57 protein-coding genes, 1 tRNA gene and 2 pseudogenes (1 of these 60 running past the window's edge) are annotated in these 54,956 nt (G+C 65.1%); 33 read left to right on the top strand and 27 right to left on the bottom strand.

Translation table 11 applies throughout. From position 1 onward, the window contains the following. From pstA to ACH107_RS03570, 4 genes and pseudogenes are all read right to left on the bottom strand, one after another. Positions 1-122 (bottom strand): annotated as a pseudogene (gene pstA / locus ACH107_RS03585) (phosphate ABC transporter permease PstA) (its annotated part extends 691 nt beyond the left edge of the window); the annotation flags it as partial. Between the two features lie 492 nt (positions 123-614). Next, a pseudogene (locus ACH107_RS03580) lies at positions 615-1,097 on the bottom strand (DUF3333 domain-containing protein); the annotation flags it as partial. Between the two features lie 23 nt (positions 1,098-1,120). Next, positions 1,121-2,497, bottom strand: a complete 1,377-nt coding sequence (gene pstC, locus ACH107_RS03575; RefSeq protein ID WP_412504678.1) for a phosphate ABC transporter permease subunit PstC — start codon at positions 2,495-2,497, stop codon at positions 1,121-1,123. 114 nt (positions 2,498-2,611) lie between these two features. Continuing rightward, a complete protein-coding gene (locus ACH107_RS03570; RefSeq protein WP_412504677.1) occupies positions 2,612-3,592 on the bottom strand; it encodes a substrate-binding domain-containing protein in 981 nt (326 codons plus the stop codon). A 425-nt stretch (positions 3,593-4,017) separates the two neighbouring features. On the opposite strand from ACH107_RS03570, the gene phnC reads away from it, so the two are divergent. The 5 genes from phnC to ACH107_RS03545 all read left to right on the top strand — a co-directional run bounded on the left by phnC (position 4,018) and on the right by ACH107_RS03545 (position 8,720). Beyond that, entirely contained in the window at positions 4,018-4,848 is an 831-nt protein-coding gene (phnC, locus tag ACH107_RS03565) for a phosphonate ABC transporter ATP-binding protein (protein WP_412504676.1), read from the top strand. 64 nt (positions 4,849-4,912) lie between these two features. Further along, the gene (gene phnD / locus ACH107_RS03560; RefSeq protein ID WP_412504675.1) at positions 4,913-5,815 is read left to right on the top strand and encodes a phosphonate ABC transporter substrate-binding protein; all 903 of its coding nucleotides are present in this window, start codon (positions 4,913-4,915) and stop codon (positions 5,813-5,815) included. A 66-nt stretch (positions 5,816-5,881) separates the two neighbouring features. Next, on the top strand, positions 5,882-6,754 hold the full coding sequence (phnE, locus tag ACH107_RS03555) for a phosphonate ABC transporter, permease protein PhnE (protein WP_412504674.1): 873 nt from the start codon (positions 5,882-5,884) through the stop codon (positions 6,752-6,754). A gap of 3 nt (positions 6,755-6,757) precedes the next feature. Beyond that, positions 6,758-8,101: a phosphonate ABC transporter, permease protein PhnE gene (phnE, locus tag ACH107_RS03550; protein WP_412504673.1), complete on the top strand. Its 1,344-nt coding sequence runs from the start codon at positions 6,758-6,760 to the stop codon at positions 8,099-8,101. Position 8,102: 1 nt separating this feature from the next. Next, the gene (locus ACH107_RS03545; RefSeq protein WP_412504672.1) at positions 8,103-8,720 is read left to right on the top strand and encodes a chloramphenicol acetyltransferase; all 618 of its coding nucleotides are present in this window, start codon (positions 8,103-8,105) and stop codon (positions 8,718-8,720) included. Positions 8,721-8,728: 8 nt separating this feature from the next. On the opposite strand, the gene phnF is transcribed toward ACH107_RS03545, so the two are convergent. Next, entirely contained in the window at positions 8,729-9,457 is a 729-nt protein-coding gene (gene phnF / locus ACH107_RS03540) for a phosphonate metabolism transcriptional regulator PhnF (protein WP_412504671.1), read from the bottom strand. An 82-nt stretch (positions 9,458-9,539) separates the two neighbouring features. Here phnF and phnG point away from each other — a divergent pair, with 82 nt between their 5' ends. The 9 genes from phnG to ACH107_RS03495 all read left to right on the top strand — a co-directional run bounded on the left by phnG (position 9,540) and on the right by ACH107_RS03495 (position 16,423). Beyond that, positions 9,540-9,995: a phosphonate C-P lyase system protein PhnG gene (phnG, locus tag ACH107_RS03535; protein WP_412504670.1), complete on the top strand. Its 456-nt coding sequence runs from the start codon at positions 9,540-9,542 to the stop codon at positions 9,993-9,995. Next, the gene (phnH, locus tag ACH107_RS03530; RefSeq protein ID WP_412504669.1) at positions 9,995-10,558 is read left to right on the top strand and encodes a phosphonate C-P lyase system protein PhnH; all 564 of its coding nucleotides are present in this window, start codon (positions 9,995-9,997) and stop codon (positions 10,556-10,558) included. The genes phnG and phnH overlap by 1 nt, the downstream gene beginning before the upstream one ends. Continuing rightward, a complete protein-coding gene (locus tag ACH107_RS03525) occupies positions 10,558-11,646 on the top strand; it encodes a carbon-phosphorus lyase complex subunit PhnI (RefSeq protein WP_412504668.1) in 1,089 nt (362 codons plus the stop codon). The genes phnH and ACH107_RS03525 overlap by 1 nt, the downstream gene beginning before the upstream one ends. After that, entirely contained in the window at positions 11,643-12,239 is a 597-nt protein-coding gene (locus ACH107_RS03520) for an HAD family hydrolase (protein ID WP_412504667.1), read from the top strand. Before ACH107_RS03525 ends, ACH107_RS03520 begins: the two co-directional genes overlap by 4 nt. Next, on the top strand, positions 12,236-13,093 hold the full coding sequence (locus ACH107_RS03515; RefSeq protein WP_412504666.1) for an alpha-D-ribose 1-methylphosphonate 5-phosphate C-P-lyase PhnJ: 858 nt from the start codon (positions 12,236-12,238) through the stop codon (positions 13,091-13,093). Before ACH107_RS03520 ends, ACH107_RS03515 begins: the two co-directional genes overlap by 4 nt. Continuing rightward, positions 13,090-13,872 (top strand): phosphonate C-P lyase system protein PhnK, encoded by a 783-nt coding sequence (phnK, locus tag ACH107_RS03510; RefSeq protein WP_412504665.1) that lies wholly within the window; start codon positions 13,090-13,092, stop codon positions 13,870-13,872. Before ACH107_RS03515 ends, phnK begins: the two co-directional genes overlap by 4 nt. Before the next feature lie 28 nt (positions 13,873-13,900). Continuing rightward, positions 13,901-14,584, top strand: coding sequence for a phosphonate C-P lyase system protein PhnL (gene phnL / locus ACH107_RS03505; protein ID WP_412504691.1), 684 nt, complete (start codon positions 13,901-13,903; stop codon positions 14,582-14,584). Then, a complete protein-coding gene (locus ACH107_RS03500; RefSeq protein WP_412504664.1) occupies positions 14,581-15,132 on the top strand; it encodes a phosphonate metabolism protein/1,5-bisphosphokinase (PRPP-forming) PhnN in 552 nt (183 codons plus the stop codon). Before phnL ends, ACH107_RS03500 begins: the two co-directional genes overlap by 4 nt. A gap of 97 nt (positions 15,133-15,229) precedes the next feature. Then, positions 15,230-16,423, top strand: a complete 1,194-nt coding sequence (locus ACH107_RS03495) for an alpha-D-ribose 1-methylphosphonate 5-triphosphate diphosphatase (RefSeq protein WP_412504663.1) — start codon at positions 15,230-15,232, stop codon at positions 16,421-16,423. Here ACH107_RS03495 and ACH107_RS03490 read toward each other — a convergent pair. Next, positions 16,420-17,256, bottom strand: coding sequence for an alpha/beta fold hydrolase (locus ACH107_RS03490; RefSeq protein ID WP_412504662.1), 837 nt, complete (start codon positions 17,254-17,256; stop codon positions 16,420-16,422). The two genes, ACH107_RS03495 and ACH107_RS03490, sit on opposite strands and share 4 nt — an antisense overlap. Positions 17,257-17,259: 3 nt before the next feature. After that, positions 17,260-17,859 (bottom strand): 2-hydroxychromene-2-carboxylate isomerase, encoded by a 600-nt coding sequence (locus ACH107_RS03485; RefSeq protein ID WP_412504661.1) that lies wholly within the window; start codon positions 17,857-17,859, stop codon positions 17,260-17,262. A 104-nt stretch (positions 17,860-17,963) separates the two neighbouring features. Between ACH107_RS03485 and ACH107_RS03480 the strand changes: the two genes are divergently transcribed. Next, positions 17,964-18,980, top strand: a complete 1,017-nt coding sequence (locus tag ACH107_RS03480) for a ribose-phosphate pyrophosphokinase (protein ID WP_412504660.1) — start codon at positions 17,964-17,966, stop codon at positions 18,978-18,980. 26 nt (positions 18,981-19,006) lie between these two features. Here ACH107_RS03480 and ACH107_RS03475 read toward each other — a convergent pair whose 3' ends face one another. The 6 genes from ACH107_RS03475 to ACH107_RS03450 form a co-directional block, all read right to left on the bottom strand. Then, positions 19,007-19,360, bottom strand: coding sequence for an H-type lectin domain-containing protein (locus ACH107_RS03475; protein WP_412504659.1), 354 nt, complete (start codon positions 19,358-19,360; stop codon positions 19,007-19,009). Between the two features lie 124 nt (positions 19,361-19,484). Beyond that, complete coding sequence (locus ACH107_RS03470) at positions 19,485-19,910, bottom strand: F0F1 ATP synthase subunit epsilon (RefSeq protein WP_412504658.1); 426 nt, start codon at positions 19,908-19,910, stop codon at positions 19,485-19,487. 64 nt (positions 19,911-19,974) lie between these two features. Then, entirely contained in the window at positions 19,975-21,399 is a 1,425-nt protein-coding gene (gene atpD / locus ACH107_RS03465) for a F0F1 ATP synthase subunit beta (RefSeq protein ID WP_412504657.1), read from the bottom strand. Positions 21,400-21,420: 21 nt separating this feature from the next. Beyond that, complete coding sequence (locus ACH107_RS03460; protein ID WP_412504656.1) at positions 21,421-22,299, bottom strand: F0F1 ATP synthase subunit gamma; 879 nt, start codon at positions 22,297-22,299, stop codon at positions 21,421-21,423. 14 nt (positions 22,300-22,313) lie between these two features. Beyond that, positions 22,314-23,852: a F0F1 ATP synthase subunit alpha gene (atpA, locus tag ACH107_RS03455; protein ID WP_412504655.1), complete on the bottom strand. Its 1,539-nt coding sequence runs from the start codon at positions 23,850-23,852 to the stop codon at positions 22,314-22,316. A gap of 1 nt (position 23,853) precedes the next feature. Further along, positions 23,854-24,414 (bottom strand): F0F1 ATP synthase subunit delta, encoded by a 561-nt coding sequence (locus ACH107_RS03450; RefSeq protein ID WP_412504690.1) that lies wholly within the window; start codon positions 24,412-24,414, stop codon positions 23,854-23,856. 556 nt (positions 24,415-24,970) lie between these two features. On the opposite strand from ACH107_RS03450, the gene ACH107_RS03445 reads away from it, so the two are divergent. Next, positions 24,971-25,636, top strand: coding sequence for a 50S ribosomal protein L25/general stress protein Ctc (locus ACH107_RS03445; RefSeq protein ID WP_412504654.1), 666 nt, complete (start codon positions 24,971-24,973; stop codon positions 25,634-25,636). A 54-nt stretch (positions 25,637-25,690) separates the two neighbouring features. On the opposite strand, the gene ACH107_RS03440 is transcribed toward ACH107_RS03445, so the two are convergent. After that, positions 25,691-26,371 (bottom strand): FkbM family methyltransferase, encoded by a 681-nt coding sequence (locus tag ACH107_RS03440; protein WP_412504653.1) that lies wholly within the window; start codon positions 26,369-26,371, stop codon positions 25,691-25,693. Positions 26,372-26,448: 77 nt separating this feature from the next. On the opposite strand from ACH107_RS03440, the gene pth reads away from it, so the two are divergent. The 5 genes from pth to ACH107_RS03415 all read left to right on the top strand — a co-directional run bounded on the left by pth (position 26,449) and on the right by ACH107_RS03415 (position 30,272). Continuing rightward, entirely contained in the window at positions 26,449-27,138 is a 690-nt protein-coding gene (gene pth / locus ACH107_RS03435) for an aminoacyl-tRNA hydrolase (RefSeq protein WP_412504652.1), read from the top strand. 56 nt (positions 27,139-27,194) lie between these two features. Beyond that, complete coding sequence (locus ACH107_RS03430) at positions 27,195-28,358, top strand: serine hydrolase domain-containing protein (protein ID WP_412504651.1); 1,164 nt, start codon at positions 27,195-27,197, stop codon at positions 28,356-28,358. Between the two features lie 66 nt (positions 28,359-28,424). Next, positions 28,425-28,748: an antibiotic biosynthesis monooxygenase family protein gene (locus ACH107_RS03425; protein ID WP_412504650.1), complete on the top strand. Its 324-nt coding sequence runs from the start codon at positions 28,425-28,427 to the stop codon at positions 28,746-28,748. 57 nt (positions 28,749-28,805) lie between these two features. Further along, a complete protein-coding gene (locus ACH107_RS03420) occupies positions 28,806-29,186 on the top strand; it encodes a DUF2237 family protein (protein ID WP_412504649.1) in 381 nt (126 codons plus the stop codon). Positions 29,187-29,210: 24 nt separating this feature from the next. Next, positions 29,211-30,272 (top strand): glycosyltransferase family 61 protein, encoded by a 1,062-nt coding sequence (locus tag ACH107_RS03415; RefSeq protein WP_412504648.1) that lies wholly within the window; start codon positions 29,211-29,213, stop codon positions 30,270-30,272. 10 nt (positions 30,273-30,282) lie between these two features. Here the strand turns inward: ACH107_RS03415 and trpB are convergent, their stop codons facing one another. The 5 genes from trpB to ihfB all read right to left on the bottom strand — a co-directional run bounded on the left by trpB (position 30,283) and on the right by ihfB (position 33,572). After that, entirely contained in the window at positions 30,283-31,512 is a 1,230-nt protein-coding gene (gene trpB, locus ACH107_RS03410) for a tryptophan synthase subunit beta (RefSeq protein ID WP_412504647.1), read from the bottom strand. A 78-nt stretch (positions 31,513-31,590) separates the two neighbouring features. Continuing rightward, positions 31,591-32,220, bottom strand: coding sequence for a class I SAM-dependent DNA methyltransferase (locus ACH107_RS03405; protein WP_412504646.1), 630 nt, complete (start codon positions 32,218-32,220; stop codon positions 31,591-31,593). Positions 32,221-32,278: 58 nt separating this feature from the next. Further along, complete coding sequence (locus ACH107_RS03400) at positions 32,279-32,923, bottom strand: phosphoribosylanthranilate isomerase (RefSeq protein WP_412504645.1); 645 nt, start codon at positions 32,921-32,923, stop codon at positions 32,279-32,281. Positions 32,924-32,937: 14 nt separating this feature from the next. Next, positions 32,938-33,288, bottom strand: coding sequence for a DUF1049 domain-containing protein (locus ACH107_RS03395; RefSeq protein WP_412504644.1), 351 nt, complete (start codon positions 33,286-33,288; stop codon positions 32,938-32,940). Further along, positions 33,288-33,572, bottom strand: coding sequence for an integration host factor subunit beta (gene ihfB / locus ACH107_RS03390; protein ID WP_412504643.1), 285 nt, complete (start codon positions 33,570-33,572; stop codon positions 33,288-33,290). Before ihfB ends, ACH107_RS03395 begins: the two co-directional genes overlap by 1 nt. 508 nt (positions 33,573-34,080) lie before the next feature. Between ihfB and ACH107_RS03385 the strand changes: the two genes are divergently transcribed. Then, positions 34,081-34,443, top strand: a complete 363-nt coding sequence (locus ACH107_RS03385) for a DUF2306 domain-containing protein (protein ID WP_412504642.1) — start codon at positions 34,081-34,083, stop codon at positions 34,441-34,443. Between the two features lie 58 nt (positions 34,444-34,501). On the opposite strand, the gene rpsA is transcribed toward ACH107_RS03385, so the two are convergent. From rpsA to ACH107_RS03365, 4 genes are all read right to left on the bottom strand, one after another. After that, a complete protein-coding gene (rpsA, locus tag ACH107_RS03380; RefSeq protein WP_412504641.1) occupies positions 34,502-36,190 on the bottom strand; it encodes a 30S ribosomal protein S1 in 1,689 nt (562 codons plus the stop codon). A 242-nt stretch (positions 36,191-36,432) separates the two neighbouring features. Next, entirely contained in the window at positions 36,433-37,044 is a 612-nt protein-coding gene (gene cmk, locus ACH107_RS03375; RefSeq protein WP_412504640.1) for a (d)CMP kinase, read from the bottom strand. An 86-nt stretch (positions 37,045-37,130) separates the two neighbouring features. Further along, positions 37,131-37,204 (bottom strand) — tRNA-Gly (locus ACH107_RS03370). A gap of 230 nt (positions 37,205-37,434) precedes the next feature. After that, a complete protein-coding gene (locus ACH107_RS03365; RefSeq protein WP_412504639.1) occupies positions 37,435-37,992 on the bottom strand; it encodes a hypothetical protein in 558 nt (185 codons plus the stop codon). A gap of 126 nt (positions 37,993-38,118) precedes the next feature. Here ACH107_RS03365 and ACH107_RS03360 point away from each other — a divergent pair, with 126 nt between their 5' ends. Both ACH107_RS03360 and ACH107_RS03355 read left to right on the top strand, forming a co-directional pair. Beyond that, entirely contained in the window at positions 38,119-38,460 is a 342-nt protein-coding gene (locus ACH107_RS03360) for a hypothetical protein (RefSeq protein ID WP_412504638.1), read from the top strand. A gap of 616 nt (positions 38,461-39,076) precedes the next feature. Next, positions 39,077-39,301, top strand: a complete 225-nt coding sequence (locus ACH107_RS03355; protein WP_412504637.1) for a DUF1127 domain-containing protein — start codon at positions 39,077-39,079, stop codon at positions 39,299-39,301. Between the two features lie 28 nt (positions 39,302-39,329). Here the strand turns inward: ACH107_RS03355 and ACH107_RS03350 are convergent, their stop codons facing one another. From ACH107_RS03350 to ACH107_RS03340, 3 genes are all read right to left on the bottom strand, one after another. After that, positions 39,330-41,378: an ASKHA domain-containing protein gene (locus ACH107_RS03350; RefSeq protein ID WP_412504636.1), complete on the bottom strand. Its 2,049-nt coding sequence runs from the start codon at positions 41,376-41,378 to the stop codon at positions 39,330-39,332. Between the two features lie 138 nt (positions 41,379-41,516). After that, positions 41,517-42,803 (bottom strand): ABC transporter substrate-binding protein, encoded by a 1,287-nt coding sequence (locus tag ACH107_RS03345; protein ID WP_412504635.1) that lies wholly within the window; start codon positions 42,801-42,803, stop codon positions 41,517-41,519. Positions 42,804-42,907: 104 nt separating this feature from the next. Beyond that, positions 42,908-44,293 (bottom strand): hypothetical protein, encoded by a 1,386-nt coding sequence (locus tag ACH107_RS03340; protein WP_412504634.1) that lies wholly within the window; start codon positions 44,291-44,293, stop codon positions 42,908-42,910. 249 nt (positions 44,294-44,542) lie between these two features. On the opposite strand from ACH107_RS03340, the gene ACH107_RS03335 reads away from it, so the two are divergent. Then, positions 44,543-45,301, top strand: a complete 759-nt coding sequence (locus ACH107_RS03335; RefSeq protein ID WP_412504633.1) for an electron transfer flavoprotein subunit beta/FixA family protein — start codon at positions 44,543-44,545, stop codon at positions 45,299-45,301. Then, the gene (locus ACH107_RS03330) at positions 45,301-46,230 is read left to right on the top strand and encodes an FAD-binding protein (protein ID WP_412504632.1); all 930 of its coding nucleotides are present in this window, start codon (positions 45,301-45,303) and stop codon (positions 46,228-46,230) included. The genes ACH107_RS03335 and ACH107_RS03330 overlap by 1 nt, the downstream gene beginning before the upstream one ends. Positions 46,231-46,303: 73 nt before the next feature. Here the strand turns inward: ACH107_RS03330 and ACH107_RS03325 are convergent, their stop codons facing one another. Then, a complete protein-coding gene (locus ACH107_RS03325) occupies positions 46,304-47,128 on the bottom strand; it encodes a DUF6473 family protein (RefSeq protein WP_412504631.1) in 825 nt (274 codons plus the stop codon). A gap of 162 nt (positions 47,129-47,290) precedes the next feature. Between ACH107_RS03325 and ACH107_RS03320 the strand changes: the two genes are divergently transcribed. From ACH107_RS03320 to ACH107_RS03290, 7 genes are all read left to right on the top strand, one after another. Further along, complete coding sequence (locus ACH107_RS03320; RefSeq protein WP_412504630.1) at positions 47,291-48,166, top strand: 3-hydroxybutyryl-CoA dehydrogenase; 876 nt, start codon at positions 47,291-47,293, stop codon at positions 48,164-48,166. A gap of 157 nt (positions 48,167-48,323) precedes the next feature. After that, positions 48,324-49,370 carry a rod shape-determining protein gene (locus ACH107_RS03315; protein ID WP_412504629.1) on the top strand — a complete coding sequence of 349 codons (1,047 nt, stop codon included), beginning with the start codon at positions 48,324-48,326 and terminating at the stop codon, positions 49,368-49,370. 32 nt (positions 49,371-49,402) lie between these two features. After that, complete coding sequence (gene mreC, locus ACH107_RS03310) at positions 49,403-50,317, top strand: rod shape-determining protein MreC (protein ID WP_412504628.1); 915 nt, start codon at positions 49,403-49,405, stop codon at positions 50,315-50,317. Next, positions 50,310-50,849: a rod shape-determining protein MreD gene (locus ACH107_RS03305; RefSeq protein ID WP_412504627.1), complete on the top strand. Its 540-nt coding sequence runs from the start codon at positions 50,310-50,312 to the stop codon at positions 50,847-50,849. The genes mreC and ACH107_RS03305 overlap by 8 nt, the downstream gene beginning before the upstream one ends. After that, positions 50,846-52,789 (top strand): penicillin-binding protein 2, encoded by a 1,944-nt coding sequence (mrdA, locus tag ACH107_RS03300; RefSeq protein ID WP_412504626.1) that lies wholly within the window; start codon positions 50,846-50,848, stop codon positions 52,787-52,789. The genes ACH107_RS03305 and mrdA overlap by 4 nt, the downstream gene beginning before the upstream one ends. Further along, entirely contained in the window at positions 52,786-53,925 is a 1,140-nt protein-coding gene (gene rodA / locus ACH107_RS03295; protein WP_412504625.1) for a rod shape-determining protein RodA, read from the top strand. Before mrdA ends, rodA begins: the two co-directional genes overlap by 4 nt. A 3-nt stretch (positions 53,926-53,928) precedes the next feature. Next, complete coding sequence (locus ACH107_RS03290; protein WP_412504624.1) at positions 53,929-54,861, top strand: 2-hydroxyacid dehydrogenase; 933 nt, start codon at positions 53,929-53,931, stop codon at positions 54,859-54,861. Positions 54,862-54,956 lie beyond the last annotated feature (95 nt).

The raw sequence follows: 54,956 nt of genomic DNA, 5'->3' as shown, positions 1-54,956 counted from the left end.
CGACTGTCGGCCGAGGTGAAGAACCGCCAATTGAAGACCTCTTCGATTTGATCGCGTTCCCTGAGAGTTTCGATCCAGACAATCTGGTTGTCGGATACCTTGCGCGAGGCCTCCGGCATCGTGGTCGTGAAAAATTGCCATTCAGTCTCGTTCTCGATCGGAAGCGAGACCCCGGTCAGCATCTCACCGCGCGCTTGGCTGCGGTTGAGTTCCGAAAGCCGAATCCAGCCGCCACCGGCTTTGATCAGAAGCGAGATGTTCTCGTCGTCGACCGTCTCGCTGCCACCGGCCCCGGCGGCCCGATCTTCCAGCGCCGCGGCCTCATCGAGCAACGCCTGCTCGGCAACACGCGCCTTCTCCGCCTTCGCCATCAGGGTTGCGCGGTCCTCTTCGGTCTCGGCCGCCTCGGCACGCTCGGTATAGACGGAAACTGCGTTGGCCTGCCGGGCGGCCTTGACCCGCAGGGAGTCCGCATCTTCGTAGAGATGCCGCTTCACGGTCTCGAGCGCCTCGGCAAAGTCGTTGGTGCTTGTCGAGATGACCAGATCGCCTTCCGCGGCCTCGCTGACGGAGAGCTTGCCGGAAACATCCTTTTCGACAAGGCGCCCATACTCATTCTTGAGATAAAGGTCTGTCACGTCCGACGCCAGGAAGGCGAAGGAGACAGTCTCGCCGACAAGATCGGGATCCGCGGCCACGACATCGCCCAGCTCGAACGCCGCCCCGCCCGACACGAGATCCTTGAGGGCGCGGCGCTCCGTCCGGCCCGAGGCCATCGGAAACAAGTCTCGCAGCATCTCGGTTGTCACGGCGTCGTAATCGCCGCGCACGATCTGGTCGGCCGCTGTGTCCTCGTCGATCTCCAATGTCTCGGCATCAAGCGTGACATCGGCAACGATGTAATGCTCGGTCATGGCATAGGACGCCTTGAAGACGACACTCCAGAGCAGGGAGACAAGCGCCAGTGCGGCGATGGAAATCGCAATTATCCCGTAAGTCTTGAGGCGGAATTCGGATGCACGCCGTTTTTTCAGCCGCGCCGGTACGGCGGTGATACTGCCGTGATCGAAACGTTCAATCTCTGGCTGAGAGGTCATATCAGACATTGTATCAAGCTTCCTCAGTCGTACCGTTCACGGTATTTTGCCACAAGGCGTTGCGCCGCCATGTTCATGAGAAGGGTCATCACGAACAGTGTGAAGCCCAGGGTAAAGGCCGGTCCGGCGGCTGTTGAGGCCTCGGTGTCACCGGTGATCAGCGCCACGATCTGCACGGTCACGGTGGTCACCGCTTCGAGAGGGTTGGCAGTCAGGTTTGCCCCCTGCCCCGCGGCCATGACAACGATCATCGTTTCGCCGATGGCCCGGCTTATCCCCAGCAGGACGGCCGAAACAATCCCCGGCAAAGCCGCGGGCAAGACGACCTGCCTGATGGTTTCAGCCCGGGTCGCACCAACCGCGAGCGAGCCATCGCGCAAGGTTTGCGGGACCGCGTTGATGACGTCGTCCGAGAGCGAGGAGATGAAAGGAATGATCATGATGCCCATGACGATCCCCGCGGCGAGAGCCGACTCGGAGGCGACCTGAATTCCAATGGCCTCGCCGCTGTCGCGGAGGAAAGGCGCAAGGGTAATTGCGGCGAAGAAGCCGTAGACCACCGTCGGGATACCGGCGAGCACCTCCAGCATGGGCTTGGCGACCGAGCGGACGCTGGACGAGGCAAAGTCTGACAGGTAGATCGCGGCGAAGAGCCCCACGGGCACCGCCACGAGCATCGCGATCGCCGTAATCAGCAATGTCCCGGCGAAAAGCGGAAGCGCCCCGACCTTCTCGGCGTCCAACTTGCCCTCGAAGACGCCCGAGAGCGGGCTCCAGGTGGTGCCGAAGAGATATTTGTGAAGCTGCCAGTCGATCGCTTCGAAGAACCGGAAAGTCTCGAAAATCAGTGACAGGATGATGCCGATGGTGGTCAGGATGGCGATGGCCGCCGTGACCAGCAGGATCGAGCGGATCACGTTTTCGGAGTGGTTGCGCGCGCGCCACTCGACAGCGACGCGGGAATAGGAAAGATAGCCTGCAAGGAGCGCTGCTCCGAGGCTGCCGACAATGAGCGCCCAGGTGTGAACCGCGCTCATCGTCGAGAAACGGCCGGCGATCCGCTCGCGCAGCGGGTCGGACACCGAAGAGATGCGCCCTTCCGAAATCGCGCGGGCGTCGGAGAGGATCAATTGGTGCTCGATGTACTCTTTGTCCGGAAGCGCTTCACCGATGTCGGACATGAGGCTGGATGTGATCCACCAGTTGCCGAACACAACCAGCACGATGAGGATGCCCCATCCGGCTATCAGAACCCATAGGAGGCTGTGCAAGCCATGATAGGACGGTCGCGAATGAAGGGTGGCCGGTGCATCGCCCCCGATCTGCAGGGCGCGGCGTCTGGACGCCATGTATGCGGCAACCGCGAGCACGAAAATGACCAATGTCAGTGTGAATACCATCTGGCAGGCTCCGGGAAGCAGCAGCAGGACTGAGATTTCGCCGAGCGGGCCCCGGCGAGACGAGAGGACCGAGGGCGGCCCAGGCCGCCCTCGGAGACAATATCGTTACCGGGATCAGTAGTTGTCTTCTGTCAGCGCGGGGAGGTTCTCGACCGCTTCCTTGTTGGCTGCCATGACATCGGCGCCAACGGGGATCAGGCCAAGTTCGGTGAGGTAGCCATCGGGGCCATTGGAGTTCACGAATTCCTTGGCGTATTCGATAACACCGGGGATCACGTCAACATGCGCGTGCTTGATGTAGAAATACATGGAGCGCGACACCGGATACTCGTCCGAGGCGATGTTGTCGAAAGTCGGCTCGACACCGTCGACGACAGCGCCTTTCAGGGCGTCGGCGTTCTGATCGAGGAACGAGAAGCCGAAGATGCCGAGGGCGCGGTCATTGGCTTCCAGCTTGGAGACGATCAGGTTGTCGTTTTCACCCGATTCGACATAGGCACCGTCTTCACGGATGTGCATGCCGCTCTCTTCGCAGTCGTCGCCGCCTGCTTGCTCGCAGCCAGCTTCCATTGCGAGCTCTTCGAAAGCGTCGCGCGTGCCCGATGTCGGCGGCGGTCCGAGAACCTCGATCTGCTCGGCCGGAAGCGTCGGGTCGATCTCGTCCCATGTCGTGGGCATGGGACCGTTCGCCGCGAGCGCCTGCCAGACTTGGCCAAGCGTCAGTTCGAAGTCGGGGCCGGATTTCGCGTTCGCGATCACGATGCCGTCATAGCCCGCGACGACTTCCGTGAAGTCGACACCGTTCTCGGCGCAGGTCTTCACTTCCGTCATCTTGACGCGGCGCGATGCGTTGGTCACATCGGGGTGCTCTTCGCCGACACCGGCGCAGAACAGCTTGAGGCCGCCGCCCGAGCCTGTCGATTCAACGACAGGCGTGGCGAAATCAGTCGATTTGCCAAACTGTTCTGCCACGGCTGTGGAGAAAGGAAACACGGTCGAGGATCCGACGATGCGGATCTGATCACGGGCTGCGGCAGTTGTCGCGGAAACGGCAGCGATCGCCAGAGCAGAGGCGGTCAGTTTTGCGAATTTCATTAGGAAGCTCCTATTGTGTCCTACCGGATGCCGAGGGTTCGTCTAGAGGTGGCACCCGCCGACCGTGAGCTAACGGGCTGGCAATACGCTTTTGCGACATTCACGTAACAGTTTGATGACAACCACCGAACGCGGGGATCAACCACTCCTCAACCTCGGCAATCAGCCATCTTTGAGCGGAAGAACGATGCTGAAGGTCCTGCCCTCGACACGTTACCCGGCGCACCAGGTCCATCGCCTACCGGAAAAACCTATTCATCCGAGAAAAGTGCAAAAATCAGACCGGGCCACTGACAACCCGGCACCACCGCGCATCGGCACCCCGGTTCATGCGCGGGCCCGATTGTCACGTTTCTGAAGTCAAACCGACATGAATGTGATACGTCCGCCATGTAGCGACCCCAGTAACTCACCAGGGGGTGGCAATGCTATCTGTAGACAGCTTAACAAAAAAGTTCGGCGGCAATGTCGCGGTGGATCGCGCAACATTCGCCGTGGACCGACCCGCCATGATCGGCATCATCGGACGGTCCGGCGCGGGCAAGTCGACGTTGCTACGCATGATCAATCGGCTGACAGATGCGTCAGACGGGCAAATCACGTTCGAAGCTACGGCGATCACATCCTTGTCCGGGCACGAGAAGCGCCAGTGGCAATCCCGCTGTGCCATGATCTTCCAGCAGTTCAACCTCGTGCCGCGCATGGACGTGGTGTCGAACGTCCTGCACGGCACGCTCAATCAACGGTCGACGCTGGCAACCCTGTTCAATTACTATCCCGGCGCCGATATTCACAGGGCGATCGACATCCTCGACCGGCTGGGTATCGCGAGCGTTGCCGCACAGCGTGCCGAATCGCTGTCCGGAGGCCAGCAACAGCGCGTGGCCATCGCACGGGCGCTCATGCAGGACCCGCAAATCATCCTTGCGGACGAACCGATCGCGAGCCTCGACCCGATGAACGCGCAAATCGTCATGGATTCGCTTCGCCGCATCCATGAGGAAGACGGCCGCACGGTGATCGCCAACCTCCACACGCTGGATACCGCGCGCCGCTACTGCGACAGGGTCATCGGCATGCTGCACGGCCGGATCGTCTTTGACGGGACGCCTGCCCAACTGACGAGCGGCGTGGCACGCGACATCTATGGCGCGGATGCGACTTTTTCCGAGAGCAGCACATCGACCTCGCTGCAGCATGTTCGGAAGGATGCGGAGCCGCCGAATCAGCATCGCGAAGTCGAAGCGAGCGCCTGAGCTTTTCACCCTCGTCGAAACTCTTCGACGAGACCAATCCCTCAAGTACTGAAAAGAGGACATCATGAAGAAACTGTTTGCTGCCATTGTGGCAACCACTGCTCTGGTCGGTCCGGCCATGGCCCAGGACAAGATCGAGGAATTCCGCATCGGCATCCTCGGCGGCGAAAATGCGCAGGACCGCATGGCGTCGAACGAGTGCTACCGCGCCAAGGCTGAGGAACTGCTCGGTGTGCCGGTTAAGCTGTTCACACCTGCGGACTATGATGGTGTCATCCAGGGCCTTCTGGGCGGTACAATCGACATGGCGTGGCTCGGCGCCTCCGCTTATGCGAAAACATGGCTGACGGACCCTGATGCCGTTGAGCCGATCATGGTAAAGACCAACACGGACGGCTCGTACGGTTACCACTCGATCGGTTTTGCGCGCAAGGACAGCGGCATCGCCTCGCTGGAAGACATGGAGGGCAAGACCTTCGGGTTCGGCGATCCGAATTCCACGAGTGGTTACCTGATCCCGTCGATCGAGATACCGCAGGAAACCGGCGCCAGCATGAAGTCCGGCGACTACTTCGCCGAGGTCAAGTTTACCGGCGGCCACGAACAGACGATCGTTGCCGTCGCCAACGGTGACGTGGACGGCGGCGTGACCTGGGCCGATGGCATGGGTGCATGGGAAGACGGCTACAATTCCGGCGCGCTGCGCAAGGCCGCGGATGCCGGGCTGGTCAACATGAACGAACTGGTCGAGGTCTGGAAATCCAAACCCATCCCCGAGGGCCCGATCGTTCTGCGCACTGCCCTGCCCGAGCGCGTCAAGATCGACATCACCTCGCTGACGGCGTCTCTGCCCTACATGGACCCGGATTGCGCCTACAGCTTCATGGCCGGTGAAGCCCTCGGCTTCCAGCCGATCGACCATGACGCCTACACCTCGATCATCGAGGCGCGCAAATCCAAGATGTAAGCCTTCGCGGCTGATCAACGGCCGGGTCCCATGGTGGGGCCCGGCCTTTTCATACGAGGAAACGGCATGAGCGAGGCGAGCGTATCCGCAGGAGCGGCCGACAGCATCGACAACATCCGGGCGCAGTACCTGGAAATGACGCGGCGCAAGCGCATGTACGGGGGCATCGTCCTGGTCGTATTTGTCGCGTTGATGGCCTCCGGTTTCATGGTTGCGGACGATCGCAACGCCGGCGGTTTCTGGGACGGGATAACCAACATATTCACTTTTCCCGGCGAAGTGCTGAGCGAAGCCGGCGACAAGATCGCCCTGTTGCCCGGGCTCATGTGGAAATTCCTGCCGTCATTGATCGAAACGATCAACATCGCCGCCGCATCGACGCTGCTCGGGGCGGTGCTGGCCTTGATGATCTCGCTCCTGTCGACCCGCGGGCTGGCACGCTGGCCCCGCCTCATCCCGCTTTTCCGGCGGTTGATGGATATCCTGCGGGCCATCCCCGAAATCGTGATCGCGCTCGTGCTGATCTTCATCATGGGCGGCGGGCCAGTACCGGCGATGATCGCCATCGCGCTTCATACGGTCGGTGCGTTGGGCAAGCTGTTTTCCGAGGTCAACGAGAACGCATCGCTCAACCCGGTCGAAGGTCTGCAATCGGTTGGCGCCTCGTGGAGCCAGCGCATGGTTCTTGGCGTCATACCGCAGGTTGCGCCCAACTACCTGAGCTATGCGCTCCTGCGGTTCGAGATCAATATCCGGGCCTCGGCGATCCTCGGGTTCGTGGGCTCGGGCGGTATCGGTTACGACCTGAAGAACGCGTTCAGCTGGGGCCAGGGGCGCTATGACGAGGTTGCGGCGATCTTTCTGCTGCTTTTCGGGGCGATCGTCTTTTTCGACCAGCTTTCAGGCCATTTCCGCAACCAGTTGACAGGCGCGAGGTAAGCCATGACTTCGATAACGCAGGACCCGCCGCAAACCACTGAAATCACTTCACTGTTTCGCCGCAAACAAATGATCGCGCTTGCGGTGCCGGCAGTCGTGCTTGCCTATTTCTGCTACATCTTCTTCGCCTTTGATCTGCCCGGCTTGATGGAGCGTGCGCGGCTGGACAACGCCCGGGTGCTTGTCGCCGACAGCTACAGCTACAAGACGCATGTCACCCGCGACAACCGCACGGGGGGAATCACGCTGGCGGTCGAGGGCGAAAGAAAGGGGACCTACCCCGACGGCATGAGCCCGGACTGGGTGACACGCGCCGGCGAGGAGCGCGCCATCGTGGACCTGTCCGGCGGGCACGAGGTAACGATCGACGAGAACACGCTGCGCTATGACGTGCCCGGATACGGTATCATCAACGCGACGGTATCGCGGCGGCAAGGCGTCGGTCTGGATCTGCCTTCCGACGAGGTGCCCGAATGGATTAGCGCCAGTTCGACACGCGTGGACATCACGACGGATGCGGGCCGGATAATCCTGACGAAAGCGCGTACCGAGGTGATGCGCTATCATTTCGGGTGGGAGTTGTTCTGGTTCACGCTCGACAGCCCGTTTTACGGCAAGAGCTTTGGCGAGCTTGTCGGGCTGGCGTTTTCCGGCGACAGGGTCGTGCCCGGCAAAAGCAACATCGCGGCCATCCTGCACGACGTGTGGAACAATCGCATGTGGCAGCACAAGGACGTGATGTGGGCCATGTTCGAGACCGTTCTGATGGCCTTTCTCGGGACGATGGGCGCCGCGATCGTGGCGCTCCCACTGGCCTTTGTCGCCGCGCGCAATTTCAATCGCCTTACGCCTGTGCGGCTTGCCATCAGGCGGGTTTTCGATTTCGTGCGCGGGGTGGATGCGCTGATCTGGACGATCATCCTTGCCCGCGCCTTCGGACCCGGGCCGTTGACCGGCAGCCTAGCGATCCTGCTGACGGACAGCGGCAGCTTCGGCAAGCTGTTTTCCGAAGCGATCGAGAACATCGACGAGAAACAGACCGAGGGCATCCGGTCCACGGGGGCCAAGCCGCTGCAACGGTATCGTTTCGGCGTCATTCCACAAATCACGCCGATATTGCTGAGCCAGGTTCAGTACTACCTCGAATCCAACACGCGCAGCGCCACCGTCATCGGCGCGATCACGGGCGGCGGGATCGGGCTGATGCTGACACAGGCGATCATCACCCAGAAGGACTGGGAAGAGGTCAGCTATTACATCGTTCTCGTCATCCTGACGGTGATGCTGATGGACACTTTCTCGGGCTGGCTGCGCGGCCGGCTGATCGGTCGGAACCAGCGTGATTGACATGCCCAGACTGATGGAAAACGCCCCGGTCATTCACGAATGGTGCGACATAACGGAGTCGAGCTTCGGGAACTTCACGGAAATCGGCCGCGGCAGCCGCATTTCGCATGCCGAGATCGGGGATTATTCGTATTGCGACCGCTACGCCGATATCGCGAACGCGACGATCGGCAAGTTCGCGAACATCGCCAGTTTCGTGCGGATCGGGGCAACGGATCACCCGCTGGACCGGGCAAGCCTGCATCATTTCATGTACCGGTCGTCGGATTACTGGGATGACGCCGCCCCGGACGACGCGTTCTTCCGTCACCGGAAATCGCGCCGCAGCCATATCGGCCACGACACGTGGCTGGGCCACGGGGCGATGATCAAACCGGATGTCACCGTGGGGCACGGCGCGGTGGTGGCAGCCGGGGCCGTGGTGACACGGGATGTCGCGCCTTACACGATCGTGGCGGGAACCCCTGCCAAACCGCTGCGCCGCCGGCAACCCGAGGCCATTGCCGAGCGTTTGATCGCCCTTGGCTGGTGGGACTGGCGCCACGAGCGCCTGCGCGCCGCGCTGGAGGATTTCCGGCACCTGGACGCCGAATCTTTCCTGGAAAAGCACGGCGGATAACCGTTCGGTCAATCCTCCAGCGTCAGGGTCACGCGGTCGCCCGCGAACCATGTCCGCCCGTACTCCACCGGTCGGCCATCGGTATCCGCGTTCAAGCTGGTGGACCGCAACAGCGGCGCGCCTTCGCGCAGTTGCAGATGCAGGGCCTGCGCGGCATCCGCGACGACCGCGGTCAACCGCGTCGAGACGCGCGTGTAATCGTGAACGCCCACCTGTTCGAGCGCGCGCGTCACGCTGTCCTGCGCCCTGAGGGCAGATTCGATCTCGGGCAGACGCTGAACCGGAAAAACACTGACAAAGAGCGCGATCGGCATGGCATCGGCCAATGACAGGCCACGATAAACGCAGACGGGGGCGCCCGGCGCGATCTGCAGGGCGCGCGCTTCGCTTTCGGCGCTTGTTCGCGTTTCGATCTGCAGCGCCTCCCGCCCCGGCTTCTGGCCGACGGCGCGGATATTCTCGTGAAACCGGACGCGCTTGCCGATCGCGTAATCGGTGGGCTGCGACGTCACGAAAACACCCGACCCGCGGCGCGTCCGCACGATGCCCTCGGCCACGAGGTGCTTGATCGCGTGGCGCACCGTGTGGCGGTTCACGCCGAACCGGCCGGCCAGCTGCGCCTCGGTCGGCAGCTTGGCGCCCACGTCGTAGCGCCGCTCGGCGATATCTTCGCGCAGGCTGTCGCAAATCGTTTTCCACAGTGGCGTGCCGCGGCCGCTTTCTGACTCGTCACCCAACTTTCATAATTCCTTTCTGGTCCTGATACGGTCGATCTGCCATAATGTGTCTAGTTGTATAGTAATTTGCGGACTTGTCGAGATGGCAGATGAAACCGGGGCAGAATCTGATCGTCAGGCGTGGATGGGCCTTTTGGCCCGGTCGCCGGATGGCCGGGTCGCGGACCTGTTCGAAAGCGCGGGCGCCGGGCCGGACTACGAGTGGCTGCGCCGCCCCGAGATCGGAAGCATCATGGTCCGGGGCCGCGCGGGGGGCGCCGGCGCCCCGTTCAACATCGGCGAAATGACCGTGACGCGGTGCTCGCTGCGGCTTGGCACGGGCGAGGTGGGCCATGCCTATGTGCAAGGCCGCCGCCCCGCGGATGCGCAGGCGGCTGCACTGGTGGATGCCTTGCTGCAGACAAGCGATGCCGGACCCGTGCGGGCCGCCGTGCTCGACCCGCTTCTGGCAGAGGAAGGCGCGCGCAAAACGGCCCGCGCCGCAAAGGCCGCCGCCACGAAGGTGGATTTCTTCACCATGACGAGAGGAGAGGATTGATGCGGGCCGAGGCAATGGAGGGTGGCTTTGCCGATCCGTCGACAGCATCCGCGCACGCCTTTCGCGCCATCATGGAGGCCATGGCGCGTCCGGGCCGGATCGAGAGCGTGAAAGGGGCCGTGCCCCCACCGCCGATGTCACCCGCCGCCGGGGCGGTTGTGCTGACTTTGTGTGATCATGACACCCCGCTGCATCTGGCGGCCGGGTTCGACACGCCCGAAACGCGCGCATGGGTGACGTTCCATACCGGCGCGCCGGTTGCGGCCGCTGACGCGGCCGCCTTTGCCTTAGGTGACTGGGATGGCCTGTTGCCGCTGTCGCAGTACCGCCGGGGAAACCCGGAATACCCCGACCAGTCCGCCACGCTGATCGTCGAGCTTGCCGGGCTGAGCACGGACGGCGCCACCCTGCGCGGCCCCGGCATCAGGGACGAGGCGCAGCTATCGCTTCCTGAAACACGTGCCTTCCGGGAAAACGCGCAAACGTTCCCGTTGGGGCTCGATTTCCTGTTCACCTGCGGCGGGCGGCTGGCCGCCCTGCCCCGATCGACAGAGGTCCTGTAATGTACGTGGCGGTCAAGGGTGGCGAACGCGCCATCGACAATGCCCATGCGTGGCTGGCCGAGGAGCGGCGCGGCGACACCGCGGTTGCCGAACTCGGCGTCGCGCAGATACGCGAACAGCTGGCGCTGTCGGTCAATCGCGTCATGGCCGAAGGCTCGATCCACGACCCCGACCTTGCCGCGCTGGCGATCAAGCAGTCGCGCGGGGACCTGATCGAGGCGATATTCCTGTTGCGCGCCTATCGCACCACGCTGCCGCGTTTCGGTACCTCCGAGCCGGTCAACACCGCCGACATGGCCTGCGACAGGCGGATTTCGGCCACCTTCAAGGATGCGCCCGGCGGCCAGATCCTCGGCCCGACCTTCGACTACACGCACCGCCTGCTGGATTTCAAACTGGCAGCCGACGGCGATTCTCCCGAGGCACCGGCGGCCGCCCCCCGCACGGCCCGGACGCCGCATGTCACCGGGTTTCTCAACAACGAGGGCCTGATCGAGACAGAGCCCGCAAGCGACGAGACACCGCCCGACCTGACGCGCGAACCGATGAGCCTGCCCGCCAGCCGGGCGCTGCGCCTGCAGGCCCTGACACGGGCCGACGAGGGCTTCCTGCTCAGTCTCGCCTATTCGACGCAGCGGGGCTATGCGCGCAACCATGCCTTCGTCGGCGAGTTGCGGATCGGCGCCGTGGCGGTCGAGATGGACATCCCCGAACTGGGATTTTCCATAGAGATCGGGGAAATCACGCTGACCGAATGCGAGACGGTGAACCAGTTCACCGGGTCGAAGACGGAACCGGCGCAGTTCACGCGCGGCTACGGCCTGGTGTTCGGCCAGACCGAGCGCAAGGCCATCGCGATGGCGCTGGTGGACCGGGCGCTGCGCTGGCGGGAACTGGGCGAGGAGGATAGCGGCGCGCCGGCGCAGGACGAGGAATTCGTGCTCAGCCATGCCGACAACATCCAGGCGACCGGATTCCTCGAGCATATCAAGCTGCCGCATTACGTCGACTTCCAGAGCGAGATGGAACTGGTGCGGCAATTGCGACGCGACTCGGCGAAGCTGCCGGAAGAGGACACGGCGGAATGACCGCGGTGGTGTTCGATATCGGCAACGTGTTGGTGCGGTGGGACCCGGTACCGGCCTTCCTGCCGGACCTGAATGACCGCGACGAGGTGCTGCATTTCCTTGAGCGGACGGATTTCCACGCCCTTAACCTTCGCGCCGACCGTGGCGAGCGTTTCGGGACGCTGGCACAGGAAATCAGCGACCCCGATGATCGGATGCTGCTTGCGCGGTATACCGACCGCTTCGCGCTTACCGTGCGGGATGCGATCGAGGACAGTTGGAAGCTGCTGGAGCGCCTCAGGCGCCGGGGATACGGCATTCACGCGATCACCAACTGGTCGGCCGAAACGTGGCCCATCGGCCTGACGCTGCACCCGCGGCTGCATGACGTGTTCGGCGTGACCATCGTTTCGGGCCGGGTCGGGCTGGTGAAACCCGAAGCGGCGATTTTCGACCTGTTCTGCGCGCGTGCCGGCGTCGGCCCGGAAAACTGCCTGCTGGTCGATGACAGCCCGGCGAACATCGCGGGCGCACAGGCGGCCGGATGGCAAACGCATCTCTTTGAAACGCCGGTGAAACTGGACGCCGATCTGACCGAAAGGGGGCTGCTGTGACGTCTGAGGCCTACAACTTCGCCTATCTGGATGAACAGACCAAACGCATGATCAGGCGCGCCATCCTCAAGGGGCTGGCCATCCCCGGTTACCAGGTGCCTTTCGCCAGCCGCGAAATGCCCATGCCCTATGGCTGGGGCACAGGCGGCGTGCAGGTATCCGCCGCCATCATGGCCCCCGAGGACCGGTTCAAGGTGATCGACCAAGGCGCCGACGATACCACGAATGCCGTCTCGATCCGCCGGTTCTTCGAACGCACGGCGGGTATCGACACGACCACGGACACGCGGGAGGCGACCGTCATCCAGACACGGCACCGCATCCCTGAAACACCGCTGACCGACGGACAGGTCATCGTCTATCAGGTGCCCATCCCCGAACCGCTACGGTTCCTCGAACCGCGCGAGACGGAAACGCGCAAGATGCACAGCCTCGGCGAATACGGGCTCATGCATGTCAAGCTCTACGAGGATATCAGCCTGCACGGGCATATCGCCACGTCCTACGCCTATCCGGTGCTTGTCGAAGGGGACTACATCATGGATCCCTCGCCGATCCCGAAGTTCGACAACCCCAAGATGTCGGATTGCGCCGCGATCCAGCTTTTCGGCGCCGGGCGGGAACAGCGCATCTATGCCCTACCGCCCCACACGAAAGTCGCGAGCCTCGATTTCGAGGATTACCCGTTCGCCGCGACCAAGGCCGATGAAACCTGCGACCTGTGCGGCGCGGACGGCAGCTATCTGGACGAGTTGATCACCGATGACGCGGGAACGCGCATGTTCGTCTGTTCGGACACGGATTATTGCGAAAAGCGGCAAGCCGCCGGGCATCGCGGAAGGAGCGCGGCATGACCACGTCTGCCTCACCCTTGCTGACCGTCCGCAACATCGCGAAAAGCTATGGCGATCATCTTGGCTGCAAGAACGTGGCCTTCGACCTTTTCCCGGGCGAGGTCATGGGGATCGTCGGCGAAAGCGGCTCGGGCAAATCCACGCTGCTGAACTGCCTTGCGGGCCACCTGAAACCGGATCGCGGCGAAGTCGTCTTCGATACCCGCGCCGATGGCCCGCGGGACACCGTCACGATGCCCGAGGCCGAGCGCCGGATGCTGTCGCGCACGGACTGGGCCTTTGTTCACCAGAACGCCCGGGACGGCCTGCGCATGGGGATAAGCGCGGGCGGCAATGTCGGTGAACGGCTGATGGCCGTTGGCGAGCGTCACTACGGCGGCATCCGCGATACCGCCAATGACTGGCTGGGACGGGTGGAGATCAGCCCGGCGCGCATGGATGACCGCCCCGTCACCTTTTCGGGGGGGATGCAGCAGCGGCTGCAGATCGCCCGTAACCTCGTGACGGGGCCTCGGCTGGTTTTCATGGATGAACCGACAGGCGGCCTGGACGTGAGCGTTCAGGCGCGGCTTCTCGATCTCCTGCGGGGGCTGGTGCGCGACATGGGACTTTCAGCCATCATCGTGACCCATGATCTGGCCGTGGTGCGGCTACTGGCGGATCGGCTCATGGTGATGAAGGATGGTCATGTCGTGGAAAGCGGCCTGACCGACCAGGTGCTGGACGATCCGCAGCACGCGTACACGCAACTTCTGGTCTCCAGCGTACTGCAGGTCTGACATCATGCTCAAAGGGACACCGCGCGCGATGATCGAAATCGAGAACCTGACCAAGACATTCACGCTGCACAATCAGGGCGGCGCCGTCATCCGGGTCATGGAGGGGGCTTGCCTTGCTGTCGGGCAAGGCGAATGTGTCGGGCTGGTCGGCGCGTCCGGATCCGGCAAGTCGACCCTGATGCGAATGATCCACGGCAACTACCTGGCCAATGGCGGGTGCATCCGGGTCGGGGAAACAGAGGTGAGTGGCGCGACACCCAGGGAAATCCTGCGGATGCGCCGCGAGACGCTGGGATATGTCAGCCAGTTCCTGCGCGTCGTGCCGCGCGTGCCGACGCTGGACGTCGTGGCCGAGCCGTTGCGCGCAACAGGCATGTCTGCCGAGCCCGCCCGCGCCACGGCGGCGGACCTGCTCGGACAGCTGAACATACCGCGCGCGCTTTGGTCTCTCTCTCCGACGACGTTTTCGGGGGGTGAACAGCAACGGGTCAATATCGCGCGGGGGTTCGCGTACCGGTACCCGGTGCTTCTGCTCGATGAACCGACGGCAAGCCTTGACGCCGGCAATCGCGAGGTCGTCATGGGACTGATCGAGGATGCCAAGGCGCGCGGCGCGGCCATCCTCGGCATCTTCCATGACGAGGCCGCGCGGTCGCGCCTCTGCGATCGCATGATCGACGTGACCGCCTTTACCCCGGCAGCGGCGGCATGACGGGCGGACGGCTCATCGCGGTCGTGGGGCCGTCGGGCGCCGGAAAGGACAGCGTGATGCGCGGCATCGCGCGGGCCGCGCCGATCATCCGGCCGGTGCAAAGAACCATCACCCGCCCGCCCGGCATGGGCGGCGAAACCTACGCGTCGGCCACGCCCGAGGCGTTCCGCGCCAGGGTCGCCAACGGCGACTTCTGCCTGCACTGGCAGGTACACGGGCTGCTTTACGGGATACCGGCGGACGTGCTGGCCGATGTGCAGCGTGGCGCGCAACGCATGGCCAACCTGTCGCGCACGGCCCTGACCGACGCGGTGGCGATCTTCCCGTCGCTGCTGGTGCTGCACGTGACGGCCAGCCGCGAAACGCTGGACCGGCGCCTGCGGGAACGCGGGCGGGAGACCGATGACAGCATCACCGCGCGGCTGGCCCGCCCCGCCCCGCGGCTGCCGGACGGGCTGGCGTGCCGGACGGTGCTGAACGACGGCGCCCTTTCCGAGACGGTGGACGCGGCGCTTGACCTTCTCGATGTGCCGCGGGGGCCGCGATGATGCGCCCCGCGGAGCCGCGACCCGCGCGCCCGCCGATGGCCGGGCGCAGCAACAGCGCGCCCCTGCAGTCTCCAACCGCGAACGGATTATGCCACGCATGAAACCCAACAGCCTTCACGAACTGCCCCGCGGCCGCGCTGACGCGCGCGACACCCGCCCGATCGAGTTTGCCAACGCAAGGCTGATCCTGCCGGAACGCGAGTGCCGCGGGGGGCTGACGGTCAAGGGCGGGCGCATCGTCGACATCACGGAAGGCACGAGGGTGCCGGCGGGTGCCCTTGACTGCGAGGGCGACTGCGTGATGCCGGGGCTGGTCGAGCTGCACACCGACAACCTTGAACGCCATATCGAGCCGCGGCCCGCGGTCGACTGGCCGCACTTCTCGGCGATACTGGCGCATGACGGTGAACTTGCCTCGACCGGCATCACCACCGTTTTCGACGCGCTCCGGCTGGGGTCGCTTTCGGGGGAGCCGTCGCGGCGCGAGCGATATTCACGCGCGCTGAGCAACGAGTTGCTGGCGCTTCGGGCGTCCGGCGTCCTGCGCATCAGCCATTACCTGCACCTGAGGGCCGAGATCTGTTCGGAAACGCTGCTTGAAGAATTCGCCGAGTTCACCGAGAGCGACGGGGTCGGGATCGTCAGCCTGATGGATCACACGCCCGGGCACCGCCAGTTCCGGGAGCTCGAGAAGCTACGGACCTATGTGAACGGCAAGCGCCGCGTCAACGATGCCGAGTTCGAGGACCACGTGGCGCATCTGGTCGACCTGCGCTCCCGCCATGGCGAGGCGCATGAACGGGGCGCGATCACCGAGGCGCGGCGGCTCGGTGCCGTTCTGGCCAGCCATGACGACACCACCACCGACCATGTCGAGACATCGCTAGCGAACGGCGTCGGTTTCGCGGAGTTCCCGACAACGCTGGAAGCGGCGCGCGCCTGTCGCGACAGGGGGATCGCCATCATGATGGGGGCGCCCAACATCATCAGGGGCGGATCGCATTCGGGGAATGTCTCGGCGCTCGACCTTGCCGAGCAGGGGCTGCTGGACATCGTATCCTCGGATTACGTGCCGTCCGCGCTGCTGCTGTCGGCCTTCCGGCTGGGCCATATCTGGCAGGACTTGCCGAGGGCCGTCGCGACGGTGACGGCGGCGCCGGCCGACGCCGTTGGCCTGCGCGACCGCGGCAGGCTGCACGTGGGCCAGCGCGCGGACATGGTGCGCATTCGCGAACTTGACGGAACTCCCGTCGTGCGTGGCGTGTGGAGCGCGGGGCGTCAGGTCGGCTAGGGCGCGCCGCGCGCCAGCCCGCATGACCGCGTGACGAAGCGCCGTATCTCGTCGCCGACCTGGACCGGGTGCGTGACCGGGGCCATGTGCCCCGCGTCCATTATGACCGTGCGTTCCGCCCTTGGCAGCCGCGTCGCCAGCCCTTCCTGGATCACGCCGACGATGGCGGGCGACAGGCTCCCCTCCATCAGCAGGACGGGCAGGTCGAGCGTGCTCAGCGCCCCGGGCGACAACAGCCCGGCAGGATCATCGTTGAGCGCGCCCTCGGCGGCCGCGACCAGCGGCATCCGCTTGGCGAAGGCGGCACGCTGTTCCCGCGGCAGGCCCGACCACGGTGTCCCGTCCCCCCATTCCCCGAGGAACGCCCGGGCCGCCGCGGGATTGTCCCCCGCCTCGATCGCGCGCGTACAGACCGACATCCTTTCCAGATGCGCCCGATGAAGCGCCGGGTGATCCGTGCGCGCCACGGCGAAAAAGACCGGCTCCACCAGCACGAGGGAACGCACGAGCGCGGGCCACGCGACCGCCAGCCGCAAGGCGACCGTGGCGCCGAAAGAATGGCCAATTACGTGCGCGCTCCCCTGTTCCGACAGGAACTCCTTCGCGATCTCCATCGTCAAGCGCTGGATTTCACCCTGTCCATCCCAATCGGCGCTGCGCCCGTGTCCCGGCAGGTCGAAGGCCGTGATGGTGAAATCGTCAACCAGAACGTCGGCCAGAGAAGCAAAGCTGGCAGAACTGGACAACGAGCAGTGAAGGGCAAGCGCCGGGCGCGCGCCTCGACCAAGGCTCTTCCAAAAGGTCGTGACGCCCGCTTTCTCGCCATAGGGCATGGCTCAGAGGTCGCCGCCGAGATGTGCGTCGAGGTCTTCCAGCCTGTCCTGGCCCCAGAACATCTGCCCGTCATCGACGACATAGAACGGGACGCCGAACACGCCGGCGGCAACAGCCTCTTCAAGGTTGGCGGCATAGGTTTCGGCCCCGCTCAGCAAGCCGCTATCGGCAATCCCCGGGTCGAAACCCGCCTTTTCCAGGCAGGACCTGATCACGTGGTCCTCGGCTATGTTCTGCTCCTCGGCCCAGCAGGCGCGCAGGATGCCGTGCACGAGCTGGCCCATGTGCCCCCCGCCGGCCTGCTGCGCGGCGATGATCGCATAGGAGGACGGCGCGGCGTTCGTCGGCCAGTATCGAGGTTGCGGATCGAGTTGCAGGCCCTGCTTGCGCGCCTGCCTCGGCAGTTCCTGAGCACGATAGGCCAGTCTGCTGGGGTGCCGATCGGCGGGCGCCTGCCCGCCCGTGCGGGCAAACAGCGCGAGCACATCGAGCGGTTTGTAGATTACCGTCGCCCCGTGACGCGCGGCGATATTCTCAAGCCGGGTGCCGGCCAAATAGGCGAACGGCGACAAGGTCGAGAGGTAGTAATCAACATGCACCATTTTCGCGGCCTCTCCCATGGCATAGCTTTGCCATACGCTAAGCTCATGCTAATCGGGTTTCAACGTCGCGAATCTGTTACGCTTCCATCCCAAGGACAATCTTCATGCCGACCACGCCAGAGCCGAAACTCATTTCCGGCAACGCGAACCTGCCGCTTGCCAATGCCGTCGCGCGCAGAATGTCGATGCACAGGGGCGTGAGCGTCGGGCTTTGCGATGCGAGGGTCGAGCGTTTCAACGACCAGGAAATATTCGTCGAGGTCTACGAAAATGTCCGGGGCGAGGACATGTTCATCATCCAGCCCACGTCGAACCCCGCCAATGACAACCTGATGGAATTGCTGATCATGGCGGATGCACTGCGCCGGTCGTCGGCCAAGCGCATCACGGCGGTGATTCCGTATTTCGGCTATGCGCGGCAGGACCGTCGGACCAAGGCCCGTACGCCAATCTCGGCCAAGCTGGTCGCGAACATGATCGTCGAGGCGGGCATAGAGCGCGTGCTGACGATGGATCTGCACGCCGCGCAGATCCAGGGGTTTTTCGATATTCCGGTGGACAACCTTTATGCCTCGCCCGTCTTTGCGCTGGACATCATGACGCAGTTTCAGGGCTCGCTTGGTGACGTGATGATCGTGTCGCCGGACGTCGGCGGCGTGGCGAGGGCGCGGGAGCTGGCAAAACGTATCGACGCCCCCCTTGCCATCGTGGACAAGCGGCGGGAAAAGGTCGGCGAAGTATCGGAGATGACCGTCATCGGGGACGTGACGGGCAAGAAATGCATCATCGTCGACGACATCTGCGACACGGCCGGCACGCTCTGCAAGGCGGCCCAGACCCTGCTGGACAACGGCGCGGAGGAAGTGCACGCCTACACGACGCACGGCGTGCTGTCGGGCCCCGCGGTGGAGCGGATCACGAACTCGGTGCTGAAATCGATGGTGATCACCGACACGATCGCCGCGACCGAGGCTGTCAAGACGACCCCGAATATCCGCATCATACCGACCGCGCCCGTCTTCGCACAGGCGATCCTGAACATCTGGAACGGGACAAGCGTGTCGTCGCTGTTCGAGACGCCGACGCTTGAACCCGTATACGAGGGGCAATTCGGGAACTGAGGCCGGTCGGCGGGGTGGCGCATCCGTCAGTAGACGTCCTGCCAGTCATCTTCGTGAAATGTTTCGCCGATCGCCATCCAGCGGACACGCGCGCGCGCCACGCGTGTATCCGCCCAAGTCCGGAATACCACGTCGAAGCCGTGGCGCGTCACCCTTTCTGCCGTCAGGTCCGCGCGCGCGTTCGTCGCGCTGTCCATGTCCCACATCGACAATGTGACGTGGACAGAGGGTTCGGATTTGAACGGTTGGTCAAAAGTGACGCGATGCCGGCGTTCGCGTGAGCCGCTTCCGGTCCACATTTCACCGCCATCTTCATAGTCGGAGAAGAGTACGTCTTCTCCCTCGTCGATACCGATCGCCTTGTTGATGAAAACTCTCATGACACCGATATCTCCCTCCCGAAGGTCGGATAGACCCGAAATCCGGCGAAAATGGGGGCCGAACGTGAAAAAGGCCCGTAAACGGGCCTTTTCGCGCGTTCATCTGAGGTGACCGGCAACGGCGTCAGTGCGCCGACAGGCCGATCTCATCGCCGACCGCTACCATATCAGACAGCAACTTGGCCGCTTCGTCCACGGGACCGGGCTCGTTTTCATAAGCATCCCGGGCCTTCGCGAGCTTTTCGTTCGCCGCGTCGATCATGGCCTTGAAATGCTCCTGTGTGACTTCGTCCCGCGGGATCGCCTGCTCGGCCAGAACGGACATGCTTTCGCCGTTTATCTCTGCAAAGCCACCGGTCACGACATACTCATTCGGGCCGTCGCCCCCGGACACCTTGACAATGCCCGGGCGCAGGGTCGTGATCAAGGGCAGATGCTCGGGCATCACGGTCATGTCGCCTTCAACACCCGGAATGGAAACCTCCGTCGCCGCGACCGAAGCCAGCAGACGCTCGGGGCTCACGAGGTCGAATTGCAGTGTATCAGCCATCTGGGCCTCCTTGTCATGTTCCGGCCGGGGCGTGTTCCGGGCCCCGACCGCGAACAGGCATTGCTTACGCGGCCTCGGCGGCCATCTTCTCGGCCTTGGCCTTCACCTCGTCAATGCCACCGGCCATGTAGAAAGCGCCCTCGGGCAGGTGGTCGTACTCGCCGGCGACCACGGCCTTGAAGGACGCGATCGTGTCTTCCAGTGGCACCTGAACACCATCCGCGCCGGTAAACACCTTGGCGACGTCGAACGGCTGGCTGAGGAAGCGCTGGATCTTGCGGGCGCGTGCCACGGTCAGCTTGTCCTCTTCACTAAGCTCGTCCATGCCGAGAATGGCAATGATGTCCTGGAGCGACTTGTAACGCTGGAGAATTCCCTGCACGTCGCGCGCCACCTGGTAATGCTCCTCGCCGACGATGGCCGGGTCCATGAGGCGCGACGTCGAGTCGAGCGGATCCACGGCCGGGTAGATGCCGAGCTCGGAGATCGCACGGCTCAGAACGGTCGTCGCGTCAAGGTGGGCGAAGGTCGTGGCCGGGGCCGGGTCGGTCAGGTCGTCGGCCGGCACGTAAACCGCCTGGATCGACGTGATCGAGCCAGACTTCGTCGAGGTGATGCGTTCCTGCATCTGGCCCATGTCGGTAGCCAGCGTCGGCTGGTAGCCCACGGCCGAAGGAATACGCCCCAGAAGCGCCGAAACTTCGGAGCCCGCCTGCGTGAAGCGGAAGATGTTGTCGACGAAGAACAGAACGTCCGTCCCGGACTGGTCGCGGAACTGCTCGGCCAGCGTGAGGCCGGTCAGCGCGACACGGGCACGCGCCCCCGGCGGTTCGTTCATCTGCCCGTAAACCAGGGCAACCTGGCTGTCGCCAAGGTTGTCGGGCTTGATCACGTTCGACTCGATCATCTCGTGGTACAGGTCGTTACCTTCCCGCGTCCGTTCACCGACCCCGGCAAACACCGAGTAGCCCGAGTGCACCTTGGCGATATTGTTGATCAGTTCCATGATGAGAACCGTCTTGCCCACGCCGGCCCCGCCGAAGAGGCCGATCTTGCCGCCCTTGGCATAGGGGGCCAGCAGGTCGACAACCTTGATCCCGGTCACGAGGATTTCAGACTCGGTCGATTGTTCCTCGAATTCCGGGGACGGCTGGTGAATGGCGCGGTTTTCCTCGGACTTGATTTCTTCTCCTTCGTCGACGGGCTCTCCGATGACGTTGATGATCCGGCCGAGGGTCGCGTCGCCGACCGGCACCGTGATCGGGCCACCGGTGTCGGTCACTTCCTGCCCGCGCACCAAGCCTTCGGTCGCGTCCATCGCGATGCAGCGCAAGGTACCTTCACCGAGGTGCTGCGCAACCTCCAGAACGAGGCGCTTGCCGTTGTTGTCGCATTCAAGGGCATTGAGGATTTTCGGCAGGTGGTCGTCGAACTGAACGTCCACCACGGCGCCGATCACCTGCGTGATTGTGCCTTTTGCGTTTGCCATGTTTCGTTTCTCCGGTTTCGGTTAGAGCGCCTCTGCGCCCGAAATGATTTCGATGAGCTCGTTCGTGATCACGGCCTGACGCGAGCGGTTATACTCGATGGTCAACTTGTCGATCATCTCGCCGGCGTTGCGGGTGGCGTTGTCCATGGCCGACATCCGGGCGCCCTGTTCGGAGGCCCCGTTCTCCAGCAATCCGCTGAAGATGGCCGTGGCAACGCCACGCGGCAGAAGCTCGCGCAGTATCGCATCCTCGTCCGGTTCGAAATCGTAAAAGGTGCTGTCTCCGCTTTCCTCTTCCGACGTGTCCACGTCGGCCGGGATGATCTGCTGCTTCGTCGGGATCTGTGTCACGACGTTCTTGAACTCCGAGTAGAAGATCTTGGCGACATCGAATTCACCACCCTCGAAACGCTCCAGCACGTCCTCGGCGATGCGCTGCGCATCCGCGTAGCCCACGTGCTTGACGTCGCCCAAGTCGACATGATGGATGAAATACTGGCCGTAATCCCGCCTCATCGCGTCCCGGCCCTTCTTGCCGACGGTGATGATCTTGACGGTCTTGCCGTGGGCAAGCAGGTCGTCCGCTTCGGCCTTGGCCAGCTTGGCGATATTCGCGTTAAAGCCGCCGCAAAGGCCGCGCTCGGCCGTCATGACGACCAGCAGGTGCGTGTCATCCCGGCCCGTGCCGCTGAGCAGCTTGGGCGCGTTTTCGCTGTCGCCCACGGACGCGGCCAGTTTCGCCATCACGGCGTTGAACCGCTCGGCATACGGACGCGCCATTTCGGCGGATTCCTGTGCCCGCCGCAGTTTCGCGGCGGCCACCATCTGCATGGCCTTGGTGATCTTGCGGGTCGATTTGACCGACTCGATCCGTGTTTTAAGGTCCTTAAGACTTGGCATTGCCGCGTCTCCCCTTATGCGAAGTCAGCGGCGAACTCGTCCAGCGCTGCCTTGACCTTTTCCTCGGCATCGCCGGCGATCTTCGGATCCTCGTCGGTGATGAAATCCAGCAGGTCCTGATGCTTGCTGCGCAGGTGGTTCAGCAGCCCCTGCTCGAAGCGGCCCACTTCCTTCACCTCCAGCTTGTCGAGATACCCGTTGGTACCGGCGTAGATCATGCAGACGATCTCGGCGTTTGTCAGCGGCGAGTATTGCGGCTGCTTCATCAGCTCGGTCAGACGTTCGCCACGGTTGAGCAACTTCTGGGTCGCAGCATCCAGGTCGGAACCGAACTGGGCGAAGGCGGCCATTTCACGGTACTGGGCGAGCGACAGCTTCACCGGCCCGGCGACGGATTTCATCGCCTTGGTCTGCGCCGAGGAACCGACACGCGACACCGACAGGCCGGTGTTAACCGCCGGGCGGATACCCTGATAGAAAAGCTCCGTTTCGAGGAAGATCTGGCCGTCGGTGATCGAGATCACGTTGGTCGGGATGAAGGCCGACACGTCACCGCCCTGCGTCTCGATGATCGGCAGCGCCGTGAGCGAGCCCGCGCCGTTGTCGTCGTTGAGCTTGGCCGAGCGCTCCAGCAGGCGAGAGTGCAGGTAGAAGACGTCGCCCGGGTAGGCTTCCCGCCCCGGCGGGCGGCGCAGCAACAGCGACATCTGACGGTAGGCGACGGCCTGCTTGGACAGGTCATCGTAGACGATCAGCGCGTGACGGCCGTTATCGCGGAAATGTTCCGCGATCGCGGTGGCCGAATACGGCGCGAGAAACTGCATCGGCGCCGGGTCCGACGCCGTGGCAGCCACGACGATCGAGTATTCGAGCGCGCCGTTTTCCTCGAGCTTCTTGACGAGCTGTGCCACCGTCGAGCGCTTCTGCCCGACAGCCACGTACACGCAGTAGAGCTTCTTGTTCTCGTCGTCGCCCGCGGCTTCGTTGTAATTTTTCTGGTTGAGGATCGCGTCCAGGGCCACGGCCGTCTTGCCGGTCTGGCGGTCACCGATGATCAGCTCGCGCTGGCCACGGCCGATCGGGATCATCGCGTCGACGGACTTGAGGCCGGTCGCCATCGGCTCGTGCACCGATTTGCGCGGAATGATCCCGGGCGCCTTGACGTCGGCGACGCCGCGCTTTTCCGTCTTGATAGGGCCCTTGCCGTCAAGCGGGTTGCCGAGCGCGTCAACGACGCGGCCCAGCAGTTCGTCACCGATCGGCACGTCCACGATCGAGTTCATGCGCTTGACGGTATCGCCCTCGGTGATCTCGCGGTCCGACCCGAAGATCACGACGCCGACATTGTCGGTTTCGAGGTTCAATGCCATGCCCATCACGTTGCCGGGGAACTCCACCAGCTCACCGGCCTGAACGTTGTCCAGCCCGTGCACACGTGCAATCCCGTCGCCGACAGACAGAACGCGGCCAACCTCGGCCACCTCGGCTTCCTGGCCGAAATTCTTGATCTGGTCTTTCAGGATCGCAGAAATCTCTGCTGCTTGGATACCCATTCTATCCGACCTCTTTCATTGCATGCTGTAGGGAATCGAGGCGCGAACGGATCGAGGTATCGATCATCTTCGAGCCAACCTTTACGACAAGACCGCCGATGAGACCTTCATCGACGGCCGCATTTATCTTGATCTCCTTGCCGAACCGCTTTTTGAGCGTCTTGGCAAGTTTTTCCGACTGCGCCTTGGTAAGCGACTTCGCGCTGATCACGTCCGCTGTGACCTCGCCCTTGTGGTCCGCGATCATCGCGTTGAGCTGGCGTATCAGTTGCGGCAACACGAACAGGCGGCGCTTGCTTGCCATGAGCCCGAGCGTGTTGCGCAGGACCGGCGTTAGGCCCATCTTCTCGCCGATCGCGGCAATCGCGTCACCCTGTTCGGCGCGGGTGACGACAGGGCTGCTGATAAGGGCGCGCAGATCCTCGCTTTGGTCAAGCGCCTCAGACAGGTCGGCGAGGTTGCTTTCGAGGTCCGTCAGCGACTGGTCGTCCCTGCAGAGCTCGAAAACGGCGGTGGCATAGCGCTCGGCGATGCCGGATGAGATCGAAGCTGGTTCGGACACGTCCACCCTTCCGATTTTTGGCCCCGGTTTGCCGACTTCCTGGTGACGGACTCCGGAGACGTTTGCTTGCGGTGATGTTGGCTTAACATCGAAATTCGGCTGGGGTTTAGCAGAGCCGTGCCAACCTAGCAAGCTGCTTGAAAACGCCTGTATACAACAGAATACCTTTAAATTTTAAAGCCTTAGCGGCGCTGCGACCGATTGCGCAATTTTTGCTTGGTCAAAAACGTCACTGATTTCCGGCTTTTTCCGATTCCTCGCATCGGACAGACCCGTCAGCCCCGGCCGGGAGTTATCGCTACCACCCGGCCAATGCCATGATCGCCCCTTCAACCCCTCTTCCGTGGCGACTTTCGCCCATGGGCGCAGTATGACACGTGCCCGTCGTGAAAGCACGTGTCATCAGGGCCCTGACCGCGAACAGGCGGCATCCTGTCTGGTCGCCACGACCGAACGGGAACTTTGCTCTTTCCAAGGCGGGAAAACCCGTCTATACGCGCGGCTTCACGCGGGGTTACAGCCTTGGAGGAACCCTGCCCAACTTATGGAGAACATCATGGCTGGAGAAATTCCTGATCTTCACGCCCAGGAACGCACGGGGACGGGCAAGGGCGCCGCTCGTGCAGTGCGCCGTGCGCAAATGGTTCCGGGTATCGTATTCGGCGGCGACAATGATCCGCTGCCGATCCAAATTCCGTACAACGTCCTGATCAAGAAACTGACGGACGGGCGGTTCAAGTCGACGCTTTTCAATCTCAAGGTCGACGGGCACGATGACGTGCGGGTCATATGCCGCGACGTTCAGCGCGACGTCGTCAAGGACCTGCCCACGCATCTGGACCTGATGCGCCTGCGCCGGACCAGCAAGATCAACCTGTACATCCCGGTCGATTTCATCAACGAGGACGACTGCCCGGCCCTGCGCAGGGGCGGTGTTCTGACCGTCGTGCGTAACGAGGTCGAACTGATCGTGACGGCCGGCGACATCCCCGAAAAGATCACCGTCGACCTGTCCAAGCTGGAAAACATCGGTGACACCGCCACGATCTCGATGGTGGACCTGCCCGCCGGTTCCAAACCCACGATCACCGACCGCGACTTCGTGATCTGCAACATCTCGGCGCCGTCGGCGTTGAAATCCGACGAGGCCGCGGAAGAGGAAGCCGAGGCGGGCGACGTGCCCACCGTTGGCGAAGAAGACTCGGAAGGTAGCGGGGGCTGACCCTGCAACCATTACCGGTAGCGCGTGACGCGGCGGGGCATCCCGCCGCGTTTTTCATTTTCCCCGGACGCGTCGAAACCCGAGGATGCGGCCGCGCGACGGGCCCGGATCGTAGGTCAGGCCGGACGCGGACATGCAATCGACGATGGTCTTGATCACGCTGTCGGGATACTGGCCCGGATGCAGCTCGAGGATCACGTTGCGGACATGGGCCGGCCAAGGTGCGTCGAACAACAGCCGTTCCGCCCCTTCGACATCCATGACGACCATGTCGGGCCGGTATCGTGCCAGCAGGGTGTCGAGCCGCAGGACCGGGACGTTGACAACCGCGCCGGGATCGGACTCCATATCGGCAAGCCGACCTGCCCAGAATGTCTTCTTCCGGTCGAAGGCGATGGGTTCATCGGTGGTCACCGTCCCGACGACCGCACCGTGGACAAGACGCGCCTCACCGAACCCGTTTCTATCAAGATTGCCACGGATTACCGGCAGCATGTCCGGGTTCGCTTCGACGGTGACGACATTCTCGGCGCCGGTCACGCCGGCGCAGACCGCCGAGACATAGCCCAGCCCGCCGCCGAGCTCCAGCACCCGCTGGCCCGCGCGAAGCCGCATGAGGGCCGCGCGCGCCTCGTGCGCCTCGTACCCGGCGCTTGAAAGCTTGTCCGCCAGCTTGCCGCCGAGCATCGCCTCGGGCACGGACAACGTGACACCATTCAACTGAAATTCCGGCATTGCCGAGCGCCTCTCGGTCGTTGATTCTCAGCCCGGCGGGGCGTACACCACCATCACCAAAGAACGGGGCGGCGGCAATGCAGCTATTTGTCGGGCTCGGCAATCCGGGCGCGAAATACGAACGGAACCGGCACAATATCGGGTTCATGGCGCTTGACCGGATCGCGGCGGATCACGGGTTCGCCGCGTGGCGGCAAAGATTTCAGGGGCAGCTTGCCGAGGGCCGGCTGGACGGCGACAAGATGCTGCTGCTCAAGCCGCAGACCTACATGAACCTGTCGGGGCAATCCGTGGGCGAAGCGATGCGTTTCTTCAAACTCGGCCCCGACGACGTGACCGTGTTCCACGACGAGCTTGACCTTGCCCCCGGGAAAGTGCGGGTGAAGCAGGGCGGCGGACATGCCGGCCATAACGGGCTGCGCTCGATCCATCAGCATATCGGCGCGGATTACCGGCGGGTCCGGCTGGGTATCGGACATCCCGGGCGCAAGGAACTCGTCAGCCATTATGTTCTGCAGGATTTCGCAAAGGCGGATGCCGAGTGGCTGGATGACATGTTGCGCGGTATCGGCGATGGCGCGCCGGCACTGGCGGCGGGCCGAACGGACCGCTTCATGAACGCCGTCGCGCAGCAGACAGGCACGCCGCGCGCCGGCAAAACCGAAAGCCCTGCCCGGCCATCCCGAGAAAAGGCGCCGGAAACCCCGCCGGAGCCCGAGCCGGACGACCGCACCCCGCTGCAGAAACTGGTCGATAAGTTCCGCTGACGCCGCCTTGCCTTGCGCGTCGCGAGGTGCTTTGACTGCAGTCAGAGGAACACCGGATGCGCACTTTCGTGAAATGGGGCCTGCGGGCCGGATTGCTGCTGATCCTCGCCGGTGCCGTTGTCGGGCTCTGGAAGCGCGAGGAAATCATGCGGCTGCTGGCCGTGAACACGCTGTTCGAGAGCGACCGCATCGTTGAAAACTTCTCGAACATGCGGCGGGCGTTCCTGACGGCGCCCGTTCCGCGCGGCGACGGCCCCGTGACGGCCCTGCCCCCCGGCAAGGGGATCGCTTTGCCCGAAGATGTGCGGAAATGGACGCAGGACCGCGCGCTGACCTCGCTGCTGGTGCTGCACGAGGGGCGTATCGTGTTCGAGGACTATTACCTTGGCACCGGTGCATCGGATCGTCGGATAAGCTGGTCAATGGCCAAGAGTTACCTTTCCGCCCTGTTCGGCATCATGACCGCCGAACGGGCGTTCGCATCACTGGACGACCCGGTGACGGCCTATGCGCCACAACTGGCCGGCAGCGCCTACGACGGCGCGACGATCCGCAACGTGTTGCAGATGACCAGCGGCGTCGCCTTCGACGAGGACTACCTCGACTACCATTCCGACATCAACCGCATGGGCCGTGTGCTGGCTTTGGGCGGCACGATGGACGGGTTCGCCGCCGGGCTGACGGGCCGTGCGGCCGCGCCCGGGGAGCGATGGAAGTACGTCTCGATCGACACCCATGTGCTGGCCATGATCATCCGCGGCGCGACGGGCCGCGATCTGCCGTCCCTGCTGTCAGAAAAGGTGATTGCGCCGTTGGGGCTGGAACGCAGCCCGTATTACATCACGGATGGCGAAGGCGTCGCCTTCGCGCTCGGCGGGCTCAACATGACAACACGCGATTACGCGCGGTTCGGGCTGATGTTCGAGCGGATGGGCGCCCTTGGGGGTCAGCAGATCGTACCGCGGGACTGGGTCGCCGCCTCGACCCGCGCGAGCGCCCCCACGCAACCGGGCGAGACCGGGTATGGCTATCAATGGTGGATACCCGCGAACGCCCCGGCGGGGGTTTTCATGGCGCGGGGCATCTACGGGCAATACATCTACATAGATCAAAACCGGGACATCGTGATCATCGTCACCGCGGCGGACATGGGTTTCAGGGGTGCGGGCGTGCACGACATGAACGTGTCGATGATGCGCCGCATCGCGCGGCTGCCGTGACGGGTTGATCCCCGTCCACGGGCGCTATTTACTGACAGGGCGAGACAACCGGACAGGGATGCGGCGATGGCCTTTATCGCGATGAACCGTTTCAAGGTACGTTCAGGCTGGGAAGACAGGTTCGAAACCATGTGGGCCGAACGCGAGAGCCATCTCGCGACGGTCCCGGGCTTTCGCGAGTTCCGGCTGCTCAAGGGCCCCGAGGGGGACGGGTTTCGCCTGTATTCCAGCCATGTCGTCTGGCAGGACCGCGACGCATTCGATGCCTGGACAAGATCACAGGCATTTCGCGACGCGCACAAGGACGCGGGCAATGCAACGACACGGGATGCCCTGCTCGGCCCGCCGGATTTCGAGGGCTTCGACACCGTCCTCCATGAAACCTGCTAAAGTTCCGGCGCCGCGCCGACACGTATATCCCGACCCCAACCCGAAGGAGGCCACGACATGATTGCGAAGGACAGATCGATAAACGTCCTTGGTGGCGCGCTTGAACTCTGCTCCGGTGACCCCGTGACCGGCTTCTTCCGCGACGGTCACTGCAACACCTGCGCCGAGGATCACGGCAGCCACACGGTGTGCGCCCAGATGACCGCCGAGTTCCTTGCCTATTCCAAGTACGTCGGCAACGACCTCAGCAACCCGCGACCGGAATTCGGTTTCGCCGGGCTCAAGCCGGGTGATCAATGGTGTCTGTGCGCCGCCCGCTTCCTGCAGGCGCATGACGAGGGCTGCGCACCGCGCGTAAGGCTGGGCGCGACGCATGAAAGGGCGCTTGAAATCGTTCCGCTGGAGGTATTGAAAAGCCATGCCTGCGACGATGATTGACACGTCCGGCAAGCCCGGCGCGTAATGGCCGTGCTTGGTCCGCGTTTCTATCCCCTTCAGGCCTTGATACGGCGTCTCGGCCGGTCGGACACATCGCTGACGCAGGCCGCCGACAGCGTCGAGGAGCTGTCCCCCGAGAGCGAGGAAACCCCGCCGCGGGTGATCGCCCTGCCCGGCCAGCCGGACCGGGCGCGCGCATCGTCGGGCGCGGCGCCGTTGCGGGACGAGCTCGCGCTGCTGTTCTCGCGCCGGTCGGTTCATGCCCCCGTGATCCGCTACAGTTTCAATGACTGTCTCGTGCGTCCCGATGGCGTCGACTCGCCCCGGATGCGCCATGCAGTCGGGGCGCGGTTGGGGATCGCCCCCGTCAACGGGCCCATCGACCGGGCGGAAACCGGGCATTTCTGCATGACCCATGTCAGCCGCGCCTATTTCGGCCACTGGCTTCAGGATGCCTGCGCAACCGCCCTGCTGGCACCGCGCGGCGCGCCCGTTTTCATGGATGCGCTTTCCGGCACGACACATGGCCCGGCCTATCTCGATGCATTCGGCATAACCCCGCGGCAAACCGCCGCCTGCCACGTCGGGCGCCTGCATCTGTACCAGGATTACGCGCAGGGCCCATCGAAACGCGAACGCTATGCCGGAATGCGCGCAAGCCTCGCCCGCGCTTTCCCCGGCGACGGCACGGGCGCGGAGGGCCTGTACATACGGCGGGGACAATCAGGCCAATCACGCCTGATCGACGGCGAAGAGGCGCTGATCGAGAGGCTGACGCGGGCGGGCTTCGAGGTGCTCGACATCACGAAGGCCGATCTTGCCACCATCCAGCGGCGCTGCCGCGATGCGCGCATCGCCGTCAGCATCGAAGGCAGTCACCTGAGCCACCTGCAATTCGCGATGCCCGAGGGCGCCTGCATCATCGCGCTGATGCCGAGCGACCGCGTCAGCGCCCTTCAGGCAGGGTATGCCCACGCCGCCGGGCTGCGCTTCGGCGTGCTGATGGCTGACCCGGGCCCAGAGGGCTACCGCGTCGACGCGGACGAGTTGATGGCCACCATCGACAAGGCGGACGCGGCGATCTAGCCCGCCGGCCTTATTGCGCGTCGTCCATGTCGAACCCGAGGTGGCGCGCGACCGTGTAGATATCCTTGTCCCCCCGGCCGCACATGTTCATGCAGAGCAGGTGATCACGGGGCAGTTCAGGGGCGATCTTCATGACGTGGGCCAGCGCGTGACTGGGCTCAAGGGCGGGGATGATGCCTTCCTTCTCGCAGGAAAGCTGAAACGCCTCGAGCGCCTCCTTGTCGGTGATCGACACGTATTGCGCGCGCCCGATATCGTGAAGCCATGAATGTTCGGGCCCGATGCCGGGATAATCGAGACCGGCCGAGATCGAGTATCCTTCAAGGATCTGGCCGTCATCATCCTGCAGCAAGTAGGTCCGGTTGCCGTGCAGCACCCCGGGCCGGCCGCCCGTCAGCGACGCACAGTGTTCCATGTCATCGTTGACACCCTTGCCGGCGGCCTCGATCCCGATGATGTCGACATCCTTGTCATCGAGAAACGGATAGAAAAGCCCCATCGCATTGGACCCGCCGCCAATCGCGGCGATCACGGTATCAGGCAGGCGGCCTTCGGCCTCCAGCATCTGTTCGCGTGTCTCCTTGCCGATGATCGACTGGAAATCCCGGACCATGGCCGGGTAAGGATGCGGACCGGCGACCGTTCCGATGCAGTAGAACGTGTCACGCACATTGGTGACCCAATCGCGCAGCGCGTCGTTCATGGCGTCCTTCAGCGTGCCGCGCCCGCTGGTGACGGGCACCACCTCGGCCCCCAGCAGCCGCATCCGAAAGACGTTTGGACGCTGTCGTTCAACGTCGTGCGCGCCCATGTAGACTACGCATTTCAAGCCGAACTTGGCGCAGACGGTGGCCGTTGCCACGCCGTGCTGTCCGGCCCCGGTTTCGGCGATGATACGCTCCTTGCCCATCCGGCGCGCAAGGATGATCTGCCCCAGCACGTTATTGATCTTGTGCGCGCCCGTATGGTTCAACTCATCGCGCTTGAGGTAGATCTTCGCGCCACCCAGATGCTCGGTCAGCCGCTCCGCGTGATAAAGGGGAGATGGGCGGCCCACGTAATGCGTCCACAGATCATGCATTTCGTCCCAGAAGCTTTGGTCCGTCTTGGCCTTCTCGTACTGCTCCTCCAGCTCCAGGATGAGCGGCATGAGCGTTTCGCTGACGAAGCGCCCGCCGAACTTGCCGAAGCGACCCTTTTCGTCGGGGCCCGTCATGAAGGAATTGAAAAGGTCGTTCATGGCAAATCCTTCCCATCTTGATCTGTGCCTCAATATGTGACAGCAGCAGGATTTTCCAGCGAAAAGCGGCTTGGACGGCTAGAGAACCCGCATGGCGTAAAGGCGGCCCCAAAGGTCTTTCTCGCCCAGCAGGTAGGGCTGGAACGGCGGGGACATCCCGGCCAGTTCCCACGTGCCCGCCTTCGTCAGATCATCCATGACCTGCGGGAATCCCTGCTCTTCGTAGGTGGCCTCGATCAGGTTGAACACGCCGATACCGCCGGCCCGCGTAAGGCGGGCGAGTTCGTGAAGGCTGTGCGCCGGCGCGTGGCCCGGCCCGAAGGACCCGACACAGGCGAAGCCGGCGAAGGCCTCATCCTTGAATGGCAACGGCTTGCCCAGTTCGGCCTCGATCAGGCTGTCATAAACACCCCGCCCTTCGGCGATCCGCAGCATGTCGGGCGACAGGTCGCATCCGGTCAGCGGCCCGTATCCCAGCACGTTCAGCGTCTCGCCGACAAGCCCCGTGCCACACCCCGCATCCAGAACCGGGCCATCGCGGTCGCCCATGTACCGGGCGAAAAAGCCCGCGGCCAGCGATGGCAGGCGGAAACCCTTTTTCAGATTGTCCGCCTCGTAGCTCACCGCCCAGCCGTCATAGATCTCCCGCGATTCCTCGGGCGATGTCGCGCCATAGACGTGGTCCAGATCATCGGTGGTGGCGTTCATGCGACAGCTCCTGCTTTCTATTCAACCAATTGGACCTTGGGAACGGCCGGTCCCGCGATCAGGTCCGCACAGCCGAAACGAAGGCCTGCATCAGGGCCGAATCCTTGACTCCGGGCGCGCTTTCCACGCCGGAGGACACATCGACCTGCCGGGCCCCCGTCCGCGCGATCGCCGCGGCCACGTTGTCGGGCGTCAAACCGCCGGCAAGCATCCACGGCACACGCCACCGTCGCGCAGCAATGAGCGACCAATCGAACGCCAGCGCATTGCCGCCGGGCCGGTCGGCGCCCTCGGGGGGCTTGGCATCGACCAGCAATTGATCCACGACATCGGAATACGTGTCGATTTGCGGCAGATCCTCGGGGCCCGCGACCCCGAGCGCCTTCATCACGGGCACCGCGTAACGGGACCGCACCGCGGCCACCCTTTCGGGGCTTTCGCTGCCGTGAAGCTGAAGCATGTCCACGGGCACCGCGTCGGTCAGCGCGTCCAGCATCGCGTCATCCGCGTCCACGGTCAGGACGACCTTGGTAATGCCCTCGGGGACGGCCGACAACATGAAGGCCGCGTCCTCAAGCACCAGATGACGCGGCGATCTGGGGAAAAAGACGAATCCTAGATAGGACGCCCCTGCGAGAATGGCCGCGGGTATGTCCGCAGGCTCGGTCAGCCCGCAAATCTTGACCTTCACGCCGCTCGTCATGCTGGCACTCTGCCTCATCCGGCGTCGTCAAGCAGGGCCAGCACATCGTCCTTGCCCTTGTTCCGCTCACCCTTGAGGCGTTTCACCTCGGCCCGCAGACTGGACAGTTCACGCGCCTGACGCGCGGCCGCGGCGCGTTCCTTGGCTTCCCGCAGCCACTCCCATATGAGGCCCAGTATCAGACCGGCAAGGATACCGCCGAAAATGACGACGAACAGCGGCACTTCGTAGGCCGGGTTCACCGCGACAAGCCCCGACAGCTCATCGGGCCAGACCCTGACCTTGACGGTGGCCCGGTTGGCCAGCGCGACAAGGATCAGGGCCAGCGCGAAGATGGCAATGGACGCATACCTGACATACCGCATCATGATTTCCCGTTCAGCCGGTCACGAAGGAGCTTGCCCGTCTTGAAGAAGGGCACGTGCTTTTCCTCGACATACACGCTTTCGCCCGTGCGTGGATTGCGACCGGTGCGCGCATCCCGCTTCTTCACCGAGAATGCACCGAAACCACGCAGTTCCACCCGGTTGCCGTTCGCCATCGCATTGGTGATCTCGTTGAAGATCGTGTTCACGATCCGCTCGACATCACGTTGATACAAGTGCGGATTTTCGTCGGCAATCTTCTGAATCAGTTCCGATCGGATCATCAGCTGTCTCCCCCCGGGTGGCCGTCTGGTGCGACTGTTATGTGTTTTGGTCCACCAAAGTATAGATACAAATCGGAAAAACCGAAATAGCCAGCCCGGAGGGCAAGGGCGGAAAATCAGGCAAGAGTCGATACTTGTGCGATCACAGGAATGGCGCGGGCGGTTAATTGACACCAATACCGAATGCCGCGCCGTGCGCGTCTTGATGCGGTGGCCATTGATTCGGCATTCTTACGCGAGGCCAGATCGCGTTTGGCGGATGGCGTCACGGGTGTTAGCGTCAGGTATCGATAACGCCTCGTTTGCCGCGCCCCTGGCAATCGGTCATTCTGCAAACTCCGCGGGGCTCTAAGCCTCTGAAGATGGTGAACAATGGTTTTCCGGGAAGATTGCGACATGCCTATCAACCCAACGGCGCGACGCGGCGCGCGCAGACTGGCCCGTTCCGCCTGAACCGTGAAGCCGCAGCCGGATGAATTGGCAACCACTGTGGAATGATGGGTGGATCGTGGCGGCGCACGCCGTGGCAGCACTGGGTGCGATGGGTTTGGGCGCCGTTCAGTTCCTGCTGCCGAAAGGGACAATCTCCCACCGGATGATCGGGCGGGTCTGGGTCACCTTGATGGCAATCGTGGCTGTCGCGAGTCTCTGGATACACGAATTCCGGATGATCGGCGCGTTCTCGGCGATCCACCTTTTGTCACTTCTGACCCTCGCCGTTCTGGTCCACGCCATTCGTGCCGCACGGCAGCGCCGCATTCGCGCCCATCGGAACGCCATGATACAGCCTTACCTCCTGGCCGTGATCCTGACCGGGCTTTTCACGCTGTTGCCCGGCCGCACGATGCATGCGGTGCTGTTCGGGCCATGAAAAACGGCCCCGCCACAGGTTGACGGGGCCGCCTTTTTCCTTTCCAGCAGGCCGTGGCCTACTTGTCCTCTTCGTCGCCCTTCAGCGCTGCGCCAAGGATATCGCCCAGCGACGCGCCGGAATCCGAGCTGCCGTATTGTTCGACCGCCTCTTTTTCCTCGGCGATCTCGCGGGCCTTGATCGACAGGCCCAGACGGCGCGACTTGGAGTCAACGTTGGTCACGCGAACGTCGATCTTGTCGCCGACCGAGAACCGGTCAGGACGCTGTTCGGAGCGATCACGGCTGAGATCCGAGCGGCGGATGAAGGATTTCATGCCCTCGTATTCCACCTCGATCCCGCCATCCTCGATCGCGGTCACTTCGACGGTGATGATCGACCCGCGCTTCACGCCGCCGACGGCCTCGGCGAACTTGTCGCCGCCAAGCGCCTTGATTGAAAGCGAGATGCGCTCTTTCTCCACATCCACTTCAGAAACGACGGCTTTCACGACGTCGCCCTTCTTGTAGTTCTGGATCGCATCCTCGCCACGCTCGTCCCAGCTGATATCCGACAGGTGTACCATACCGTCGATCTCGCCTTCGAGCCCGATGAACAGCCCGAACTCGGTGATGTTCTTGACTTCGCCTTTGACTTCGGTGCCCTCGGGATGGGTTTCGGCGAACACTTCCCACGGGTTGCGCATGGTCTGCTTGAGCCCCAGCGAGACACGGCGTTTCGCCTGGTCGATCTCCAGGACCATCACCTCGACTTCCTGCGAGGTCGAGACGATCTTGCCCGGATGGACGTTCTTCTTGGTCCAGGACATTTCGCTGACGTGGACCAGCCCCTCGACGCCCGGCTCCAGCTCCACGAAGGCGCCGTAATCGGTGATGTTGGTCACGCGGCCGGTGTGGACGCTGTTCAGCGGGTACTTGGCGGCGACCAGATCCCACGGATCCTCCTGCAGCTGTTTCATGCCGAGGCTGATGCGGTGGGTTTCCTTGTTGATCTTGATGACCTGAACCTTGACGGTTTCCCCGATCGACAGGATCTCGGACGGATGGTTGACGCGGCGCCATGCCATGTCGGTGACGTGCAGCAGCCCGTCGACACCGCCGAGGTCCACGAAGGCCCCGTACTCGGTGATATTCTTGACCACGCCCTCAACCGTCTGGCCTTCGGTCAGGTTGGCGATGACCTCGGCACGCTGTTCGGCGCGGCTTTCCTCGAGGATCGCGCGGCGCGACACGACGATGTTGCCACGGCGGCGGTCCATCTTGAGGATCTGGAAGGGCTGCTTGAGGCCCATCAGCGGACCGGCGTCCCGTACCGGGCGCACGTCGACCTGGCTGCCGGGCAGGAAGGCCACGGCACCGCCCAGATCGACGGTGAAGCCGCCCTTGACGCGGCCGAAGATCGCGCCCTCGACGCGCTGATCGTCGGCATAAGCCTTTTCGAGCCGGTCCCAGGCTTCTTCACGGCGGGCCATCTCGCGCGAGATGACGGCTTCGCCGCGGGCGTTCTCGGCGGAGCGCAGGTAAACCTCGACCTCGTCGCCCACTTCGATTTCGGGCTGTTCACCGGGATTCGCGAATTCCTTGAGATCGACGCGGCCTTCCATCTTGTAGCCAACGTCGATGATGGCTTGGCCAGCCTCGACCGAGATGACCTTGCCCTTGACGACAGAGCCCTCGGTGGGCGTGTCCATTTCGAAGCTTTCGTTGAGGAGGGCTTCGAATTCCTCCATCGATGTGTTTTGAGCCATGTGGCGTTCAGTTCCTTTGCACTTTACTATTCCGGCCGCGCGGTTGTTTCCGCAGGTCTTGGGATTTCGTTGGTCAGGCGGGCCTCAAAACAAATAGGGCCGGTTAGCCCGACCCTGCCCGTTTCTGCCTGCCCTGTGACGGTTTCCGCCTTATCGACGGGCGTTCTATAGTCTCATGAACGGCGGGAATCAAGCGCAAAGAGCCCCGGTGGCGGCCCGGCGCCGGTGCCGAGGGTGGCGGTTCAGGCGTCCTTGCGGGCGGCGACGATCTCGACGGCGCGCGCGACCGCATCCTCGATGCCAAGGTCCGACGTGTCCAGAACGACAGCGTCCGCCGCCGGCTTCAACGGCGCGGCGGCGCGGGCGCTGTCCTGTGCGTCGCGCGCCCGCAGGTCCGAAAGAACTTCACCGTAGTCCACGTCATGGCCGTTGTCGACGAGTTCGCGGTAACGGCGCGTCGCCCGCACCTCGTCGGAGGCCGTGACGAACAGTTTCACCTCGGCCTCGGGGCAGATCACGGTGCCGATGTCGCGACCATCGAGCACGGCACCGCCCGCGCGCCGGGCAAACGCGCGCTGGAAATCGACGAGGGCCTTGCGCACTTCGGGCACGGCGGCCACGTGGCTCGCCGCCTGGGCAACGTCCGGGGTGCGCAGGTCAGCCGCCTCAAGGTCCCGGGGTGAAAGGGCTTTCGCGGCTTCCACGGCATCCGTGCCATCCAGCGTGCGCCGCCCCGTGGCACGGTAGAGCAGACCCGTATCCAGATGCGCCAGCCCGAAATGCGCCGCGACCGCCCTTGATATGGTGCCTTTGCCCGCCGCCGCGGGGCCGTCTACTGCGACCGTGAATGCCATGAAACCGCCTTCTGCGTCTGCACGTTCCTCTTCCTAGAGGACGCGCGCCATGCGCTCAAGCCGAGCGTTCGGGAATGATTGAGGCCTGGAGCGGGTAACGGGAATCGAACCCGTAACTTAAGCTTGGGAAGCTCGCGTGATACCTTTTCACCATACCCGCTCGTGAGACTGGGCAGATATTGAATCCGCCGGGCGAGGTCAAGATCATTGGCGGTTTTTCCTGCACGGCGCGACTGCCGGCGGGCGGGGGTCAGGCGGCAAATGCGGGGTCTGCAAGGCATCCGCGGCGCCGCGGTATCGCGTCGGTGCCGGCACGCGCCCCGATCACCGGCCCGGCCGGGCACACCGGCAGGTACCGGGCGCCCTTGGCGGGGCGCCCGATTCCGCGGGTCATTGCGTCGAATCGCCCAGATGGTCCGACGTGAACAGCATGTCCGGGCCGCCCCCCACGTGGCAGGCGATGCAGCCCTGATTGGCCCCCTTGGCGACGCGGCCGGCAAGCGCCATGCCCTTGGGGTTCTTGTCCAGGGACCCGTCGGGCAGGTACTTGGCCCAGAACCAGTCGGCATTGTCCGGATCGTAGCCGTCTTCACGGCGGAACATCACCGTGACGGCGCCCAGATGCGTGTCGGGATCGGCCAGCACGTCATTGGCGCTGACACCTTCGGGCCCGTAATTGCGCTTGACGACAAGATCGCCTGTATGGCCCCCGACCGTGGCGGTGGTATAAAAGGTCTCGAGCATCATGCCGTGCGGCGCGACCCCGGCATACGGAAATGACCGAACCATGCCGTCGCCGGCGAGGTTCATTTCCTCCATCGCCGTCCAGACCTGCTCGGCATACGCCGTGTCGGCCTCGGTGCCGAACGGGGCGTCCTGCGCCAGAGCGCCCCCCGCCGTCAGCGACAGCGCCGCAAATGCTTGTGCCAAATTCCTGAAAAATGTCATCGGATGCTCCCCTCATTCGCCTGTGACGGGCCAAGCCTAGCCGGAATCGCGCTCAACCGCGGTCAAATCCGGATCACGTCATCGTGTTGCCCAGGCGTTTGACCGAGATGCCCGGGACAGGCGAGCATGTCGACCATGGGTTTGGCCGTCTTCTTCCTGATCGTGACCGCCGTGAGCAGCACGCCGGCGCCCGCGCAGCCGGCCGACGGGCTGTGCGTGCGCAACGCCTCGGCGCACCGTCACCTGTTCGCGGTGGAGGCCCCGGGCACGGTGCGCCGCGTGGCGCCGCTGGCCGCCGGGGGTACGCTTTGTGTCACGGGCGCCGATCCGGGCAGCACCGGGCGCGTCTGGGTCTACGAGGACGCGGAGGCGTTCGAGGGGTGCGGGCGGCTGGTGCCCGTCGGCCGCACGGAGGACATGCGCAAGTATGTCGAGTTCGACCGCTGTTTCTGGAGTTCGAACAGCTAGTGGTCGGCACCTGACACAGGATGCCCGTCCGACGGCAGGCTTGAGGTCAGCCGGCACGTGGTCCGAGTGGAAATAACAGGGGACGCTAGCCAGCCCGGAGCGGACATTGGGCACAAGCCGTGCGATGGTCAGACCGCGGGATGGCGATCGGCCCTTCCGAGCGATGCGCTTAATCCCACCAAACCCGCAGAGCATCCAAACGGTGCGCCAAGCCACACCAAATCGCCAGCCCGGGGGCGCGGTCTGGCGATCGCGCGGCGCCTTTGGCGCTGTTCGCGCGCGCGGTTGGCAATGAAGGGCTCTCAGCGCAAGTTGGCGCGACAAGATGGGCCGAGGACGGGGATTGACCCAAATTTGCCCCCCTCCCGACGCAAGGCCGGCGCCCGGACCTTTGTCGGCCGGGGGCGGCACACCAGCGGCGAGCCGGGAAACTTGCGTCAGGCACGGAAAGCTAGCGTCGGGACATGGGCGACCGATCCGCGGGCGTTACCGGGCTCCGAGGCCTGCTTTTACTGCAGGGCAGCATTGCAGGCGGGACCATTGTGCAAGTGCAGCATTCGCTTATCTTGTCGGCATCACAGCGCACCCCGTCACGGTGCCAACACGGGAGGCAGCAATGCCCGACAAAGCACGCATGGATGTCGCGACATTCGGCAGGGTCAACCCGAGGAAAGGGTGGCGCCGTATCCTCGACAGCCTCGCTGACCGCGCGGCGCAACGGGCGCGCTACCGCAAGACGGTTGCGGAGCTGCAAGCGCTGACCGACCGCGACCTCGCCGATTTCGGCTATCACCGCAGCGAGATCCCGCATATCGCGCGGGCCGCCGCCGGGCTGGCCTGACCGCGCGGCGCCGGTCACCCGTCGCGCGTCAGGCCCGGCGCCGTCGGCGCCGCCGGCCACCATCCTCGCTGCCATCTCCGCCCGTGTTGAACACGGGGGCCGGCAGCGGCGTCACCTTGTGCAGTTCCGGGAACGGGTCGGTCTTGTGCGGGATGGCGTTGGCGGCCACGAAATGCTCCTGGAATTTCGGCTCGATCGCGGTTTCCACCTTGGTGATCGCGCGCACTGTGCGCTCGATCTCGGCCCGGGCAGCGATGTTGCACAGCGCGATACGCGCCCCGGTGCCGGCGGCGTTGCCCGCGCTTGTCACCTTGTCGAGCGGCGCATCGGGGATCATGCCCAGAACCATCGCGTGCAGGGGCGAGATATGCGCCCCGAAGGCCCCGGCCAGCACCACGCGATCCACCCTGTCGACGCCGCGTTCGTCCATCAGCAGCCGCGCGCCCGCGTAAAGCGCGGACTTGGCAAGCTGGATCGCGCGGATGTCGCCCTGCGTCACGGCGATACGCGGGCCGCCCTCGGCCGTGCCGTCATGGACAAGGTAGGCGTTGGTGCGTCCCTCGGCGACACAGCGGTCGGTGCCGGTCTGCGCGGCAGACCCGATCAGGCCGCTTTCGTCCAGCAGCCCGGCGATGCGCATCTCGGCCACCGCCTCGATGATGCCGGACCCGCAGATGCCGGTGATCCCGATCGCGGCGGTGCCCTCGGCGAAGCCGTCCTCGTCCGACCACTTGTCGCAGCCGATCACGCGGAAGCGCGGTTCCTTGGTGTCGGGGTCGATGCGGATGGCCTCGATCGCGCCGGGCGCGGCGCGCTGCCCCGAGGAGATCTGCGCCCCCTCGAAGGCCGGGCCGGTGGGCGAGGAACAGGCCAGCACGCGGGACTTGTCGCCCAGGATGATCTCGGCATTTGTGCCGACATCCACGATCAGCGCCAGGTCCTCGGATTTGCCCGGCTCCTCGGACAGGGCCACGGCGGCGCAATCGGCGCCCACATGGCCCGCGATGCAGGGCAGGATGTAGCTGCGCGCGCGCGGATTGATCGCCCCGAGGCCCAGATCGCGGGCATTCATCGTGATGCTTTCCGACGTGGCCAGCGCGAAGGGCGCCTGCCCCAGTTCCACCGGGTCGATCCCCAGCAGCAGGTGGTGCATGACCGGATTGCAGACGAACACGGTTTCCACGATCAGCCGCGGGTCGATCCCCGCCTCCTTGGCGATTTCGACCGACAGCGTGTCGATGGCATCGCGCACGGCGGCCGTCATTTCCCGGTCGCCGCCGGGGTTCATCATCGCGTAGCTCACCCGGCTCATGAGGTCCTCGCCGAACCGGATCTGCGGGTTCATGATGCCCGAGCTTGCCGCGACCTCGCCGGTTTCGAGATCCGTGAGGTGCGCGGCCACCGTCGTCGAGCCGAGGTCGATGGCCAGCCCGTAAATCCCGGATTCGTGCAGGCCCGGCCAGATTTCCAGAACCTGCGCCACGTCCTCGTCATGCGAGCGATTGAGCGCGACGGTCACGCGGAACTTGCCCTTGCGCAGCACGGTCTGCAGCCGGGGCAGCAGCGTAACATCGGCGCGGATATCCGGGATGTCCCATTCGCGCCGGAGCGCGCGGGCCAGCCGCTCCAGATCGCCGGTGGGTTCGTGCATGTCGGGCTCGTCCACCTCGACGAAATAGAGCCGCGTGGCCGGGTCCATGTCGATCACCCGGGCCGAGGCGGCCTTGCGCACCACCTGTTTGTGCACCTGGCTTTCGGCGGGCACGTCGATCACCACGTCGCCCATGATCTGCGCCTGGCAGCCCAGCCGGCGGCCCGGTTTCAGCCCGCGTTTCCGGTCGTACCGTTCCTCGACCGCGTTCCAGTCCGACAGCGCGTCGTCGCGCACCGTCACGCCGTGCTTGGCAAACTCGCCATAGCCCGGCGTCACCTGGCACTTGGAGCAGATGCCGCGCCCGCCGCAGACCGAATCAAGGTCGACGCCCAGTTGCCGGGCGGCCGTGAGCACGGGCGTGCCGCGGGCAAAGCGCCCGCGCTTGCCGGACGGCGTGAAAACGACGAGGGGATCGCTGGACATGGCACACTATCCTGACACTGACTGGCTTCTCTGGTCTGAACATAAGATGCCATTCAGCGCGAAACATTCCGCAACCGTCAGAAAATTGTGCCACCGCGGCATCGTGGCCCCGTTGGGCGGCCGCGCGCGCTGCCCTGTTCAGAACGGCCGCTTGGTGTAATCCACCTCGTCGGGGTAGAGCGTGTCCTCGATCGAGGTCGTATGCACCTTGACAAGGCGCCTGCCGTCAACGCGCGAGACATGCTGCTGCCCGAAGACCTGGTGCGTCCTGCCGTTGAAGATCTTCGGCCCCTGCGGATGGTCGCGGCCGTGGGGCATTTCGGTCATCGCCTCGGTCGCCTCGATCAGCGCGGGGCGGTCCTCCGGGCCGCGGTAGCCAGACGCCTCCATCGCGGCCTTGATGACGTACAGCGTTTCCCAGCAACCGAACATGTGGCCGTAGGTCGAGATGTCCGTCGGGTCGCTGACCGACGCGCCCCAGTCGTCGACGCCCACCTTTTCGCGGTAGAACCGGTCGAACTCGGACTGGTCGGGCTGCGCGTGGCGTGGCATGCCCTCCCAGAAATGGCTGCCGTCAAGGAATTCGAGGCCGGGGCTGTCCATCGCCACCGCCTCGAGGCTGTCGATGAAACCGAAAAGCTCGGGGCCGCGGCCGCCGAAGAATTCGCCCAGCTCCTTGACGAAGGTCAGCACGGCGGGCCCGACCATGACGTGATAAAGCACCTCGGTCTCGCGCGGGATGCGCGGGAAGTACCGGGTGAAGGACGTCTCGGACGGCGGGATCGCGATCTTCTCGAGGATCTCGCCGCCCTGCGCCTCGATGGCCGGGGCGAGATTGTCGCGGTGATCGTAGCCGAACCCGTAATCGGGAAAGATCATCGTGACCTTCTTGCCCAGATTTTCGGTTATGTAGGGCGCCATCGAGATGACCTGGCTCTTCACGTCGGTGATCCCCGGCTGCAGGGTGTAGCGGTTGAGCATGCCCGAGGAGACATGCGTGCCCTCGGAGACCACGAAGTAGGGCAGCTTGAGCTCACCCGCGCGCGGTGCCGATCCCGTGACCACGTGCGAGAAAAGCGGGCCGAAGGCGACGTCGCAGCGATGCTGGGTGGCGAATTTCTCGACCACCTCGGCGCCGCGCTTGGGATCGGTGCCGTCATCCTCGGCCACGATCTCGACGGGGCGGCCATCGATGCCGCCCGCATCGTTGATGAGCTTCGCGGCTGCCCGCGTTGTCCGGTCATACCAGCGGCCATAGGCCGCACCGATGCCGGTGCGGTGCACCTGAAAGCCGAGTCGGATGGGCTCGGCCGTCTGGGCCTGCGCGTAGCGCGCCCAGAGCGGCAGCGCCGCCGCGCCGACGGCGCCACCGGCCAGTGCTCCGAGCGCACCGCGGCGGGTGGGGCCCTTGGATTGTTGTGTCATCGCGAGGTCTCCTTCGTGTCCGGTCGGGGCCGGCCCGGAGTGGACCGGCGGCGTTTGGGCGGGGACTCTGCGCAGCGGTAGGCCGATTGTCCAGCGGTTTGCGCCTAGAGTCCCCGGGGCGAGGCGAGAAGCCAGAGCCCGAAAAAGGTGTAGGCCACCATGAAGGCGGCGACAGGCGCCTGCCCCACAAGCGCCCGGCGATGGCTGCCATGCGCCCTCAGCGCGAGGGCATGGGCCAGCAGGATCGCGACCACGTGCCCGGCCACCACGGCGCCCGCCTGCGTCAGCCAGATCAGCCTGACGGTATCGGGCGTATTGAAAAACCCGGTCGTCACGTGGACATGTCCCAGCCCCAACAGGTCGGACCCGCGCGCCAGCGGATCGTTCAGCGCCTTGACCACGTACTGCCCGTTCACGAGGAACACGGTGATGTAATGCGCAACGTGGTAGCCCAGCGCGATTGGCAGGACCGACGGGGCGAACCGGCGGAACGACGTCAGCAGCCCCTCGCCCGTTCCCGCCAGCCGGTCCCCCAGCCAGAGACAGCCGGCGAAAACCGCGATCAGCGCGCTGTTGGCCACGACCAGCCCGGTCAGGTTCTGGGTGACAACGGCCGAGCGGCCGGGAAACTCCAGGGGGTTGAGCCCCAGCACGCCGATCCACCAGAAGGTTTCGTTCAGGCCATCGAAACTGCCCGTGCCCAGCAGGACGAGGATGAACAGCGCCAGCCCGAGACCGGCCCTGGGCCCGGCGAGCATCTGCCAGCCCGGCGCGCCGACCGCGAGACGGCCGCGCGAGCGACCAAGGAGCGCCATGCGCCCATAGGCGCGCATCAACACGGTGAGGCCCTCGCCGCGCACCATCCAGCGCGGGCCGAACGCCAGCAGCCCGACGAACGCGAACGTCCAATAGCCCGCGACGAACAGCGCGAGCCGCCCCGGATCGGTCGGCGCCGGATCGGCCAGCAGCAGCGCGGCGAAGGCGAGGAAGGACAACAGCGCCGGCCCGTGGCCCAGCCAGCCGGGATAACGCAGCCGCGCGCGCGCTCGGGTGACACGCGCCAGCAGCGCGGCCGGCCCCGTCCACGGGTTCGTCCAGCGCCAGTGGTTGCCGAGAACCCCCTGCAGCGCCACCAGCACCACCCACCACACCGTCCAGATCGTCAGTGGCAGGAGATTGGCCAGCGGGTCGCGCGGGCCGGCCAGCCCCAGCCAGACCAGCGCGGCCAGAACCAGCCATGACAGGCAACTCGCGACGTGGCGCAGGCGCGGCCGGGGCACGCGCAGCAGGCGCAAAGGGCGGAAAAGACGTCCGGCCGCCGTCGCGGGCATGAAAGCCAGCAGCACCACCGTCAGCGCGACGGTGGCCACGCCAGCGGCGATGTACATGTCCGTCGGCAGCAGCAGCACGAAGCCCTGTTCGGATGCGTGCGCCGACGCCGCCTGCGGGCAGGCGGTGATGACCATGGCTTTCGCGACGGGTTTGCGCATCACCTCCCCCGCACAATGGTTCGCGTCGGCAGGGTACATCATGATGCCCGCCGGGGGAGACGGCAAATCACCGCGCCGGCCGTCCCGAACCCGCAGGAAATTTCGAAACGGACCGCAAACGCGACGTCGCCGGACGCAAACGTGACGATTTTGCCCTGTTTCCCGCGATAACAAACCTATATCAACACGCCAGAGAACGCTTTGCGGGGCCGACCGCGGCTCGCGCGGAAATCTAGGGAGACCATGCAAATGAAGGTGCTTGTGCCTGTCAAACGCGTGATCGACTACAACGTGAAGGTCCGTGTCAAATCGGACGGATCGGGTGTCGATCTCGCCAACGTGAAGATGTCGATGAACCCCTTCGACGAGATCGCCGTGGAAGAGGCGATTCGGCTCAAGGAGGCCGGCAAGGCCGACGAAGTGGTTGCCGTGTCGATCGGCGTCAAGCAGGCGCAGGAAACCCTGCGCACGGCGCTGGCCATGGGCGCGGACCGCGCCATCCTCGTCGTGGCCGCCGATGACGTTCACACCGACATAGAGCCGCTGGCCGTCGCCAAGATCCTGAAAGGCGTCATCGACGCCGAGCAGCCGGGCCTGGTGATCGCCGGCAAACAGGCGATCGACAACGACATGAACGCCACCGGCCAGATGCTGTCGGCGCTCATGGGTTGGAGCCAGGGCACCTTCGCGTCGGGGCTGGACATCGACGGCGATCACGCCGTTGTCACCCGCGAGGTCGATGGCGGTCTGCAGACCATCAAGGTGGCGATGCCGACCATTGTCACCGTGGACCTGCGCCTGAACGAGCCGCGCTATGCCTCGCTGCCCAACATCATGAAGGCCAAGAAGAAGCCGCTGGAGGAAAAGACAGCCGACGATTACGGCGTCGACGTCTCCCCGCGCCTCGAAGTGGTCAAGACGGGCGAGCCACCGGCACGCAAGGCCGGTGAGATGGTCGGCTCGGTCGAGGAGCTGGTTGGAAAACTCAAGGAAGCGGGGGCTGTGTAATGGCTGTTCTTCTACTCGCAGAAGTCACCGACGGGGAACTGGCGCTGGACGCCACCGCCAAGGCCGTGGCCGCCGCTAAAGGCCTTGGCGACGTGACAGCGCTGTGCGCCGGGGCGCAGGCCGCCGCCGCGGGCGACGCCGCCGCCAAGATCGATGGCGTGGCAAAGGTGCTCGTGGCCGAGGACGAGTCGTTGGGTCACCGTCTGGCCGAACCCACCGCGGCACTGATCGTCAGCCTGGCCGACGACTATGACCACATCGTCGCGCCCGCCACGACGGATGCCAAGAACGTGCTGCCGCGCGTGGCCGCGCTGCTGGACGTGATGGTGATCTCGGATGTCTCGGGCGTCATCGACGCCGACACGTTCGAGCGTCCGATCTATGCCGGCAACGCCCTGCAGACGGTCAAGAGCTCGGACGGCAAGAAGGTCGTGTCGATTCGGACGGCCAATTTCGACGCTGCCGGCGAGCAAGCCGCGGCACCGGTCGAAACGGTGTCGGCCGCCGACGCGCCGGGCCTGTCCGAATGGGTCGAGGACAAGGTCGCCGAAAGCGACCGGCCCGACCTGACCAGCGCCGGTGTCGTCGTCTCGGGCGGCCGCGGCGTGGGCAGCCAGGAGGATTTCGCGCTGATCGAGACACTGGCCGACAAGCTGGGCGCCGCCGTGGGCGCGTCGCGTGCCGCCGTCGATTCGGGTTTCGCCCCGAACGATTGGCAGGTCGGACAGACCGGCAAGGTCGTCGCCCCGGAGCTTTACGTCGCCGTGGGCATATCGGGCGCCATCCAGCACCTTGCGGGCATGAAGGACTCCAAGGTCATCGTGGCCATCAACAAGGACGAGGAGGCGCCGATCTTCCAGGTGGCCGATTACGGCCTCGTGGCGGACCTTTTCCAGGCGGTGCCGGAAATCACGGACAAGCTGGACTGACAGGCCGGCGCGGCGGCCTGACGGGGCGCGCGACCTGATGCTTGCAGGGCCCGCCGGCATCCGGCGGGCCTTTTCATTGGTGTGAAAGCCCGGTCACCACGGGCACCAACGCGGCGGCCGCCCGGCGATGCGCGGCTGCATCCGGCAGTTGCAGCGCCGCGATGTTGTCGAGCCCGGTGACCCGGGACGCGCCTTGGGCCGGGGGGCGGGTCGCAAGCACCTCGACACAGCCCGCCGAGAACCGGCGAACATCGGCCAGCATCTCGCGCGTCACGAAGGCCGGGTCATGCGACAGCCCCGGGCTGTCGCTCCCGTGGCCGGGCGCGCGCCCCGACAACCACAGCAGCACCACCGGCACGTCCAGCCTGCGCAGCAGCAGCCGCATCCGCGCGCACCAGAGCTCCTGCAACTCGGCAAGGACGGGGGCGAAGCGGTTGGCCGACCGCGCCTGAAGACGCCCCAGCAGGTGCCGCGTGAAGTGGAATTCCGTGAAATCGACCTCCGGATAGGCGGCGCGCAGCGGCCCCCGGGCCCGCAGGAAGCGGTCGTTGCGGCGCGGATGCACCTTGTAGAACCGGTTCGACAAGTTCTGTGCCCCGGGCACCTGCAGGATCACCAGCCGTGCGCCCGTGGCGGCGCGCAGCACGCCCGTGTCGTTGAGGAACACGTCCACCCCGGCATTGGGCCAGCCGAAATTGACGCAGGTCAGACCCGTGTCGCGTTCCAGCAGGGCGGGCCACGGATCGGCGATGAACTTGCCGTAGGTTTCCGTTCCGCCAAGGCAGGCCGCGTAGGCCCCGTCGAGCCGGCGGCGCGGGCCGCGAAACAGGAGTTTAGAGCCGGGATACCGGCACGGCTGATAATCGAGCGCCGCGGCGCCCATCCGTTCATAGGCCATGTCACCCACCAGTCGTTTTCTCACCCGCTGGCAGGATTCGCGCCCGCGGGTTGAGAAATCGCTAATGGTCGAATTCGTCTCGACTTTTAGGCAGTGCCGGGCCTTGCAGCGCCCGGCCGCCCGCGCCTATGGTGGCGGCGACCAAGAAAAAGGGGCGGGCCTATGGAGATCGCGAAAATCGGTGTCGTCGGCGCGGGCCAGATGGGCAACGGCATCGCCCATGTGCTGGCAGCGGCGGGATACGACGTTTGGCTCAACGATATCGGGCAGGAGGCGCTCGACAACGGCATCGCCACCATCCGCCGCAACATGGAACGGCAGGTCAGCCGCGGCAAGATGGCCGAGGCCGACATGACGGCCGCGCTGGCACGCATCACCCCGACGCTCAGCCTGTCGGATCTCGGGGCGACCGACCTCGTGATCGAATCGGCCACCGAACGCGAAAGCGTCAAGCAGGCCATTTTCGAGGAGCTCGTGCCGCATCTTCAGCCGCACACGATCCTGACCTCGAACACCTCGTCGATCTCGATCACCCGGCTGGCCAGCCGCACCGACCGGCCGGAAATGTTCATGGGCTTCCATTTCATGAACCCCGTGCCGGTCATGAGCCTCGTGGAGCTGATCCGCGGGATCGCCACCGAGCGCGATACCTACGACGCCTGCCTCGCCGTGGTCGAGAAACTGGGCAAGACCGCCGCCAGCGCCGAGGATTTCCCCGCCTTCATCGTCAACCGGATCCTGATGCCAATGATCAACGAGGCGGTCTACACGCTTTACGAGGGCGTCGGGAACGTGAAGTCCATCGACCAGTCGATGAAACTGGGGGCGAACCATCCGATGGGGCCGCTGGAACTGGCCGATTTCATCGGTCTGGATACCTGTCTGGCGATCATGAACGTGCTGCATGACGGGCTTGCCGATACCAAGTACCGCCCCTGCCCGCTGCTGACGAAATATGTCGAGGCGGGGTGGCTGGGCCGCAAGGCGGGGCGCGGTTTCTACGACTACCGGGGCGAGACGCCGGAACCGACGCGCTGATCCCGGGCCGCGTCGCGGCCCCCTTCGTGCCGGCGGGATGGTGCCAAGGGCATGAAACTGGCCCTTTCACCCGCTCCGGCGGGCCACTATAACGGCAACGTTCCGGGCTGCCGAGTCGCGGGCCGGGACCACGCATCACGACGGGACGCCAACGCATATGTCGATATTCAACAACATCCCCGGCCTTTTTTCCTCGGACATGGCCATCGACCTCGGGACGGCGAACACGCTGGTCTATGTCAAGGGGCGCGGGGTGATCCTGTCGGAGCCGTCGGTGGTGGCCTACCACGTCAAGGACGGGCAGAAGAGGGTGCTGGCCGTGGGCGAGGACGCCAAGCTGATGCTGGGCCGCACGCCCGGCAGCATCGAGGCGATACGGCCCATGCGCGAGGGCGTGATCGCCGACTTCGACACGGCCGAGTCGATGATCAAGCATTTCATCCGCAAGGTTCACAAACGCTCGACGTTTTCCAAGCCCAAGGTCATCGTCTGCGTGCCGCACGGCGCCACCCCGGTTGAAAAGCGCGCCATCCGCCAATCGGTGCTGAGCGCGGGCGCGCGCCGCGCCGGGCTGATCGCGGAACCCATCGCGGCCGCCATCGGTGCGGGGATGCCGATCACCGATCCGACGGGCAGCATGGTGGTGGATATCGGCGGCGGCACGACCGAGGTGGCGGTGCTTAGCCTTGGCGACATCGTCTATGCCCGGTCCGTCCGCGTGGGCGGCGACCGCATGGACGAGGCGATCATCAGCTACCTGCGCCGTCAGCAGAACCTGCTGGTCGGCGAATCCACCGCCGAGCGGATCAAGACCTCGATCGGGACGGCCCGGATGCCCGATGACGGGCGCGGAAGCTCGATGCAGATCCGCGGGCGCGACCTGTTGAACGGCGTTCCAAAGGAAACCGAGATCAGCCAGGCCCAGGTCGCCGAGGCGCTGGCCGAGCCGGTGCAACAGATCTGCGAGGCGGTGATGACGGCGCTGGAAGCCACGCCGCCCGACCTTGCGGCCGACATCGTGGACCGGGGCGTCATGCTGACGGGGGGCGGCGCGCTGCTGGGCGATCTGGACCTCGCCCTGCGCGAACAGACAGGGCTGGCCGTCTCGATCGCCGATGACAGCCTGAACTGCGTGGCGCTCGGCACCGGCAAGGCGCTGGAGTTCGAGAAACAGCTGCGCCATGCGATTGACTATGACAGCTGACACGCCCACCTTTTCCTGATCAGGGGGTCGCGGTGGCACCACACGAACGCGGAAAAGGCGACGATTATTCAGGCCCGCTCAAGCGTATGCTGGTGGGCTTGCTGCTGCTGTGCCTGGTGGGGATCTTCGTGCTGTGGCGGATCGACAGCCCGCGCGTGGAGAGGTTCCGCGCGCAGGTGGTGGACCAGGTCGTTCCCAGTTTCGACTGGGCGATGGCGCCGGTGACGGGCGTGGTGAACATCCTGCGCGATTTCCAGAGCTACCAGAAGATCTACCAGCAGAACCGGGAACTGCGTCGCGAGCTGCAACAGATGAAGGCGTGGAAGGAAGCGGCGCTGCAACTGGAGCAGGAAAACGCCCGGCTGCTGGACCTGAACAACGTGCAGCTGGACCCGCGCCTGACCTTCATCACCGGGGTGGTGCTGGCCGACAGCGGCTCGCCCTTCCGGCAATCCGTGCTGGTCAATGTCGGCTCGCGCGACGGGATCGTCGACGGCTGGGCCGCGATGGACGGTCTGGGGCTGGTAGGCCGGATCTCGGGCGTGGGGGACAACACGGCGCGGGTGATCCTGCTGACCGACACGTCGAGCCGCGTGCCGGTGACCGTGCAGCCCTCGGACCAGCCGGCGCTGGTCATCGGCGACAACAGCGCCGCGCCGGCGCTGGACTTCATCGAGAACCCCGACCGCGTGCGGCCCGGCGACCGCGTGATGACGTCGGGCGATGGCGGGGTTCTGCCCGCCGGCCTGCTGGTGGGACAGGTGACCGAGGACCCCGGCGGGCGGATGCGCGTGCGGCTGGCCGCCGATTACGACCGGCTGGAATTCCTGCGCGTGCTGCGCGACCACCCCACAGAACGGATCAGCGACCCCGGGCAGTTGCTTGCGCCGGCCGGGCTGCCGGGCAGCGGCCCGCGCGAACCGCGGACGGATCAGGGCGATGGCTGATCGGCTTGCCCGGCATCACTGGCCGATGCGCGGCGTCTACCTTGCGCTGGCGCTGCTGCTGATGTTCCTGCACCTGCTGCCCCTCGACACGCTGCCGCGGGGCTGGGCGGGGCCGGACCTGATGCTTGCCGTGACCTTTGCATGGCTGCTGCGGCGCCCCGATTTCGTGCCCCCGCTGGCGATTGCCGCCGTCTTCCTGCTGGGTGACCTGATGTTCCAGCGGCCGCCGGGGCTGTGGGCCGCCATCGTGTTGCTGGCCAGCGAAACCCTGCGCGGACGCGCCCCGGCGCTGCGCGACCGGGCGTTCCCTGTGGAATGGCTGAGCGTGACCACCACCCTGATCGCGATGACGCTTGGCTACCGCATCATCCTTGCCGTGCTGATGGTGGACCAGGCGCCGCTCGGGCTGAGCCTGATGCAGCTTGTCGCGACGCTGGCCGTCTATCCGCTGGTCGTGCTGATGTCGCAGTTGCTGTTCGGGGTGCGCAAGCTGGCCCCCGGCGATATCGACACCACGGGGACACGCGTATGAGACGCCCCGGCCGCGAAAACCTCGAAAGCCAGCGCCGGATCACCCGGCGCGGCCTGTTGCTGGGCGGCGTGCAGGCGGGCTTCGTGGGGCTGCTGGCGCTGAGGATGCGCTACATGCAGGTCGAACAGGCCGACCAGTTCCGCCTGCTGGCCGACGAGAACCGGGTCAATATCCGTCTCATCGCGCCCAAGCGCGGCCGGATCTTCGACCGCGACGGCGCCGTGGTGGCCGACAACGTGCCCAGTTACCGCATCACCATGGTCCGCGAGGAGGCCGGCGACGTCGACGCCATCATCGCGCGGCTGGCCCGGTTGGTGGAGCTTGACCCCGACGAGCTGGAGCGCGCGCGCCGCGACCTGCGCGAGCTGCGCGGCGACACCCCCGTGACGGTCGCCGATCGGGTGAGCTGGACCGAGATCAGCCGCGTGGCCGTCAATGCCCCCGCCCTGCCCGGCGTCGCCCCCGAGGTGGGGCTGTCGCGGCGCTATCCTCAAGGCGCCGATTACGCGCATGTCGTGGGCTATGTCGGCCCGGTGAGTGACCGGGACCTCGAACGGATCGACGCGCCCGAGCAGCTCTTGCGCATCCCGCGGTTCCAGGTGGGCAAGATCGGGCTGGAGGCGCGGCGCGAGGACCTGCTGCGCGGCAGGGCCGGCACCAAGCGCGTGGAGGTCAATGCCGTGGGCCGGGTGATGCGCGAGCTGGACCGCAACGAGGGCCATGCCGGCGCCGACATGCAGATCACCCTCGACAACGCCTTGCAATCCTATGTCAGCGCGCGCCTGGAAGGCGAGAGCGCGGCCGCCGTCGTGATCGACTGCGAAAGCGGCGATCTGCTGGCCTGCGCCTCGGCCCCGGGATTCGACCCCAACCTGTTCGTGCGGGGCATCTCGGTATCCGATTACAACGCGCTGCTTGACAACAAGTACCGGCCGCTGCCCAACAAGGCCGTGCAGGGCGTCTACCCGCCGGGCTCGACCTTCAAGATGGTGACGGCGTTGGCCGCGCTGGAAGGCGGGCATGTCGACCCCGAGGAGACCGTCTACTGCCCGGGCTTCGCCGAGGTGAGCGGCCGCCGTTTCCACTGCTGGAAGGGCGGCGGCCACGGGAACGTGAACCTGCACCAGTCGCTGCGCGACAGTTGCGACGTCTACTACTACGAGATGGCGCAACGCGCCGGGATCGCCGAGATGAGCGCGATGGCCCGCCGGCTGGGGCTGGGGGTCGCGCATGACCTGCCGATGACCAGCGTCGCCGCGGGCCTCGCGCCCACGAAGGACTGGAAACGCCGGGTGCGCGATACCAACTGGGTGATCGGCGACAGCGTCAATGCGGCCATCGGGCAAGGATTCGTGCTGGCATCGCCGCTGCAACTGGCGGTGATGTCGGCCCGTCTGGCCACCGGCCGCGAGGTGCGCCCGCGGCTCATCAAGTCGATCGACGGCGTCGAACAGCCCACCGGCCGCGGCGAGGAGCTTGGGCTCAACGAGAACATGCTGCGCCGCGTGCGCAAGGCGATGTACGCGGTATCGAACAACCGGCGCGGCACCGCCTATGGCAGCCGCATCATCGAGGATGCCTTCCGGATGGCCGGCAAGACCGGCACCAGCCAGGTGCGCAACATCAGCGCGGGCGAACGCACCACCGGGGTGCGCCGCAACGAGGACCTGCCGTGGCGCCAGCGCGATCACGCGCTCTTCGTCAACTTCGCGCCGTTCGAGGCGCCGAAGGTGGCCGTGGCGGTGGTGGTCGAGCATGGCGGCGGCGGCTCGACTGTCGCGGCGCCGATCGCGCGCGACGTCACCCTTCAGGCGCTCTATGGCGAAACGCCCCCGTTGTCGGCCTACCCCGCCAAGGATCGCGGCCGCATCCGCAGCCAACAGGACCGCCTGCGCGAACGCCGCCCGCCGGGCGCGGCCGGAGGCAGCGATCGCGCATGAGCTATCTGGAATACTCGGTCAAGACCACGCCCACGGGGCTGCGCAAGCTGCTTTTCCTGAACTGGCCGCTGGCACTTCTGCTGGCGGCCACCGCGGCCGTCGGGTTCCTCATGCTTTACTCCGTCGCCGGGGGCTCGTTCCAGCCATGGGCCGCCCCCCAGATGAAGCGGTTCGCCATGGGTTTCGCCGGGATGATCTTCGTGGCGATGGTGCCGATCTGGTTCTGGCGCAACATGTCCGTGGTCGCCTACGGCGCGACGATCCTGCTGCTGCTCGCGGTGGAATTCGTCGGGATAGAGGGCAAGGGCGCACAACGCTGGATCGACCTCGGCGTGATGCGGCTGCAACCCTCGGAACTCATGAAGGTAACGCTGGTGATGGTCCTCGCGGCCTATTACGACTGGCTGCCGATGGCGCGCGTGTCGCGCCCGCTCTGGGTTCTGGCGCCGGTCGCGCTGATCCTGCTGCCCGTCGCGCTGGTGCTGCGACAGCCCGACCTGGGCACCTCGATCCTGCTGATCGCGGGCGGCGGGTTGCTGATGTTCGTGGCCGGGGTGCACTGGGCCTATTTCGCCGCCGTGATCGCGGCCGGGATCGGTCTCGTGGCCGCGGTTTTCCAGAGCCGCGGCACAGATTGGCAATTGTTGGCCGATTACCAGTACCGGCGCATCGACACCTTCCTTGACCCCGCCAGCGACCCGCTGGGGGCGGGCTACCACATCACGCAGTCCAAGATCGCCCTCGGCTCGGGCGGCTGGACGGGACGCGGGTTCATGCAGGGCACGCAGAGCCGACTGAATTTTCTTCCGGAAAAGCACACCGATTTCATCTTCACCACGCTGGCCGAGGAATTCGGCTTCGTCGGCGCCGTCTCGCTGCTCGGGCTCTACGCGCTCATCGTCGTGTTCTGCATCGCGTCGGCCCTGACGAACCGTGACCGCTACGCCGCGCTGCTGACCTACGGGGTGGCAATCGCCTTCTTCCTGTTCTTCGCCGTGAACATGTCGATGGTGATGGGGCTGGCGCCCGTCGTGGGCGTGCCGCTCCCGCTGGTCAGCTACGGCGGCTCGGCGATGCTGGTGCTGATGCTGGGCTTCGGCCTTGTCCAGAGCGCGCATATCCACAAACCGAGGTGATCCATGACCGTCAATGTTCTTTTTGCCGCCGGCGACGACCAGTGGGAAACCTACCGGACCGTGCTCGAGCAAGCCCTCGCCGAGGCCGGGGTCGCCGCCAACCTGTCGCGCGGCCTGCCGCCCGGATCGGTCGATTACATCATCTACTCCCCCGGCAGCGAGCTGCAGGATTTCACGCCCTATACCCGCACGAAGGCCGTGCTGAACCTCTGGGCCGGGGTCGAGAACATCGTGAGCAACGAAACGCTGACCCAGCCGCTGGCGCGGATGGTCGATGACGGGCTGACGCGCGGCATGGTGGAATGGGTGACGGGCCACGTGCTGCGCCATCACCTGAACACCGATCTGCATGTCTGCCACCAGGACGGGGTCTGGCGGCATGACCCGCCGCCGCTGGCCCCCGACAGGCCGGTGGGCATTCTCGGGCTCGGCGCGCTCGGCCGCGCCTGCGGCGAGGCGCTGGCGCGGCTCGGGTTTCCCGTCACGGGCTGGAGCCGGACCCGGAAAGACGTGCCCGGCCTGACCTGTCTCGCCGGCGAGGACGGGCTGCGCGACGTGCTTGCCCGGGCCGAGATCCTCGTGCTGCTGCTGCCGCTCACCCACGACACCGAGACGATCATCGACGCGGCGGCTCTGAAACGGATGCCGCGCGGCGCCGTGCTCATCAATCCCGGCCGCGGGCCGCTGATCGACGACGACGCGTTGCTCGCCGCGCTCGGGTCGGGGCACCTCACCCATGCCACGCTGGACGTCTTCCGCGAGGAGCCGCTGCCCACCGCCCACCCGTTCTGGGCGCACCCGCAGGTCACCGTGACACCGCATATCGCCTCGGACACCCGCCCGGCCACGGCCGCGCGCGTCATCGCCGAGAACATCCGCCGCGGCGAATCAGGCGAACCGCTGCTGCATCTCGTGGACCGCGAACAGGGCTACTGACACCGCCGCCGGGCGTCCCGGTCTTCTCTTCGTTGAAATACCCCGGGGGTCCGGGGGCAGCGCCCCCGGCCCGGGGGGGGGGGGGGGGCGGGGGG

The sequence above is a fragment of the Roseovarius halophilus (ex Wu et al. 2025) genome (genome assembly GCF_047086965.1).
Note: the sequence above shows the minus strand (reverse complement) of the source record. Positions and strands in the feature narration are given on the sequence as shown.

Bases quoted from the DNA above. Each gene is read 5' to 3' on its own strand.
- ACH107_RS03325 (WP_412504631.1), bottom strand. From the start codon at position 47,128: ATGGCCTATGAACGGATGGGCGCCGCGGCGCTCGATTATCAGCCGTGC.
- pstC (WP_412504678.1), bottom strand. From the start codon at position 2,497: ATGGTATTCACACTGACATTGGTCATTTTCGTGCTCGCGGTTGCCGCA.
- phnL (WP_412504691.1), top strand. From the start codon at position 13,901: ATGATCGAAATCGAGAACCTGACCAAGACATTCACGCTGCACAATCAG.
- ACH107_RS03470 (WP_412504658.1), bottom strand. From the start codon at position 19,910: ATGGCTGATACACTGCAATTCGACCTCGTGAGCCCCGAGCGTCTGCTG.
- ACH107_RS03525 (WP_412504668.1), top strand. From the start codon at position 10,558: ATGTACGTGGCGGTCAAGGGTGGCGAACGCGCCATCGACAATGCCCAT.
- rodA (WP_412504625.1), top strand. From the start codon at position 52,786: ATGAGCTATCTGGAATACTCGGTCAAGACCACGCCCACGGGGCTGCGC.
- ACH107_RS03415 (WP_412504648.1), top strand. From the start codon at position 29,211: ATGGCCGTGCTTGGTCCGCGTTTCTATCCCCTTCAGGCCTTGATACGG.
- ACH107_RS03545 (WP_412504672.1), top strand. From the start codon at position 8,103: ATGCCCAGACTGATGGAAAACGCCCCGGTCATTCACGAATGGTGCGAC.
- rpsA (WP_412504641.1), bottom strand. From the start codon at position 36,190: ATGGCTCAAAACACATCGATGGAGGAATTCGAAGCCCTCCTCAACGAA.
- ACH107_RS03315 (WP_412504629.1), top strand. From the start codon at position 48,324: ATGTCGATATTCAACAACATCCCCGGCCTTTTTTCCTCGGACATGGCC.
- ACH107_RS03305 (WP_412504627.1), top strand. From the start codon at position 50,310: ATGGCTGATCGGCTTGCCCGGCATCACTGGCCGATGCGCGGCGTCTAC.
- ACH107_RS03345 (WP_412504635.1), bottom strand. From the start codon at position 42,803: ATGACACAACAATCCAAGGGCCCCACCCGCCGCGGTGCGCTCGGAGCA.
- atpD (WP_412504657.1), bottom strand. From the start codon at position 21,399: ATGGCAAACGCAAAAGGCACAATCACGCAGGTGATCGGCGCCGTGGTG.
- phnE (WP_412504674.1), top strand. From the start codon at position 5,882: ATGAGCGAGGCGAGCGTATCCGCAGGAGCGGCCGACAGCATCGACAAC.
- ACH107_RS03340 (WP_412504634.1), bottom strand. From the start codon at position 44,293: ATGCGCAAACCCGTCGCGAAAGCCATGGTCATCACCGCCTGCCCGCAG.
- ACH107_RS03430 (WP_412504651.1), top strand. From the start codon at position 27,195: ATGCGCACTTTCGTGAAATGGGGCCTGCGGGCCGGATTGCTGCTGATC.
- ACH107_RS03355 (WP_412504637.1), top strand. From the start codon at position 39,077: ATGCCCGACAAAGCACGCATGGATGTCGCGACATTCGGCAGGGTCAAC.
- ACH107_RS03290 (WP_412504624.1), top strand. From the start codon at position 53,929: ATGACCGTCAATGTTCTTTTTGCCGCCGGCGACGACCAGTGGGAAACC.
- ACH107_RS03480 (WP_412504660.1), top strand. From the start codon at position 17,964: ATGCCGACCACGCCAGAGCCGAAACTCATTTCCGGCAACGCGAACCTG.
- ACH107_RS03445 (WP_412504654.1), top strand. From the start codon at position 24,971: ATGGCTGGAGAAATTCCTGATCTTCACGCCCAGGAACGCACGGGGACG.
- ACH107_RS03570 (WP_412504677.1), bottom strand. From the start codon at position 3,592: ATGAAATTCGCAAAACTGACCGCCTCTGCTCTGGCGATCGCTGCCGTT.
- ACH107_RS03475 (WP_412504659.1), bottom strand. From the start codon at position 19,360: ATGAGAGTTTTCATCAACAAGGCGATCGGTATCGACGAGGGAGAAGAC.
- ACH107_RS03425 (WP_412504650.1), top strand. From the start codon at position 28,425: ATGGCCTTTATCGCGATGAACCGTTTCAAGGTACGTTCAGGCTGGGAA.
- ACH107_RS03335 (WP_412504633.1), top strand. From the start codon at position 44,543: ATGAAGGTGCTTGTGCCTGTCAAACGCGTGATCGACTACAACGTGAAG.
- ihfB (WP_412504643.1), bottom strand. From the start codon at position 33,572: ATGATCCGATCGGAACTGATTCAGAAGATTGCCGACGAAAATCCGCAC.
- ACH107_RS03520 (WP_412504667.1), top strand. From the start codon at position 11,643: ATGACCGCGGTGGTGTTCGATATCGGCAACGTGTTGGTGCGGTGGGAC.
- mrdA (WP_412504626.1), top strand. From the start codon at position 50,846: ATGAGACGCCCCGGCCGCGAAAACCTCGAAAGCCAGCGCCGGATCACC.
- ACH107_RS03490 (WP_412504662.1), bottom strand. From the start codon at position 17,256: ATGCCCTATGGCGAGAAAGCGGGCGTCACGACCTTTTGGAAGAGCCTT.
- phnK (WP_412504665.1), top strand. From the start codon at position 13,090: ATGACCACGTCTGCCTCACCCTTGCTGACCGTCCGCAACATCGCGAAA.
- phnD (WP_412504675.1), top strand. From the start codon at position 4,913: ATGAAGAAACTGTTTGCTGCCATTGTGGCAACCACTGCTCTGGTCGGT.
- ACH107_RS03350 (WP_412504636.1), bottom strand. From the start codon at position 41,378: ATGTCCAGCGATCCCCTCGTCGTTTTCACGCCGTCCGGCAAGCGCGGG.
- ACH107_RS03330 (WP_412504632.1), top strand. From the start codon at position 45,301: ATGGCTGTTCTTCTACTCGCAGAAGTCACCGACGGGGAACTGGCGCTG.
- phnG (WP_412504670.1), top strand. From the start codon at position 9,540: ATGGCAGATGAAACCGGGGCAGAATCTGATCGTCAGGCGTGGATGGGC.
- cmk (WP_412504640.1), bottom strand. From the start codon at position 37,044: ATGGCATTCACGGTCGCAGTAGACGGCCCCGCGGCGGCGGGCAAAGGC.
- atpA (WP_412504655.1), bottom strand. From the start codon at position 23,852: ATGGGTATCCAAGCAGCAGAGATTTCTGCGATCCTGAAAGACCAGATC.
- phnH (WP_412504669.1), top strand. From the start codon at position 9,995: ATGCGGGCCGAGGCAATGGAGGGTGGCTTTGCCGATCCGTCGACAGCA.
- ACH107_RS03360 (WP_412504638.1), top strand. From the start codon at position 38,119: ATGTCGACCATGGGTTTGGCCGTCTTCTTCCTGATCGTGACCGCCGTG.
- trpB (WP_412504647.1), bottom strand. From the start codon at position 31,512: ATGAACGACCTTTTCAATTCCTTCATGACGGGCCCCGACGAAAAGGGT.
- ACH107_RS03500 (WP_412504664.1), top strand. From the start codon at position 14,581: ATGACGGGCGGACGGCTCATCGCGGTCGTGGGGCCGTCGGGCGCCGGA.
- phnC (WP_412504676.1), top strand. From the start codon at position 4,018: ATGCTATCTGTAGACAGCTTAACAAAAAAGTTCGGCGGCAATGTCGCG.
- ACH107_RS03400 (WP_412504645.1), bottom strand. From the start codon at position 32,923: ATGACGAGCGGCGTGAAGGTCAAGATTTGCGGGCTGACCGAGCCTGCG.
- pth (WP_412504652.1), top strand. From the start codon at position 26,449: ATGCAGCTATTTGTCGGGCTCGGCAATCCGGGCGCGAAATACGAACGG.
- phnE (WP_412504673.1), top strand. From the start codon at position 6,758: ATGACTTCGATAACGCAGGACCCGCCGCAAACCACTGAAATCACTTCA.
- ACH107_RS03320 (WP_412504630.1), top strand. From the start codon at position 47,291: ATGGAGATCGCGAAAATCGGTGTCGTCGGCGCGGGCCAGATGGGCAAC.
- ACH107_RS03485 (WP_412504661.1), bottom strand. From the start codon at position 17,859: ATGGTGCATGTTGATTACTACCTCTCGACCTTGTCGCCGTTCGCCTAT.
- ACH107_RS03440 (WP_412504653.1), bottom strand. From the start codon at position 26,371: ATGCCGGAATTTCAGTTGAATGGTGTCACGTTGTCCGTGCCCGAGGCG.
- ACH107_RS03420 (WP_412504649.1), top strand. From the start codon at position 28,806: ATGATTGCGAAGGACAGATCGATAAACGTCCTTGGTGGCGCGCTTGAA.
- ACH107_RS03405 (WP_412504646.1), bottom strand. From the start codon at position 32,220: ATGAACGCCACCACCGATGATCTGGACCACGTCTATGGCGCGACATCG.
- ACH107_RS03365 (WP_412504639.1), bottom strand. From the start codon at position 37,992: ATGACATTTTTCAGGAATTTGGCACAAGCATTTGCGGCGCTGTCGCTG.
- ACH107_RS03460 (WP_412504656.1), bottom strand. From the start codon at position 22,299: ATGCCAAGTCTTAAGGACCTTAAAACACGGATCGAGTCGGTCAAATCG.
- ACH107_RS03495 (WP_412504663.1), top strand. From the start codon at position 15,230: ATGAAACCCAACAGCCTTCACGAACTGCCCCGCGGCCGCGCTGACGCG.
- ACH107_RS03395 (WP_412504644.1), bottom strand. From the start codon at position 33,288: ATGCGGTATGTCAGGTATGCGTCCATTGCCATCTTCGCGCTGGCCCTG.